Source organism: Streptomyces sp. NPDC050988 (genome assembly GCF_044456225.1).
In the GTDB taxonomy this organism is placed as follows: Bacteria; Actinomycetota; Actinomycetes; order Streptomycetales; family Streptomycetaceae; genus Streptomyces.
In genome coordinates, this window is record NZ_JBITFQ010000014.1 from 57,672 (window position 1) to 115,342 (window position 57,671).

45 protein-coding genes and 1 pseudogene (2 of these 46 cut by a window edge) are annotated in these 57,671 nt (G+C 68.9%); 23 read left to right on the plus strand and 23 right to left on the minus strand.

What is annotated here, in order from left to right:
* On the minus strand, positions 1 to 44 hold the start of the coding sequence (locus ACIBEI_RS27730) for a class I SAM-dependent methyltransferase (protein ID WP_398892962.1). The gene continues 922 nt to the left of window position 1, outside the view; 44 of the gene's 966 nt are visible here — the first part of the coding sequence; the start codon lies at positions 42 to 44; the stop codon falls past the left edge of the window.
* Between the two features lie 246 nt (positions 45 to 290).
* On the opposite strand from ACIBEI_RS27730, the gene rpsA reads away from it, so the two are divergent.
* From rpsA to ACIBEI_RS27755, 5 genes are all read left to right on the plus strand, one after another.
* Positions 291 to 1,802 carry a 30S ribosomal protein S1 gene (gene rpsA, locus ACIBEI_RS27735; protein WP_362074233.1) on the plus strand — a complete coding sequence of 504 codons (1,512 nt, stop codon included), beginning with the start codon at positions 291 to 293 and terminating at the stop codon, positions 1,800 to 1,802.
* A gap of 291 nt (positions 1,803 to 2,093) precedes the next feature.
* On the plus strand, positions 2,094 to 3,620 hold the full coding sequence (locus ACIBEI_RS27740) for a flavin monoamine oxidase family protein (protein WP_398893064.1): 1,527 nt from the start codon (positions 2,094 to 2,096) through the stop codon (positions 3,618 to 3,620).
* Between the two features lie 187 nt (positions 3,621 to 3,807).
* Positions 3,808 to 4,746 (plus strand): PAC2 family protein, encoded by a 939-nt coding sequence (locus tag ACIBEI_RS27745; RefSeq protein WP_364186065.1) that lies wholly within the window; start codon positions 3,808 to 3,810, stop codon positions 4,744 to 4,746.
* A 100-nt stretch (positions 4,747 to 4,846) separates the two neighbouring features.
* Entirely contained in the window at positions 4,847 to 5,464 is a 618-nt protein-coding gene (coaE, locus tag ACIBEI_RS27750) for a dephospho-CoA kinase (protein WP_398892963.1), read from the plus strand.
* A 49-nt stretch (positions 5,465 to 5,513) separates the two neighbouring features.
* On the plus strand, positions 5,514 to 5,894 hold the full coding sequence (locus ACIBEI_RS27755) for a tetratricopeptide repeat protein (RefSeq protein ID WP_055617514.1): 381 nt from the start codon (positions 5,514 to 5,516) through the stop codon (positions 5,892 to 5,894).
* Positions 5,895 to 6,034: 140 nt separating this feature from the next.
* Here the strand turns inward: ACIBEI_RS27755 and ACIBEI_RS27760 are convergent, their stop codons facing one another.
* Positions 6,035 to 6,298: a DUF6343 family protein gene (locus tag ACIBEI_RS27760; protein ID WP_398892964.1), complete on the minus strand. Its 264-nt coding sequence runs from the start codon at positions 6,296 to 6,298 to the stop codon at positions 6,035 to 6,037.
* Positions 6,299 to 6,333: 35 nt separating this feature from the next.
* On the opposite strand from ACIBEI_RS27760, the gene ACIBEI_RS27765 reads away from it, so the two are divergent.
* From ACIBEI_RS27765 to ACIBEI_RS27775, 3 genes are all read left to right on the plus strand, one after another.
* Positions 6,334 to 7,371, plus strand: a complete 1,038-nt coding sequence (locus ACIBEI_RS27765; protein WP_398892965.1) for an acyltransferase domain-containing protein — start codon at positions 6,334 to 6,336, stop codon at positions 7,369 to 7,371.
* A gap of 135 nt (positions 7,372 to 7,506) precedes the next feature.
* On the plus strand, positions 7,507 to 8,238 hold the full coding sequence (locus ACIBEI_RS27770; protein ID WP_398892966.1) for a class I SAM-dependent methyltransferase: 732 nt from the start codon (positions 7,507 to 7,509) through the stop codon (positions 8,236 to 8,238).
* A 149-nt stretch (positions 8,239 to 8,387) separates the two neighbouring features.
* Positions 8,388 to 8,834 carry a DoxX family protein gene (locus ACIBEI_RS27775; protein ID WP_398892967.1) on the plus strand — a complete coding sequence of 149 codons (447 nt, stop codon included), beginning with the start codon at positions 8,388 to 8,390 and terminating at the stop codon, positions 8,832 to 8,834.
* A gap of 106 nt (positions 8,835 to 8,940) precedes the next feature.
* Here the strand turns inward: ACIBEI_RS27775 and ACIBEI_RS27780 are convergent, their stop codons facing one another.
* Positions 8,941 to 9,459: an RNA-binding S4 domain-containing protein gene (locus tag ACIBEI_RS27780; RefSeq protein ID WP_398892968.1), complete on the minus strand. Its 519-nt coding sequence runs from the start codon at positions 9,457 to 9,459 to the stop codon at positions 8,941 to 8,943.
* A gap of 66 nt (positions 9,460 to 9,525) precedes the next feature.
* On the opposite strand from ACIBEI_RS27780, the gene ACIBEI_RS27785 reads away from it, so the two are divergent.
* Positions 9,526 to 10,251 (plus strand): uracil-DNA glycosylase, encoded by a 726-nt coding sequence (locus tag ACIBEI_RS27785; RefSeq protein WP_398892969.1) that lies wholly within the window; start codon positions 9,526 to 9,528, stop codon positions 10,249 to 10,251.
* On the opposite strand, the gene ACIBEI_RS27790 is transcribed toward ACIBEI_RS27785, so the two are convergent.
* The gene (locus ACIBEI_RS27790) at positions 10,248 to 10,655 is read right to left on the minus strand and encodes a (2Fe-2S) ferredoxin domain-containing protein (protein WP_398892970.1); all 408 of its coding nucleotides are present in this window, start codon (positions 10,653 to 10,655) and stop codon (positions 10,248 to 10,250) included. The two genes, ACIBEI_RS27785 and ACIBEI_RS27790, sit on opposite strands and share 4 nt — an antisense overlap.
* On the minus strand, positions 10,652 to 11,407 hold the full coding sequence (locus tag ACIBEI_RS27795; protein WP_398892971.1) for a GntR family transcriptional regulator: 756 nt from the start codon (positions 11,405 to 11,407) through the stop codon (positions 10,652 to 10,654). The genes ACIBEI_RS27790 and ACIBEI_RS27795 overlap by 4 nt, the downstream gene beginning before the upstream one ends.
* A gap of 279 nt (positions 11,408 to 11,686) precedes the next feature.
* On the opposite strand from ACIBEI_RS27795, the gene ACIBEI_RS27800 reads away from it, so the two are divergent.
* The 3 genes from ACIBEI_RS27800 to ACIBEI_RS27810 all read left to right on the plus strand — a co-directional run bounded on the left by ACIBEI_RS27800 (position 11,687) and on the right by ACIBEI_RS27810 (position 15,288).
* On the plus strand, positions 11,687 to 13,174 hold the full coding sequence (locus ACIBEI_RS27800) for an NCS1 family nucleobase:cation symporter-1 (protein ID WP_398892972.1): 1,488 nt from the start codon (positions 11,687 to 11,689) through the stop codon (positions 13,172 to 13,174).
* Positions 13,175 to 13,176: 2 nt separating this feature from the next.
* Positions 13,177 to 13,893 carry an aspartate/glutamate racemase family protein gene (locus ACIBEI_RS27805; RefSeq protein ID WP_398892973.1) on the plus strand — a complete coding sequence of 239 codons (717 nt, stop codon included), beginning with the start codon at positions 13,177 to 13,179 and terminating at the stop codon, positions 13,891 to 13,893.
* Between the two features lie 423 nt (positions 13,894 to 14,316).
* On the plus strand, positions 14,317 to 15,288 hold the full coding sequence (locus tag ACIBEI_RS27810) for a glycoside hydrolase family 6 protein (protein ID WP_398893065.1): 972 nt from the start codon (positions 14,317 to 14,319) through the stop codon (positions 15,286 to 15,288).
* A 48-nt stretch (positions 15,289 to 15,336) separates the two neighbouring features.
* Here ACIBEI_RS27810 and ACIBEI_RS27815 read toward each other — a convergent pair whose 3' ends face one another.
* From ACIBEI_RS27815 to ACIBEI_RS27835, 5 genes are all read right to left on the minus strand, one after another.
* Positions 15,337 to 15,975: a gamma carbonic anhydrase family protein gene (locus ACIBEI_RS27815; RefSeq protein WP_398892974.1), complete on the minus strand. Its 639-nt coding sequence runs from the start codon at positions 15,973 to 15,975 to the stop codon at positions 15,337 to 15,339.
* A 9-nt stretch (positions 15,976 to 15,984) separates the two neighbouring features.
* A complete protein-coding gene (locus ACIBEI_RS27820) occupies positions 15,985 to 16,404 on the minus strand; it encodes a RidA family protein (RefSeq protein WP_398892975.1) in 420 nt (139 codons plus the stop codon).
* Positions 16,405 to 16,646: 242 nt separating this feature from the next.
* On the minus strand, positions 16,647 to 17,789 hold the full coding sequence (locus ACIBEI_RS27825; protein WP_398892976.1) for an asparaginase: 1,143 nt from the start codon (positions 17,787 to 17,789) through the stop codon (positions 16,647 to 16,649).
* 87 nt (positions 17,790 to 17,876) lie between these two features.
* Positions 17,877 to 18,722, minus strand: a complete 846-nt coding sequence (locus tag ACIBEI_RS27830; protein WP_398892977.1) for a hypothetical protein — start codon at positions 18,720 to 18,722, stop codon at positions 17,877 to 17,879.
* A 78-nt stretch (positions 18,723 to 18,800) separates the two neighbouring features.
* Complete coding sequence (locus ACIBEI_RS27835; protein WP_398892978.1) at positions 18,801 to 19,217, minus strand: MazG nucleotide pyrophosphohydrolase domain-containing protein; 417 nt, start codon at positions 19,215 to 19,217, stop codon at positions 18,801 to 18,803.
* Positions 19,218 to 19,448: 231 nt separating this feature from the next.
* On the opposite strand from ACIBEI_RS27835, the gene ACIBEI_RS27840 reads away from it, so the two are divergent.
* Positions 19,449 to 20,540 (plus strand): peptidoglycan recognition family protein, encoded by a 1,092-nt coding sequence (locus ACIBEI_RS27840; RefSeq protein ID WP_398892979.1) that lies wholly within the window; start codon positions 19,449 to 19,451, stop codon positions 20,538 to 20,540.
* 455 nt (positions 20,541 to 20,995) lie between these two features.
* On the opposite strand, the gene ACIBEI_RS27845 is transcribed toward ACIBEI_RS27840, so the two are convergent.
* Positions 20,996 to 21,196: a hypothetical protein gene (locus ACIBEI_RS27845; RefSeq protein ID WP_398893070.1), complete on the minus strand. Its 201-nt coding sequence runs from the start codon at positions 21,194 to 21,196 to the stop codon at positions 20,996 to 20,998.
* Between ACIBEI_RS27845 and ACIBEI_RS27850 the strand changes: the two genes are divergently transcribed.
* The 3 genes from ACIBEI_RS27850 to ACIBEI_RS27860 all read left to right on the plus strand — a co-directional run bounded on the left by ACIBEI_RS27850 (position 21,119) and on the right by ACIBEI_RS27860 (position 23,196).
* Positions 21,119 to 21,649: a hemerythrin domain-containing protein gene (locus ACIBEI_RS27850; RefSeq protein WP_398893066.1), complete on the plus strand. Its 531-nt coding sequence runs from the start codon at positions 21,119 to 21,121 to the stop codon at positions 21,647 to 21,649. The two genes, ACIBEI_RS27845 and ACIBEI_RS27850, sit on opposite strands and share 78 nt — an antisense overlap.
* Positions 21,650 to 21,757: 108 nt before the next feature.
* Entirely contained in the window at positions 21,758 to 22,192 is a 435-nt protein-coding gene (locus ACIBEI_RS27855; RefSeq protein ID WP_398892980.1) for a hypothetical protein, read from the plus strand.
* Between the two features lie 221 nt (positions 22,193 to 22,413).
* On the plus strand, positions 22,414 to 23,196 hold the full coding sequence (locus ACIBEI_RS27860; protein ID WP_398892981.1) for a nucleotidyltransferase domain-containing protein: 783 nt from the start codon (positions 22,414 to 22,416) through the stop codon (positions 23,194 to 23,196).
* Here ACIBEI_RS27860 and ACIBEI_RS27865 read toward each other — a convergent pair.
* Both ACIBEI_RS27865 and ACIBEI_RS27870 read right to left on the minus strand, forming a co-directional pair.
* A complete protein-coding gene (locus tag ACIBEI_RS27865) occupies positions 23,186 to 25,429 on the minus strand; it encodes a UvrD-helicase domain-containing protein (protein ID WP_398892982.1) in 2,244 nt (747 codons plus the stop codon). The two genes, ACIBEI_RS27860 and ACIBEI_RS27865, sit on opposite strands and share 11 nt — an antisense overlap.
* Entirely contained in the window at positions 25,426 to 32,319 is a 6,894-nt protein-coding gene (locus tag ACIBEI_RS27870) for a DEAD/DEAH box helicase (RefSeq protein WP_398892983.1), read from the minus strand. Before ACIBEI_RS27870 ends, ACIBEI_RS27865 begins: the two co-directional genes overlap by 4 nt.
* A gap of 187 nt (positions 32,320 to 32,506) precedes the next feature.
* On the opposite strand from ACIBEI_RS27870, the gene ACIBEI_RS27875 reads away from it, so the two are divergent.
* Positions 32,507 to 33,619 (plus strand): hypothetical protein, encoded by a 1,113-nt coding sequence (locus ACIBEI_RS27875; RefSeq protein WP_398892984.1) that lies wholly within the window; start codon positions 32,507 to 32,509, stop codon positions 33,617 to 33,619.
* 105 nt (positions 33,620 to 33,724) lie between these two features.
* Positions 33,725 to 36,820 carry an AAA domain-containing protein gene (locus ACIBEI_RS27880; protein WP_398892985.1) on the plus strand — a complete coding sequence of 1,032 codons (3,096 nt, stop codon included), beginning with the start codon at positions 33,725 to 33,727 and terminating at the stop codon, positions 36,818 to 36,820.
* Between the two features lie 55 nt (positions 36,821 to 36,875).
* Here ACIBEI_RS27880 and ACIBEI_RS27885 read toward each other — a convergent pair whose 3' ends face one another.
* The 6 genes from ACIBEI_RS27885 to ACIBEI_RS27910 all read right to left on the minus strand — a co-directional run bounded on the left by ACIBEI_RS27885 (position 36,876) and on the right by ACIBEI_RS27910 (position 43,074).
* Positions 36,876 to 37,247: a hypothetical protein gene (locus ACIBEI_RS27885; protein ID WP_398892986.1), complete on the minus strand. Its 372-nt coding sequence runs from the start codon at positions 37,245 to 37,247 to the stop codon at positions 36,876 to 36,878.
* Between the two features lie 50 nt (positions 37,248 to 37,297).
* A complete protein-coding gene (locus ACIBEI_RS27890) occupies positions 37,298 to 37,696 on the minus strand; it encodes a hypothetical protein (protein WP_398892987.1) in 399 nt (132 codons plus the stop codon).
* A 10-nt stretch (positions 37,697 to 37,706) separates the two neighbouring features.
* A complete protein-coding gene (locus ACIBEI_RS27895; protein WP_398892988.1) occupies positions 37,707 to 39,407 on the minus strand; it encodes a hypothetical protein in 1,701 nt (566 codons plus the stop codon).
* A 175-nt stretch (positions 39,408 to 39,582) separates the two neighbouring features.
* Positions 39,583 to 40,524 carry a hypothetical protein gene (locus ACIBEI_RS27900; RefSeq protein WP_398892989.1) on the minus strand — a complete coding sequence of 314 codons (942 nt, stop codon included), beginning with the start codon at positions 40,522 to 40,524 and terminating at the stop codon, positions 39,583 to 39,585.
* A 46-nt stretch (positions 40,525 to 40,570) separates the two neighbouring features.
* Entirely contained in the window at positions 40,571 to 41,725 is a 1,155-nt protein-coding gene (locus tag ACIBEI_RS27905) for a DUF3696 domain-containing protein (protein ID WP_398892990.1), read from the minus strand.
* Positions 41,722 to 43,074 carry a DUF262 domain-containing protein gene (locus tag ACIBEI_RS27910; RefSeq protein ID WP_398892991.1) on the minus strand — a complete coding sequence of 451 codons (1,353 nt, stop codon included), beginning with the start codon at positions 43,072 to 43,074 and terminating at the stop codon, positions 41,722 to 41,724. The genes ACIBEI_RS27905 and ACIBEI_RS27910 overlap by 4 nt, the downstream gene beginning before the upstream one ends.
* A 245-nt stretch (positions 43,075 to 43,319) precedes the next feature.
* Between ACIBEI_RS27910 and ACIBEI_RS27915 the strand changes: the two genes are divergently transcribed.
* Together ACIBEI_RS27915 and ACIBEI_RS27920 are read left to right on the plus strand one after the other, a co-directional pair.
* On the plus strand, positions 43,320 to 43,739 hold the full coding sequence (locus ACIBEI_RS27915) for a hypothetical protein (protein WP_398892992.1): 420 nt from the start codon (positions 43,320 to 43,322) through the stop codon (positions 43,737 to 43,739).
* A complete protein-coding gene (locus ACIBEI_RS27920) occupies positions 43,736 to 45,001 on the plus strand; it encodes a hypothetical protein (RefSeq protein WP_398892993.1) in 1,266 nt (421 codons plus the stop codon). Before ACIBEI_RS27915 ends, ACIBEI_RS27920 begins: the two co-directional genes overlap by 4 nt.
* Before the next feature lie 55 nt (positions 45,002 to 45,056).
* Here ACIBEI_RS27920 and ACIBEI_RS27925 read toward each other — a convergent pair whose 3' ends face one another.
* Complete coding sequence (locus ACIBEI_RS27925) at positions 45,057 to 45,485, minus strand: ATP-binding protein (protein ID WP_398892994.1); 429 nt, start codon at positions 45,483 to 45,485, stop codon at positions 45,057 to 45,059.
* Positions 45,486 to 45,749: 264 nt separating this feature from the next.
* On the opposite strand from ACIBEI_RS27925, the gene ACIBEI_RS27930 reads away from it, so the two are divergent.
* Entirely contained in the window at positions 45,750 to 46,583 is an 834-nt protein-coding gene (locus ACIBEI_RS27930) for a helix-turn-helix domain-containing protein (protein WP_398892995.1), read from the plus strand.
* Positions 46,580 to 46,792 carry a DUF397 domain-containing protein gene (locus tag ACIBEI_RS27935; protein WP_398892996.1) on the plus strand — a complete coding sequence of 71 codons (213 nt, stop codon included), beginning with the start codon at positions 46,580 to 46,582 and terminating at the stop codon, positions 46,790 to 46,792. The genes ACIBEI_RS27930 and ACIBEI_RS27935 overlap by 4 nt, the downstream gene beginning before the upstream one ends.
* Positions 46,793 to 46,957: 165 nt before the next feature.
* On the opposite strand, the pseudogene ACIBEI_RS27940 reads toward ACIBEI_RS27935, so the two are convergent.
* From ACIBEI_RS27940 to ACIBEI_RS27950, 3 genes and pseudogenes are all read right to left on the minus strand, one after another.
* Positions 46,958 to 52,058, minus strand: a pseudogene (locus ACIBEI_RS27940) (class I SAM-dependent DNA methyltransferase).
* 21 nt (positions 52,059 to 52,079) lie between these two features.
* The gene (locus ACIBEI_RS27945) at positions 52,080 to 54,842 is read right to left on the minus strand and encodes a DEAD/DEAH box helicase (protein ID WP_398893067.1); all 2,763 of its coding nucleotides are present in this window, start codon (positions 54,840 to 54,842) and stop codon (positions 52,080 to 52,082) included.
* Between the two features lie 201 nt (positions 54,843 to 55,043).
* Positions 55,044 to 56,273 carry a serine/threonine-protein kinase gene (locus ACIBEI_RS27950; RefSeq protein ID WP_398892997.1) on the minus strand — a complete coding sequence of 410 codons (1,230 nt, stop codon included), beginning with the start codon at positions 56,271 to 56,273 and terminating at the stop codon, positions 55,044 to 55,046.
* A gap of 306 nt (positions 56,274 to 56,579) precedes the next feature.
* Here ACIBEI_RS27950 and ACIBEI_RS27955 point away from each other — a divergent pair, with 306 nt between their 5' ends.
* Positions 56,580 to 57,671: the 5' portion of an FUSC family protein gene (locus ACIBEI_RS27955; RefSeq protein WP_398892998.1), read on the plus strand. It continues 906 nt past the right edge of the window; the window shows 1,092 of its 1,998 coding nt (coding positions 1-1,092); it begins with the start codon at positions 56,580 to 56,582; its stop codon lies beyond the right edge, outside the window.

Genomic DNA, 57,671 nt, shown 5'->3' on the forward strand with positions numbered 1-57,671 from the left:
GCCGGGTATGCGGCGTTCCGCCCCGGGTGTGCGCCTTCGCGCATTGACCCTGTCCGGCTGCCCCCGTATGCTACAAGTTGCGCTGCGGGCCTGCGCTCCTCAGACGTAGCAGGCTGCGCTCGCATCTGTTGTATGTCCCCTCGGTTTTCGAGGCGCCACCGGCAAGTGTTCGTTCTGGAACACGGCCCGGATTCGGCGCTTCCTTGGCTGTCCGGCTTCTTCAGAGCGAAACGGGCTCCCGGCGTAAGCAGTACCTACGACTCACTGTCCGTACCGGAGCCCTTTCCCACATGACGAGCAGCACCGAGACCACCGCCACCACCCCGCAGGTTGCGGTCAACGACATCGGAAACGAGGAAGCCTTCCTCGCCGCGATCGACGAGACGATCAAGTACTTCAACGACGGCGACATCGTCGACGGCGTCATCGTGAAGGTCGACCGGGACGAGGTCCTGCTCGACATCGGTTACAAGACCGAAGGTGTCATCCCGAGCCGCGAGCTCTCGATCAAGCACGACGTCGACCCGAACGAGGTCGTCAAGGTCGGCGACGAGATCGAAGCCCTTGTTCTCCAGAAGGAGGACAAGGAAGGCCGCCTGATCCTCTCGAAGAAGCGCGCCCAGTACGAGCGCGCCTGGGGCACCATCGAGAAGATCAAGGAAGAGGACGGCATCGTCACCGGTACCGTCATCGAGGTCGTCAAGGGTGGTCTCATCCTCGACATCGGCCTCCGTGGCTTCCTGCCGGCTTCTCTCGTCGAGATGCGCCGTGTCCGCGACCTCCAGCCCTACGTGGGCAAGGAGCTCGAGGCGAAGATCATCGAGCTGGACAAGAACCGCAACAACGTGGTCCTGTCCCGCCGCGCCTGGCTCGAGCAGACCCAGTCCGAGGTTCGCCAGACGTTCCTCACCACCCTGCAGAAGGGTCAGGTCCGCTCCGGCGTCGTCTCCTCGATCGTCAACTTCGGTGCGTTCGTGGACCTGGGCGGCGTCGACGGTCTGGTCCACGTCTCCGAGCTTTCCTGGAAGCACATCGACCACCCCTCCGAGGTTGTCGAGGTCGGCCAGGAGGTCACCGTCGAGGTTCTCGACGTCGACATGGACCGCGAGCGTGTCTCCCTGTCGCTGAAGGCGACGCAGGAAGACCCGTGGCAGCAGTTCGCCCGCACCCACCAGATCGGCCAGGTCGTGCCCGGAAAGGTCACGAAGCTGGTTCCGTTCGGTGCGTTCGTCCGCGTGGACGAGGGCATCGAGGGTCTGGTGCACATCTCCGAGCTGGCCGAGCGCCACGTGGAGATCCCGGAGCAGGTCGTCCAGGTCAACGACGAGATCTTCGTCAAGGTCATCGACATCGACCTCGAGCGTCGCCGGATCTCGCTGTCCCTGAAGCAGGCCAACGAGTCCTTCGGTGCCGACCCGGCCTCGGTCGAGTTCGACCCGACGCTCTACGGCATGGCCGCGTCGTACGACGACCAGGGCAACTACATCTACCCCGAGGGCTTCGACCCCGAGACCAACGACTGGCTCGAGGGCTACGAGTCCCAGCGCGAGGTGTGGGAGAACCAGTACGCCGAGGCGCAGACGCGCTTCGAGCAGCACCAGGCTCAGGTCATCAAGTCCCGCGAGGCGGACGCCCAGGCCGAGGCCGAGGGTGTCACCACCCCGGGTGCGGCTCCGGCCGCCTCCGGTGGCAGCGGCGGCGGCGGTTCGTACTCCTCGGAGTCGGACGACAACTCCGGCGCCCTGGCGTCGGACGAGGCGCTGGCCGCCCTCCGCGAGAAGCTGGCCGGAGGCCAGAGCTGATCGCTCACCTCCAGGCAGTAACTGGCTGGTGACTGCGGGCCCGCACCCTTCTGGGTGCGGGCCCGCAGTGCGTTGACCGGCAGAGGCATTCAGCCGGCCGGAAAGCTCGCGGTTGCAGAAACTTGCGGGATACATGAATAACTGACGGGCCGTAACCGGCCATTGGGAGGCTTCCTCGGTCGTTCAAGATCGAGAAGGGTAGCCCCAGTCATGGCACAGCCTCACAGCGGTCCTGGTACGAGTCGGCGTTCGTTCCTGCGCAAGGTGGGCCTCACCGGCGGCGCGGGCACGATGTTCGCCACCATGGGGGCCCTCGGCCTCGCCCCCACGGCCCAGGCCGCCCAACGCGAACAGCCCTTCTACGCCCCGAAGCCGAGCGACTTCACGCTCTCCGGACGCGGCGCGGCCAAGGTGGTCGTGGTCGGCGGCGGCATCGCCGGCCTCACGACCGCGTACGAACTCGGCAAGGCGGGCTACGACTGTACGGTCCTGGAGGCCAGGGACCGCACCGGTGGCCGCAACTTCACGGTGCGGGGCGGCGACACCACCACCGACCTGTACGGCAACCGGCAGACGGCCCGCTTCGGCGACGGGCAGTACATGAACGCGGGCCCGGCCCGTCTGCCCCAGTGGATGGTCACTCTTGACTACTGCCGCGAACTCGGCGTCCCGGTCGAGGTGTTCACCAACGTCAACGCGGACGCGTACCTCTTCAACGAGTCGGCCGGCATGACCGAGCCGATGCGGTACCGAACGGCGAAGGCCGATGTCTACGGGTACGTCTCGGAGTTGCTCGCCAAGGCCACCGACACGGGCGCTCTCGACGCGGAGTTGACCGCCGAGGACCGGGAGAGGCTCGTCGAGTTCCTCAAGGACTTCGGTGACCTGGGGAACACGCTGGACTACACGGGCGGCGAGCGCCGCGGATACGACGTCGTCCCCGCGGCCGCGGGCACCCCCGGTGTGCTCCTCGGCGACGTCCCGTCCGCCTCCGAGGTGTTCGCGAGCGGCGTCGGCCGCTACTTCTCCTTCGAGTTCGGCTTCGACCAGGCGATGCTGATGTTCCAGCCGGTGGGCGGCATGGACCGGATACCGCGTGCCCTGACCAGGGCGATCGGGGGCCATCGGATACGTACGGGGGCCGTCGTCTCGAAGATCACCGACAAGGGGAGCGGCGTCACCGTCACGTACGCCCAGGGCGGGCGTACCAGGAGCATCGACGCCGACTACTGCGTCGGCGCGCTGCCGCCCAACATCCTCGCCAGGATTCCGCACAACCTCGGCGCGGGCGTACAGACCGCTCTGGAGGCGATCACTCCGTCGTCCGCGGCCAAGATCGGTCTGGAGTACCGCTCCCGCTGGTGGGAGCTCGACCACCGCATCTACGGCGGCATCACCGAGACCGACCAGGACGTCACCCACATCTGGCACCCGTCCCACGGCTTCCACGGCGAGCGCGGCGTCATGATCGGCTACTACAACTACGGGGCCGACGCGGACACGTACGCGAAGCTCACGCCCAGAGAGCGCGAGAAGCGTGCGGTCGCCGCGGGAGTGAAGATCTACGGGCCGAAGTACCGCACCGAACTGGCGTCCTCGTTCTCCCACCACTGGCGCCAGACGCCCCACCTGGAGGCCGCCTGGCACGACACCGCCGGAGGCCCCGACCACGCCCGCTACAAGCCGCTCAACGAGCCCACGGGGCGCGTGTACTTCGCCGGCGACTGGCTCAGCTACACGGACGCCTGGCAGCACGGCGCGTTCACGTCCGCCCGCAAGGCCGTCACCGCGCTCCACGCGCGCGTGCTGGCGTCGTAGCGCCGGCAATGGCGTCGTCATGGCGTCGTTGCACTGTTATGGGGTCACTGCACTGTCATGGCGAGGTCAAGCTGCGGGTCGCGGCGCATGAGAAGCCGGTAAAAGGGGGCAGCGAACGGGCGTGAGCGGGGAATGCTCGTGTCCTGGTCCGCGTTGTGGAGTACGAACACGAGGAGGAGCGGTCACTGTGCTTGATCCGCAGGGTTTGTACGCATGGGAGCCGAAGGGCCTGGCTGTCGTCGACATGGCGCTCGCCCAGGAGTCGGCCGGTCTTGTCATGCTCTACCACTTCGACGGATACATCGACGCGGGCGAGACCGGCGACCAGATCGTCGACCGGCTGCTCGACTCGCTGCCCCACCAGGTCGTGGCCCGCTTCGACCACGACAGGCTCGTGGACTACCGCGCCCGGCGCCCGCTGCTGACGTTCAGGAGCGACCGCTGGGCCGACTACGAGGAGCCCACGCTGGACGTGCGGCTCGTCCAGGACGCCACCGGCGCGCCCTTCCTGCTGCTCTCCGGCCCCGAGCCGGACGTCGAGTGGGAGCGCTTCGCCGCGGCCGTCCAGCAGATCGTGGAGCGCCTCGGCGTGCGCCTGTCCGTGAACTTCCACGGCATTCCCATGGGTGTACCGCACACGCGCCCCGTGGGCCTCACGCCGCACGGCAACCGCACGGACCTCGTCCCGGGCCATCGCAGCCCCTTCGACGAGGCCCAGGTCCCCGGCAGCGCGGAGTCGCTGGTCGAGTACCGCCTGATGCAGGCCGGACACGACATCCTGGGCGTCGCCGCCCATGTGCCGCACTACATCGCGCGCTCTCCGTACCCGGACGCGGCGCTGACCGTCATGGAGGCCATCACGGCCGCCACCGGTCTGGTACTGCCCGGGATCGCGCACGCCCTGCGCACCGAGGCGCACCGCACGCAGACCGAGATCGACCGGCAGATCCAGGAGGGCGACGAGGAACTGGTCGCGCTCGTCCAGGGACTTGAGCACCAGTACGACGCGGCCGCGGGCGCCGAGACGCGGGGCAACATGATGGCCGAGCCGGTGGAGATTCCGTCCGCGGACGAGATCGGGCTTGAGTTCGAGCGGTTCCTGGCGGAGCGGGAGGGCGACGCGTAGCGCTTCGCCTTGAGGCCCGTATGCCATCTGCGGGTGCGTCGTGGCTTGGCGCGCAGTTCCCCGCGCCCCTTTGGGCGCGGCCCCCTCTAAGCTCTTGGGCATGCTGAAGGTTGGTCTGACCGGTGGGATCGGTGCCGGCAAGAGTGAGGTGTCGCGGCTGCTCGTGGAGTACGGCGCCGTACTGATCGATGCCGACAGGATCGCGCGGGAGGTCGTGGCGCCGGGCACCGCGGGGCTCGCGGCGGTCGTCGACGCCTTCGGCGAGGACGTGCTCGCCGAGGACGGCAGCCTGGACCGGCCCAGGCTCGGGTCGATCGTCTTCGCGGACGCCGAGAAGCTCGCCGTGCTGAACTCGATCGTGCACCCCCTGGTGGGCGCGCGCTCCCACGAACTCGAAGAGGCCGCCGCGGAGGACTCCGTGGTCGTGCACGACGTCCCCCTGCTCGCCGAGAACGGCCTCGCGCCGCTCTACGACCTCGTGATCGTCGTCGACGCGAGCCCCGAGACCCAGCTCGACCGGCTCGTACGGCTGCGCGGCATGACCGAGGAGGACGCCCGCGCCCGTATGGCCGCCCAGGCCACGCGCGACAAGCGCCTGGAGATCGCGGACGTCGTCATCGACAACGACGTACCACTGGAAGCCCTGCAGCGGCGCGTACGGGACGTGTGGGCGGATCTGGTCCGTCGGGCCCGGACGGGCCGGGCGGCCTCGGAATAGTGGGCCCTTCGGGGGCGTTGATTCCGTGCAGTGAGGGAAGGACTCTGCCGTGCCCGAGACCAGCGGATTCACCGGACGTACTCCGGAGACGCATGTCATCGACTTCCGTGCCGCCGAGCAGTTGCTGGCCGCGCGGGATCCGCGGGGTGCGGTGAAGCTGCTGGACCGAGTCATCGCCGCACATCCCGAGAACACCGCGGCCCGGCTGCTGCGCGCGCGTGCCTTCTTCGCGGCCGCGCAACTGCGGCCCGCCGAACTGGAGTTCACCATCGTGCTGGAGCGCGAGCCGGACAACGCGTTCGCGCACTTCGCGCTCGCCCGCACCTATGAGCGCTCCGGCCGCTCCGACCAGGCCCTGCGCCACTTCAGGCTCGCGGCGGCGCTGGACCCGCAGCCGGAGTATCTGGCCGCGGCGCGCTTCGACTCCTGACGCGCCGGACGACTTCCGTGGCGCGGAACGGGTTCTGAGACGCGGGAGGACTTTCGTGGCGCGGAACGAGTTCTGAGACGCGGGACGACTTCCGACACGAGGCCATTGACCTTGAGGGCCCGGGCGGTGAAGTGCGGGCCCTAGAGGCGGTGTTCCGGGGGTCGGTACGGCGGGATGTCGGGGCCGGGCTGGTAGTGGGGGCCCTGGCGGATGTGCCTGAGGACCATCGCCAGATCGACGGTGACGATCAGCCACAGCACCCCGCAGGCGATCGCCCAGCCGGGCCGCCCGGCGACGGCGAAAGCGGCCGTCCCCGCGATCGCCCAGACAAGGCCCCACACGCTGAGCCACAGGCGCACTCTCAGCGCACTGCGCGCGGTCGTCGGTTCACTGCCCGTACGCATCGGGATCACTACTCCTACGGGGAAACGTACTCTTCGTGGTGCACGTTCACCAAGAGGCGGACGAACGGGGAGCAACTGTGCTGGTGGAGGAGCTGCGGGCGGACGAGAGGCTCGCCGGATGGCTGAAAGACCTGGAGAGCGAGGGCGAGCCCGACGGTCCACGGGCGCAGGACGTCCTGCCGGACGCGATCGCGCTGCCGGACGTCCTGCTCGACCTGTCCGTGCCGCACGAGTACGTCAACGAACTCGTCGCGCTGCGCGGCCGGCTGGTGGCGGACCCGGAGGCGATGACACTGCTGCGGCGGTGCGTCGCCCGGTTCGTACGGGGCATGGGGGAGATCGGCAAGGGGTGGGAGCCGCCCGCGTTCCCGGAGTCCACCGGAGCGCTCGGGCGCACCTTCCACGTGTTCGTCTTCATCGCCGCGCTGCCCTATGTGCGCGCCTATCACCTGCAGCGGGGCGTGCCGGCGGACGTGTCCCGGCGCACCCTCGCCGACCTGGGCCGGCACATGGCCGTGCACCGGCGACGCGTCGGCACCAGCGGGCTGCTGGTGCCCTGGTGGATCGGGCTGCACTTCCACGGGGAGCTGTACCAGCTCGGTCGGCTGCAGTTCCAGCGCGCGCGGCTCGGCGGCCACACGGGGGAGGCGGCCTCGGCCGCGGGACTCGACACCGGCCCCGGCGACCTCTGTCTGAGCGTGCACATCGCCGACTTCCGGGGGCCCCTTTCACCGGAGGCCTGCGACCAGTCGCTGTACCTGGCACGGGAGTTCTTCGCCCGCCACTACCCGGACGAGCGCTACGCGGTGGCGGAGTGCCACTCCTGGCTGCTCGACCGGCAGTTGCAGCGGTACCTTCCGGCGGACTCCAACATCGTGAGTTTCCAGGAGCGGTTCCAGATCGCGTACGAGGAGACCAAGGCGGACGACAAGGGTCCCGTGGGATTCGTCTTCGGCGACCCGGAGCTGCCCGTGGAGGAGCTGCCGCGGCGGACCAGGGTCGAGCGGGCGGTCGTGGACCATCTGCGGGCGGGCGGCCATTGGTACGGCGGTCATGGCTGGTTCGCGTGGTGACTGGAGGTTTTGTGACCAGCTCGCGCCATTAACGGTCAACTACCGATCAGTTCCTGGTCAGTTCGAGGTGTCACTCGAACGGGTGGTGTGGGCGGTGGTGGGAACGAGGCGGCGGGAACGGGCCGTTGTGCGGGTATGACGATCGAGATGCGTGAGGGATACGAGGGGACAGGACCCGGCGCCATCACGCCGGACGGCTGCGCGGTGGAGCTGTACTCGCGGCTGCCCGTCGGGGACGAGCCGGAGATCATCGCCGGGGCCGTGCCGGCGGGGGCGCACATTCTCGAACTGGGCAGCGGTGTGGGGCGTATGACCCACCCGCTCCTGGAGCGGGGCTTCACGGTGACGGCGGTGGACGAGTCGGCCGAGATGCTGGAGCGGGTGCGTGGGGCGCGCACGATATGCAGCCCCATCGAGACGCTCGACCTGGCGGGGGAGAAGTTCGACGTGGTGATGCTCGCGTCGTTCCTCGTGCACAACGGAGACGACGACGTGCGGCGCGGAATACTCGACGCCTGCCGGAGCCATGTCGCGGACGACGGGTGCGTGCTGATCCAGCGCGAGGGGGAGGACTACCACACGAATCTGCCGCGCGAGCGAACCGAGATACGGGTCCTTCCGGCCGGAGGCTGGGGGAGGCAGGAACCGAGCATGTTCACCATCCGGATGCTGTCGGCGGAGCCGGTCGGGAACGGGGTCAACTCGGTGCGGGTGGAGTATGTGTTCCCGGACGCGGTGTGGACGCAGACGTTCCTCGCCCGGCCGCTCACGAAGGAGGCGTTCGAGGAGGCGCTGGGGGAGTCGGGGCTGAAGGTCGACCGATATCTGACGGAGGACCGGGTGTGGGTTCGGGTGGTGCCGGCGTAAGGCCCTGAAGAGGGCGAAGGGCGAAGTCCCTTTGTGGGGTGACGAATCCTTCATGGGGCGACGAATTCTTCGTGGGGCGATGAGTTTCGGACACCGGGCCGGTCTTCCTCTGTGACAGCAACGCGCACCGCCTCACACAGGAGAGCCCCATGTCCGAGACCACCGCTTCCGTCACCTCCGGCACTGTCATCGCCGAGTCCGCGACCGCCCGTGGCCGTCGTGCACGCCTCGCCCTGCGGGGACTGCAGGTGCTGCTCGCCGTCTTCTACGCGTTCGCGAGCGCGCTGCCCAAGCTCATCGCGCACCCCTCCGCCGTCGAGGTGTTCAACGAGATGGGCTGGAGCAGCGCGGGGATGTACACCATCGGCGCGCTCGAACTGGCCGGTGCCGTCGCACTGTTGATCCCGGTGCTCTCATCGGTGGCGGCGGTGTCGCTGGGCGCGCTGATGGTGGGCGCGTTCATCACGCAGGTCACCGTCTTCGGAGGGGAGAACGCGGCTACCCCGCTCATCCTGATACTTCCGCTGGCACTCATAGCCTGGGCCCGGCGAAGGGACGCGGCCGAGCTGCCGAGGCTGATCGGTGGGCGCTCCTGAGCGCCCCTTCAGGGGCGCGGGGAACTGCGCGACGAGCCACAGACGGCCCGCGCCCGCACCCAGCGCACCCGCTTTCGCCTTCGCCCTGGCCCTCGCCCCGCCAGGGTCAAGGCGTAGGTGCCCCGAGGCTCCCATCAGGCGCCCCGAGCCCCCGCAACCGTTCCAGCTCGCGCCGATCCCGCTTGGTGGGCCGCCCCGCACCCCGGTCGCGGATCCCCGCCGGGGCGACGGCCTCGCGAGGCGGAGGCGGCGGACTGTTGTCCACAAGGCACTCGGCGGCGACAGACGCACCCACCCGCTTGCGGATCACACGCTTCACGACGACGACCCGCTCCCGCCCGTCGTGCCGCAGCCGGACCTCGTCACCGACGCGGACGGTGTGCGCGGGCTTGACGCGTTCGCCGTTCACCCGGACATGGCCTCCGCGGCAGGCGGCGGCACCCATCGAACGGGTCTTCACGAGGCGTACGGACCAGATCCAACTGTCGACGCGCACGGTCTCACCGGTCGCGGGCGCGGCCGCCTTCGCGGCTGCCTGCGTGGCTGCCTGCGCGTCGGCCACGGCGGCGTCGGAGCCGCCCGCGCCGGTCCCGCCCTTGCCGTTGCCCTGAGTCCCTGAAGCCATGGTCCGACCTTAGTCCTCGACGGGCGTGCGGTCGGAACCGTTTTCCGCCGGGCATACCGTGGGGGCATGGATCAGGAGTACGGCCTGGCCGAGCTGGACGAGCGGATCGCCGGGTGCCGGGCCTGCCCGCGGCTGGTCGACTGGCGGGAGGAGGTGGCCCGGACGAAACGGGCCGCCTTCGCGGACTGGACGTACTGGGGCCGCCCGGTGCCCGGCTTCGGGCCGCCGGACGCCTCGCTGCTCGTGGTCGGACTCGCGCCCGCGGCACACGGTGGGAACCGGACCGGGCGGATGTTCACGGGGGACCGGTCCGGGGACGTGCTGTACGCGGCGCTGCACGATGTGGGACTGGCGTCCCAGGCCACGTCCGTGAGCAGCGACGACGGGCTGGCCCTGCGCGGCGTACGCGTCACCTCGCCCGTGCACTGCGCGCCGCCCGCCAACAAGCCGACGCCGGAGGAGCGGGACACCTGCCAGCCCTGGCTGGTGAGCGAGCTGCGGCTGCTCAGGCCAACCCTCCGCGCGGTCGTCGTCCTCGGTGCCTTCGGCTGGCAGGCCGCGCTGCCCGCGTTCGCCGAGGCGGGATGGACGGTGCCCCGGCCCCGGCCGGCCTTCGCACACGGGGCACGGGTCACGCTGGACGGCCCGGACCGGCCGCTGGAGCTCTTCGGCTGCTTCCACGTGAGCCAGCGCAACACCTTCACGGGGCGGCTCACCCCCGAGATGCTGCGAAACGTGCTGCGCACGGCGGCGAAGGCGGCGGACCTGGCGACCCGACCGTACGAGGGCTAGCGTCGCGCCCGGTCCCGTTCGCCCGCCGACTGTACGAACTGCAGCTCAAGGGTGACCGGGGGAGGGGCGACACCCGGGCCGCCTGCCTGCGCCCAGCGGAGTATCTCGTCGGTGCAGTCGTCGCCCATCGACCAGCCGATCCAGACGGGCCGGCCGCCTCGTCTGCGACCCTCGCCCGAGGGCTGTACGACGATGATGTTGGCCTGATCGCACGGGCTGAGGCAGTCCGTCGTACGGACCGCGAGGCGTCCGCCGGAGGCCTCGGCCGCGGCGCGCAGGCGGTCCAGCTGCCACTCGTGGTCGTAGCCCGGGTACTTGCGGGCGTCGCCGCAGCAGCAGCCGCGGCAGACGACGAGCGTGCAGGGACGGGTCCTCGCCGCACCGACAGCCGTACGGACGGTCACGCTTCTCCCTCGGAGCCGGAGCCAGAGCCGGAGTTGGCGGTGGCGTCGGCCCTGGCATTGGCGTTGGCCCTGGCATGGGAGGCGGGGCCAGGGCCGGTGTCGCTGTCGCTGTCGCCGAAGAGGTGGCGCACCGTCGAGCGGTAGTTGGCCTGTACGTGGGCCAGAGCGTGGGCGCGGGCCCGATCACGGTCGCCGGAGGCGATGGCCGCGTACAACTCGCGGTGTTCGGCGAGGAGTTGGGGCCACTCCTCGTTCTGGCGGGTGAGCCAGCGGAGCCGGCCGTCGACCGGCTCCATCACGGAGATCAGCAGACCGTTTCCGGCCATCGCCAGGATCCGGTCGTGGAAACGGGTGTTGATGTCGGTGATCGCCTCCGCGTCGTCCGCGCGGGTCGCGGCGGCGGCGCGGTCGAGGAGCTCCTCCAGCTCGGCCAGATCGGCCCGGGTGGCGCGCTGCGCGGCCAGTCCGGTGGCGTACACCTCAAGGGCCTCGCGCAGTTCGAAGAGTTCCGCGACGTCCGTCGGGGTCAGGTGGCGTACGACCGTGCGGCGCGGGGTCTCGAAGAGGACGAAACCCTCGGCGACCAGGGCCCGGATCGCCTCGCGGACCGGTACGCGGGAGACCCCGAACCGCTCGGCCAGCTCGCGCTCGACCAGCCGGTCGCCGGGCAGCAGCCGCCCGGCGATGATCTCCTGCCGCAGCGAGCTGAGGACCCGCTCGCGCACCGCCCCCAGCGGTTCCACCGTTGTCATGGGTCCATCCTCGCCGAACCAGGGACGGTTTTACCGAGCTGTAACCGTACGGACATGGCGAGATGTCGTCGGCGGCGAGACCATGACCTCAGTTTGGTATACCAAAACTGCAAGCGGCTGATCCCCGGACCTCGGCTCTCAGCCTCCCCATGTCCCTCCCCGCGCCCCGCCTCGCACGCCCCCGTCCCCGCCCCCGCACTCTCCTCGCACCCCCGCACCACGCACCCGCATCCGTACTCCCCGCAGCCCTCCCGCCGTCCCCTCGCTCATGGAGGCCTTGTGTCCCTCGCCGATCCAGCGACAGCCACCGGCACACCGGCGTTCGTCCCCGACCCCCGGCTCACCAACGAAGACCTAGCGCCCGCGGGCAAGCGGAACTGGAAGGTCTTCGACCTCTTCGCCATGTGGATGTCAGACGTCCACAACCTCGGCAACTACACGTTCGCGGCGGGCCTGCTGGTCCTCGGAATGAACGTCTGGCAGATCTTCACGTCCCTGCTCGTCGGCTTCGTGCTCATCTACGTCGGCATGAACTGGATGGGAAAGATCGGGCAGCGCCACGGTGTGCCCTTCCCCGTGATCAGCCGGATCAGCTTCGGGGTCTGGGGCGCCAATATCCCGGCCCTGATCAGGGCCGTCATCGCCATCATGTGGTACGGCATCCAGACCTACCTGGCCTCCGTCGCCGTCAACATCATGCTGCTCGCGGCCTGGCCGGGCCTGGAGTCCTGGACCCACAGCTCCTTCCTCGGTCTCGACGCCCTCGGCTGGGTGTCCTTCCTCTCGCTGTGGCTGCTCCAGGCGCTCATCATCAGCCAGGGCATGGAATCCGTACGGAAGTTCCAGGACTTCTGCGGTCCGGCCATCTGGCTCGTCATGATCGCCCTCGCGATCTGGATTCTCGCCAAGGCCGACTGGACCATCTCGCTCACGACGACTCCGAACCCGGTCTCCGTCGGTGAGCAGTGGCGCCAGTGGTTCGGCGCGATCGGGCTGATCCTCGCCACGTACGGCACGCTGATGCTCAACTTCTGCGACTTCTCGCGCTTCGCTCCCGACTACAGGACGGTCAAGCGCGGCAACTTCTGGGGCCTGCCCATCAACTCGACCGCCTTCGTGATCGTGTCGGTCATCGTGACGGCCGGCTCGCTGGAGGTGTTCGGCAAGGCCATCACCGACCCGGCCCACCTCGTCGCCGAGATCGGCAACACCTGGGTGCTGGTGCTGGGCGCGCTGACCTTCGCCATCGCCACCATGGGCGTCAACATCGTCGCCAACTTCGTCTCGCCCGCGTACGACCTGGCCAACGTCTGGCCGCAGAAGATCACCTTCAAGGTCGGCGGCCTGATCAGCACGGTGGCCGCGCTGGTGGTGACCCCGTGGAACCTCTTCTCCAACCCCACGGTCGTCCAGTACTTCCTCGGCGGTCTCGGCGCCTTCCTCGGCCCGCTGTTCGGTGTGATCATGCTCGACTACTTCTGGGTCAAGCACGGCCGTATCGACGTCGACGAACTCTTCAACGCCGAGCCCGGATCGCGCTACTACTACCGCAAGGGCGTCAACCCCAAGGCCCTGTGGGCGTTCCTGCCCGCGGCGGCGGTCTCGGCGGTGCTCGCCCTCGTGACGACCTTCAGCGAGGTCGCCCCGTACTCGTGGTTCATCGGGACGGCGCTGGCCGCCGGACTGTACGCGCTCCTGTGCCGCTCCGAGCGCGCCGCGGCCCCTGCCCCTGTCGCCGAGCCGGCTCCGACTCCCGTGGAGGGCTGAGCGTGCGGATCGTCGTCACCAACTGCAACACCACGCAGGGGATGACCGAGGAGATCGTGCGAGGTGCCCGGGCCGCGGCAGGCCCGGGCACCACCGTGCTCGGACTCACCCCCTCCTGGGGACCCGAGTCCGCCGAGGGCTGGCTCGACAGCTATCTCTCCGCAGCTGCCGTCATCGACACCCTGCGGACGTACGAGGGTCCGTACGACGCCGTCGTCATGGCCGGCTTCGGGGAACACGGACGCGAGGGCGTACGGGAACTCGTGGACGTACCCGTCGTCGACATCACCGAGGCGGCCGCCCATCTCGCGTGCCTGCTCGGGCGGCGGTACGGCGTCGTCACCACGCTGGAGCGGTCGGCCGGGCAGATCGAGGACAGCCTGTACGGGGCCGGGGTGGCCCAGCACTGTGCCGCCGTCGTGGGCACCGGGCTCGGCGTCCTCGACCTCGGCGACTCCGAGCGCACGGAAGCGGCCTTCGTGGCCGCCGCCGAGCGGGCCCGGGACGCGGGCGCCGAGGTCCTGGTGCTCGGGTGCGCCGGGATGACCGGGCTGCAGCGGGCGGTGGGGGACAAACTGGGGCTGCCGGTCGTCGACGGGGTGGGCGCGGCGGTGAAGCTCGCCGAGTCGCTGGTGTCACTGGGCCTGACGACGAGCCGGGCGGGGAGCTATGCCAAGCCCCTGCCGAAGCGGCGCACTTGGAGACCGCCGTCGGAGTGAATCTCTCCGCCCCCGAGCGGCGGACGGGGTGGCCGGGCGCGGCTGACCGCAGACTCCGGGGGAGCGGCGCCGACACGTGGGCGGTGCCCCGCGGAGGAATGGCCGCCGTTGCCTCCGGCGGCGGGAACGGAGTCGGTCGTGGTCGCTGGCGTGGGTGCGTGTGTTCGGTTGTTCGCTCGTGACACCCGTTCCTGTGCCATCGGCTCCTGTGCCACCCGTTCCTGTGCTACCCGTTCCCGTGCCCGCGTCCGGTTGTTCGCTGGTGGCCGGGATCTGGGTCGGGGCCTGGGCCGTCGCGGGGGTTGGTTCCGGGTTCGGGGCCGTGCCGGGGGCCGGGTTCGGGTGGTCGCTGTCGCGCTGGCCGCTCTGGTGGTCGCCGCCCCGGCGGGTCTGTGGGGTGCCGGGACCTCGGGTGCACGTGAGATGTCCGGCGCGGGCGGGGTGTCAGGTGTCGGTCCGGCCGGTGGGGCCGGTGGGGCCGGGCGGGGCGAGCCGCAGGTGAGAGGGCCCGGTCCCGTGGAGTCCTTCTGGGTCGATCCCCGGTCCCGTGCCGCCCTCCAGGCCGCCGAATGGCGCCTCGCGGGACGGACCGCGGACGCCCTGCTCATGGACCGGATCGCCACCCGACCCCAGGCCGAGTGGCTCAACGGCCCCGCGTCCCGGGCGGTGGTACGGGCCCGCACCGCCGCAGCCGCACGACAGGGACGTACGGCCGTACTCGTCGCGTACTACATCCCGCACCGCGACTGCGGTTCGTACTCGAAGGGCGGGGCCTGGAACGCCGCGGGCTACCGGAAGTGGGTCGACGAGTTCGCGACGGGGCTCGGCGACCGGGACGCGTACGTGATCGTCGAACCGGACGCCGTGGCGCAGACGGTGGCGGGCTGCGCCTCGGTCGTGGCCGAGGAGCGGTACGCACTGCTGGCGTACGCAGTGGACCGCCTCAAGCGACAGCCCGGTACCCGGGTCTACCTCGACGCGGGCAACTCAGCCTGGCTGCCGGACACTTCGCGACTGGTCGAGCCGCTCACGCAGTCGGGCATCGCCCGCGCCGACGGCTTCGCGCTGAACGTCTCCAACTTCCAGACGGACGCGGCCAGTTCGGCGTACGGCAACCGGCTGTCGGCGGCTCTCGGCGGCAAGCACTTCGTGATCGACACCAGCCGCAACGGCAACGGCCCCTACACCGGCACCGATTCCTGGTGCAATCCGCCGGGCAGGGCCCTGGGAACACCGCCGACCACCGCCACCGGCTCCCCGCTGATCGACGCCTACCTGTGGATCAAGCGCCCGGGCGAGTCCGACGGCACCTGCCGGGGCGGACCGACCGCCGGGCAGTGGTGGCCGTCGTACGCGCTGGAGCTGGCCCGGAACGCCCGGAACGCCCGCGGTTGAACGGGCCCGGCACGTGTGGGGCGTGCCGGTTCGGTCCTGGCCGGGACGTCAGTCGGTCGAGGGGTGGTCGGTCGAGGGGTGGTCGTGGTCGTCGTCGAGGACGCGGTCGTCGAGGTGCGCGGCGAAGTGGTCCGCCTGCCGGGCCATGATGTCCCGCATCGAGGTGCCGCGCGGGACGCCGTACACCGTGCCCGGGAAGTCCAACTCCCTTTGCACCTCCCACAGTTCGTCGTGCCGGCCAGGTGCGAAGAGCTGGGCTTCCGGGGCGCCGGCGGCGATCCATCCGATGGGTACGACCGAGCCGGGCGGCAGGATCGAGTTGGCGTGCAGCACGCTGTTGATCCGCAGCTCCGAACCGGCGCCGGCGACGGCTCCGGGGAAGGCGGAGGCTCCGGTGGCCACGAACACCTCGTCCTCGATCCGCGCGCCGTTGACGTGGGCGTGCGGTCCGATGAGCACGGCGTTTCCGATGAGTACGGGGTGCCGTCGCCGTCCCCGTACGAGGGCGTTCTCCATGACGACGACGTTGTCGCCGGTCCTCACCTCCCCGTCCTCCGCGGTGAGCACGGCACCGTGCAGTACGCGGGCGTGTTCGCCGAGGGTGACCGCGCCGCAGAGGACGGCGGTCGGCGCGACGTACGCGGAGGCCGGGACGACGGGGCGCTGCCCGCGGTGTTCGATGAGCATGGGGGGACTCTAGGCCTGGTCGGAAGCGGGGTCCGGGACCACGGCCGTGGCCGTGATCTCCACGAGCTGGCCGGTGTATCCGAGGCACGCGACGCCGAGGAGGGTGGCGGAGTGCGGGCCGACGCTGAGGAGGGAGGCCTCCACGACGTCCCACACCTCTGAGAGCACCGCGGGGTCACTGCTCACGACATACACATCGGTGTACGCGACGTGCTCGAAGTCGCTGCCGATCGCCCGGAGTTGCTCGCCCAGGTTCGCGATCACCCGCTCGGCCTGCCGTACGGGATCGCCCGGGCCGACGAGCTCGCCGTCGGCGTTGAGGGGCACGGAACCGGCGAGGAAGGCGAGACGCGTGCCCGCCTCGACGACGGAGGCGTGGGAGTAGGTGGGCGGCTTGAAGAGGGTGGGGACGGTGACGCGCTTCAGCATGGGTGGCCTCCCGTGGACGGATCGGTGGACGTCGAGGCGATCGGTGGATGTCGAAGGACAACCCGCCGATGATGCGGCCCCGCCCGGCGGGGCCGCATCCGAATATCCACCGCGGATCCTCCGCGAGGTGTCACCGGCCGCAGTCGGCCGCCACCTGGTGGCCGACTGAGCCTTCACCTGGTGGCCGATCCGGTCGTCACCTGGTCGTGAACTCGGCTGTCATCTGGTCGTGAACTCGGCTGTCACTTGGCGGTGAACTGGGCCGTCCCCAGCGTCGCGAACCACTCCCGTATCAGCTTCTCGTCGTTCGTCGCCGCGAGCGACAGGAGCAGCAACAGCCGGGCCTTCTGCGGGCTCAGGTCCTCGGCACCGATGACGCCGGTGGTGCCCGTCGAGTCGTACACCGCGCCCGATCCGGTACGGGTGGTCGACGCGAACGTCACCCCCTTCTTCACCGCGTCCGTCCGCGCGGTCGACATCGCGGGCGATATGCCCCCGGCGCCCGTGCCCGCCGTCACGACCCCCTTGGCGCCGCCGTCCGCGAACGCCTTGATCGCCTCGCCGCCCGCGTCCTGGTACGAGTACGCGATCTCCACCTTCGGCAGCGGCTTGCTCTCCTTGGCACTCACCTTGCCGACGATCCGGTCCAGGTCGAAGGGTGTACGCCAGGCGCTCTTGCCGCACTTCTGGACCCGGGCCGGTGCCCGGTTGAGCCGGATGTTGTCCTGGTCGACGGCGCCGAGCACCCCGGAGCGCCCGCTCTCGAAGGTGTCCATGCGCAGCGCGTTGGACTTGCGGACCTCCCGGGCGGCCTGGATCTCGTCGTTGAGCATGACGACGGTCCCGTAGCACTTGGTCTTCCGGCTCGCGGCGAGCTTGATGGCGTTGTAGAGGTTGGCCGGCGCGTCCGTGCCGATGACGGTCCACGGGCGCATCGACCCCGTGAGGACGACCGGCTTGTCGCTGCGCACGGTCAGGTCGAGCCAGTACGCGAACTCCTCCATCGTGTCCGTACCGGTGGTGACCACGACGGCGTCGTTCTTCTTCAGTGCGGCGTCCACGGATGCGGTGAGCTTGCGGTAGTCCGCGATGGAGTAGCCGCTCGACCCCTTGTTGCCGAACTGCTCGGTCGTCACCTTGGCCAGCCCGTTCACCTCCGGTCGCAGCTCGTCCACCATCTTGGAGATCGCGAGCTTCCCCGACTGGTAGTCCTGGAACGAGACGCGGTTCGTGCTGACGCCGGAGATGGTCCCGCCCGTGCCGATCACGGCCACTTCGGGCAGGTCCTTCCTCTCCTCGGCATGAGCGCTCGCGCCTGCCAGCGAGACTCCCGCGGCTACGGCGAACGAACAGAGCAGGGCGGCTGTACGGTGGGCGATCTTCACGGGTGGCACGGCTCCTTGCGGGTGGGTGATCGGCGCTCGCCCGCCGACCGTAGGAAGCGGTGTTTTCCCGAGCGTTGCGTGCACGTGTCAATCACTGTGTGCGGAGATTTCCCCAGCCGGCGGGCCGAGTTGCTGGTCGCGCACCTGCTGCTCGCGCACCTGCCGCTCGCACTCCTCCGCGAGCCCCGGGTACGCCTCGGCGATGGCGGCGTGGATCCGCTGCCGCAGCAGCGCCGCGGCCCTGACTCGCCCCTCCCGGTGGGAGAGGCCTTCGAGGAGTTCGTCGTAGGGGCTGAGCCGGTGCCGCAGATAGTCGACCTTCCATCGGTCGAGCGATGCGGGATCGGTGAGGGGCGGGTTGGGGGAGCGGGGCGCGTTGGGGGAGCGGGGCGGGCTGAGGGTGCTGGGGGCGCCGAGGGCATTTGCGGTGCTGGCGGTGCTTGCGGCGCCTGCGGTGGCCTCCCTCTCTCGCCGGGCGCGGTGCTCGACGGCTCGGCGCGCCAACTCCCCGGCGTCCATCCGCGGTACGTCGATGGGCTCGGCCAGAATCCGGGCCAGCACCTCCCGCCGTCGGCGCGCCACGGCCTCCCGCCCCCTCGGGCCCGCGGCCTTGCGCACCGCACCGGACCGCCGCGCCGCGAACTCCGCTCCCGACCGGAACTCCGCTCCCGACCGGAGCGCCGCTTCCGACCGGAACTCCGCGCTCTGCTCGGCGGCTTCGACACGCTCGACGCGATACATCCGGGTCCACGGCGCCGAGCGGAAACGCGGATGCGCGCTCAACCGGTCGGGCTCCCCCAACAACCGGCGCACTATCCCGTCGTTCCACCCCCGCGCCCGCAACCCGGCGACCGAGACATGCGTACGGCTGGGCTCTGCCGCCGCCGCACGACCCTGCTCCGATTCCGGATCGGGCGCACCCTGCATTGTCATCACTACCTCCCCCGTCGTGACGCTGCGTGACACATCAATTCGTAACGCACGCCACTGACAATCAGGAGAAAACGCAGGTCAGACGGTGGACTGAGGCTCCCAGCCCTGATTCCGCAGCACGTCCGACACGTCCGGAGCCCGGTAGTGGTCCCCCTTGAGGACCTTGCCGTCGGCCCGGCGACTGACCCGCCCGTCGGGCCCCAGCTTCGTCATATTGGCGCGATGGATCTCGGCGATGACCGCGTCCAGGTCGATGCCGTGGACGAGCGCGGTGCCGTACGCGACGTACACGACGTCCGCGAGCTCGTGCGCCAGCCGGTCGAGCGGCCCGGCGACGGAGACCTCCGCCACCTCGGCGGCCTCCTCCGCCAGCAACTCACCGCGATGGGCCGCGAGTTCCGGGGAGACCTCTGTCGGTGTCGTGCGGGCGTCGAGTCCGAAGGCCAGATGAAATTCATGGACGAGACGTGCGGGGGAGGAGGGGGAGGAGTGCATCCGGGGATTTTATCGAGGGGTACGGACAGGGCAGGTAACCGGAACCCCTATGCTCCGTTGAGTCTTCAAGCATGGCTGGCGTGTGGGCCCGTACGCCCCGCCGCCGTCAGGAACGACCAGGAACACCTAAGGAAGCCCATGACTGTTCCCCCCACCAACCCCACCCCTCCCCCCTCTTCTCCCTCTGCTCCCTCTTCTCCCGCTCCCGCGTCACACCGCGCCCGGTCCCGCGTGACGCGGCGCGGGCTGATCGGTGCGGCGGGCGCGGTCGCGGCGGGCGCCGCGCTCACCCCCGTCGTGATGGCCAACACCACCTCGGACGCGGCCGGTTCGGACACCACCGACGCCGAGCCCGGTACGACCTCCGAGACCTTCCCGAAGACCCGGGCCAAGGAGGCCACGGGCGAGGCGCCGGTCGAGGCCGCCTTCCCCATCGGTTACGTGGGCGTGCGCTGGGTCGGCATCCGTGAGGCCACCGGCGGTGGCATCCGGCTGACCGACGCCGACGGCGGCAAGGGAGCCTGGAAGTCCCTGAGCGGCAACGGTTGTTCGGACAGCAACGGCGGCGCGCTGCTCATCCCCGTCGACCGGGCCGCGGGTTACGAGCTGAAGGCGCCGGACGGAGCCACCGGGCTGCGTTCGCTGGCCATCGACACGACGCAGGGCCCGAGCCGCAAGGTTGCGGTACCGGCGGACACGACCCGGGTGCGCGGTGTCGCCTACCTCTCGCGGGCGGCCTGGGGCGCGGACGAGAAGCTCCGCTTCAAGCCGGACGGCACGGAGAACACGCCGACGGCGTACTACCCGTTCCAGACGTTCACGGTCCACCACACGGCCACCGCCAACGACGACCCGGACCCGGCCGCCACGGTGCGCGCGATCTACCAGCTCCACGCGATCACGAACGACTGGGGCGACATCGGCTACCACTTCCTCATCGACGACAAGGGCAACGTCTACGAAGGCCGTTACTCGGGTGACGACGGCGTCGCGGCCCACGACGCCGACGGCAAGCTCGTCACCGCCTTCCACACGAGCGGCTTCAACTCGGGCAACCTCGGCATCGCCCTCCTCGGCAACCTGATGGAGCAGGGCCCGACCGACGCAGCCCGCGCGTCCCTCACCAGCCTGGTCCGCGCCCTGACCCGCTTCCACGGGGTCGACCCCCAGGCCCAGGTCACGTACACCAACCCGATCAACGGCACCACGAAGGACGTCCACGAGATCAGCGGCCACCGCGACTGGCTGTCGACGGAGTGCCCGGGCGACGTGATGTACGGGGAGCTCGTGACGCTGCGGAAGGCCGCGGCGGGCACGGGCTGATCAGCAACGCCGAGTGTCGCGGGGGTCCGTGGGGGTAACTCCGGGGGCCCCGCGGCGCCGGCTCCCGCGCCGCCCCCCCCGTACGCAATACGTCCGCCGCGCGCGGGCGTTCGGGATCACTCCCACCGGAGTGCCCGCCCGACCGCGCGTACGGGGACGGACCGGTCCTGGCGCACACGAAAACGGCCGGACGGCGTACGAGGACCCGGATGCGCGCCGCCTCAGGAGCCCCGGCAGTCGACGTACGGCGCAGCTCCCACACCTTCGGCCGGACGACCGGACCGCACGCGCCGATGCGCGACCCACCCGCCCTGCGCGCCCCGCACGAGCCGCCTCGCGTGACCGTTCCGCGCCCGCTAGGGATGGCTTCCGTACGCCTCGACGGAGACCAGACCACACGGGGGACGGAGTCGACCATGACGACGGAACGATCGCAGCCAGATCCGAATCCGCAGTCACAACCTCAGCCTCAGCCTCAGCCACAGCCACAGCCACAGCCACAGACGCAGTCGCAGTCGCAGCCTGACGACATCGGCGGGATCCTGATCCACCGGGGGCTGCGCGAGGAACTGAGTCGGCTGGCAGACGCCGCCGAGTCCGGTCGGCGGGCCGAAGCGGTCCAGGAACAGATCGAGTTGGTGATCGCCGTACTCCATCAGCACCACCACGGCGAGGACGAAAAACTCCACCCCCTGGTACGCGACCGGGAGCCGAGCATCGGCACCATCCTCGACGAGCTGGAGAAGGAGCACGCCCTCATCCAGAAACTCGCCGACGACGCGGCCGACCGCACCCGCCCCCTTCCCGAACGCGCCCCGGTCATCCGGGAACTGCTGGACGTCCTGCGCCCTCACCTCGCCCTGGAGGAGGCCGAGGTCTTCCCGGCGATCACCCGCCAGGTCAGCCAGGCCGAGTTCGAGGAGTTCGTGAAGGGCGAGCTCAAGGCGGCGGGCCGTCGGCTGCCGGTCCTCTTCGGCATGCTGCTGCACTACGCCCTGCCCGGCGAACGCAAACGCCTCCTGGCGGACGTGCCCACGCCGATCGCACTTCTGTGGAAGGCGTTCTGGAGGAGGGGGTACGAGCGGAGGGTGGCGCGGGTGTATAGGTGAGTGCGTGTCCCAGGGGTCCCCACAGGGGATTCCTCGGGTGCTGTACGGGGGCGTTGTCGGTCGGTCCGGCTACCGTGGGAACCCATACCCTGAGATGAAGGCGGCCCGATGGACGCGGAGTTGGCGGCGCTGGCGACGGCCGGGGCGACGGCGCTCGTGCAGCAGATGGTGACGGATGGCTGGGCGAACGTGCGGGATCGGGTCGTCGTTCTCGTCTCGCGGGGGCGGGACGAAGAGGCCGTCGTGGGCGAGTTGGAGGAGTCGCGGGCCGATCTCGTCGCCGCGCGGGACGCCGACGACGAGGAGGCCGCGGCGGACGTTCAGGCGTCCTGGCGCACCCGGCTCCGGCGCACCCTGCGCGACGACCCTGAGGCTGCCGCCGAACTCCGCGCGCTGCTCGACGAGTTGACCCCGCCCTCCACGGCTCCCGCCCCGGGCTCCCTCCACAACACCATCAGCGGCGACGTGCAGCACAGCGCCGTGGTCCAGGCGCACACGGTCAGCGGCGGCGTGACGATCGGACTGCCCCCGAGGCGACCGTGACGCGCACTTCAGGAGCGCGGCCCGGCGTGACGCCTGCGATGAGCGCCCTGGGCCTGGGCGACCGCCTCGCGGATGACGCCCTGTCCCGATGACCAACAGCCCCGTGACCAACAGCCCCAAGACCAACAGCCCCAAGACCAACAGCCCCAAGGCCAAGAGCCCTGTGATCAAGAGCCCTGTGAGTAACAAGCCTTGAGCAACAACTCTGTGAGTGACCGCCCGTGAACGACCGTGCTTTCCTCGACACCGTCACCGACCGCCTGGCCGCGCTCCCGGCGGTCCGGGCGGTGGCCCTGGGCGGCTCACGGGCCCAGGGCACGCACACGCCCGCCAGCGACTGGGACCTGGCCGTCTACTACCGCGGCGACTTCACCCCCGTCACCCTCCGCGCCATCGGCTGGGAGGGCGAGGTCTCCGAGATCGGCGGCTGGGGAGGCGGCGTCTTCAACGGCGGGGCATGGCTGACCATCGACGGCCGCCGCGTCGACGTCCACTACCGCGATCTCGACGTCGTCGAACACGAACTGGCGGAGGCGGAGGAGGGCCGCTTCCACGTCGAACCGCTGCTCTTCCACCTCGCCGGAATCCCCAGCTATCTGCTGGTCGCCGAACTGGCCATCAACGAGGTGCTCCACGGCACCCTGCCCCGACCTGCGGCCTACCCGGAGAAGCTCCGCCACACCGCCCACACCCGCTGGCACGACACCGCCCTCATGACCCTCGCCTACGCCAAGGCCAACCACGCCCCGAACGGCCGCCGCACGGAGACCGCGGGCGCCATCGCCACGGCCGCCATGCAGGCCGCGCACGCGGTACTGGCGGGACGGGGGGAGTGGGTGACGAACGAGAAGCGGTTGCTGGAGCGGGCGGGGTTGCGGGGTGTCGACGACCTGTTGGTGGAAATGAAGGGAGATGCCGAACAGCTGGTCGCCGCTGTTGGCAACGCTGAGGAGTTCCTCGGCATCGCAGCGGATCACTCCGCCTCAAGGAATATCAATTCGTGAGCAGTGGCCTGAGGAACCGGCTGGGGGTCCCGTGCCAGAAGATCGCAAGTGAATCGCGTGAACGGGTGGCCGCGACGAAGAGCAGGGATCGCGCCCGTTGGAGTTCGCGCCGGTAGCGCAAGGCGTCGGTACGCTGCATGTGGATCACTGCGTTGCGAGGTACAAGACCCTCGTTCACGCCCGCGATGATCATGCGTTGGTACTCGAGTCCCTTGAACCGGAACATCGTGCCGATGTGCACACCCTCATCGCCGCGCGGCCCGTCGGGACCGATCTCTACGGCCCGGATGCCCGCGTGCGCCAGTGACACGGCGACTTCCTGTGCCATCGCGTTGGTGGGCACGCAGATGGCGATCTGCTCCAAAGGGATGTCGTCCCAGTCGGCGACCAACTCAGTGATGGCCCCGCGTTCGGCCTCCCAGTCGGCGTTCGGATGGAGTTCGGGGCGGGTGCCGCTCAAAACCGACCGATATCCGGCCAGAGTCTCCTGGTTGCCGTCGAGGTCGTCGAACGACTCACCGCTCAGCACTCCGAGTGCCGAGCCGAGGATCTGTCGCGTGGTCCGGTAACTGAGGGTGAGCTTGGCGGATCGGCCACGGATGTTGATGCCGAGGCTGCCGAGGGTCACCTGGTTGTTGTAGATGCGCTGGTGGGTGTCACCGACCAGGAAGAGGTCGTTGCGGTCCCGCGCGACCATGGCGCGGAGCATCTTCCAGTGGCCCGGACGGAGGTCTTGAGCCTCGTCCACGACGATGTGGCGGTAGCGGTACCGTAGCCAACCGGCGGAACCATCTTGAAGGTGAATGTTGTCCAAGCCGTCGTGTTCCGCACGCTGCTGCTCGACAGCCTGGATTCGCTGCTCGCGCTCCATCTCCAGGCGCGCGGCCCGTTCGGCGACCTGCGCCCAAGTCTGGCGTCCGAGACGGTCCAGGCGTTGGGTGAACTTCTCGGCCAGCTGCCAGATCTCGGCCCGCTCCGGCCGCGTGATGCTCCGGCCTCTGCCGGCACGGCGTGCACGGAAGTAGTCGGTGCGGGATACGACCGCCTGGCCGAGGATCACCTGCGTCCACTCATCGTGCAGGAACTCCGCGTCCCAGGTTGCCTCGCCGAGTTCGTCGAGCATAGAGCGCCACTCGCGAAGTACCTGGTTGTCGTCGATCGTCTGCTTTGCGCTGCCCGGTTCGGCTTCCCGGACCACGCGCAATGCCAGCTGGTCGACGTGGCTGATGTCCACACGGGAGAGCAGTTGCTCTCCGCCGAGTTCCAGGAGCCGTGCCCGGAGGTCGGCTGCGAGGTTCTTGTTGTACGTGGTGAGCAACACCTGCTTGTTACGGCCCTGGGGGAGTTGCTCGACCAGATGCTTCACACGGTGCAGGGCAACAATGGTCTTCCCTGTGCCCGGACCGCCGCCCACGCGGGCCGGACCGGAATAGTCCCGCTTCACCAGCCTGGACTGCGTGGGGTGCAGGAAGACCTTCCAGCGCCCGAAGTCCTCGCCCTCCAGGGCCTCGCGGAGCGCCTCGTCCGTGGTCGTGACCATCGTGGCCGGGCGCCTGCCGGCGGTCTGGAAGTCCTCGGTGTCGACCGGCTCGGGGGCGGCGACCGGGGCTGTCACCTGCTCCAGTACGTCCTCGTACGACTTGCCGTCGAAGAGCGAGAGCAGGATCTCGCCGGTCAGTTGAGGCGCGTACTCGATGAGTCCGAGCAGCTGCTCCTCTGTGGTGAGCGTGCGAATCACCGGTACCAGCGGCTCGGCAGCACCGAGATCGGTGAGTTGCTGCTCCGAGAATCGGGCGAACAGTGGCTCCTGACGCGGGAGTTCAGGCTGCGTCGGAGCAGCCGGGGTCGGCGCTGACGGTTTGGGCGCCGTTCGCTTGAGGACGCTCTCCTCGACCACCTGAAGATCGACGTACTCGATGCCACCGGTGATCTGGTTGACGCCGTAGGCGAGGCGATCGAGGTTCTCGTAGACCTGTTTGCGGTGCTTGACCGAGACGATCAGCCAGTCGTTGTCGGCAAGGCGCAGCAGCAGGGCGCGGTACTCGTCGTTGACGCGCGCGGACCACAGTCTGCTGTCGCCCTTCAGCTGCTTGAGCTGGAGGCCGGTGGCCTGCGGATTGGCCTTGAACTTGTGCTGGAAGTCGTAGAGGGCACCCTTGACGGTACGGGGGAGCTTCAGGATCTCCTTGTCCGCCTTGTCGAGCAGACGCAGGGTCACACTCGCGGTGTTCATCGGTGGGGCTCCCCCTGGGTCGTTCCGTCGGCTTGCTGATCACGATGCCTACTGGGCCCGGATGGTTGCACGATCAGCCGTTCAGCCAGTTCCTTGGCGGTCCATTCACTCGCGGGGCGTACGTCCCACCCTGCGGAGGCGAAGGCCGCGTCGCGGTCCTCGGCCTCGTAGTCCGGTTCGGAGCCGGCCGTGCGGGGAGCGAGTACGACACCGACTCTCCTGGCTGGCCAGGCGAGTTCGGCCATCCAACCGCGGTCGTCGAGCTCGAAGCCGTCGACGGGTGCGGGCGTCGCCATGGAGGCGAGTGCCACCGCCAGCAGCTGCAGCCCGGGTTCGTCCGGATCCAGGTACTCCAGCACTCTGTCCCAGACGGCTCCCCCCGGAACGGAACTGCTCGGCGCTGCTGTGTCCGGTTCGGCTTCGGCAGTCGAGAGGCCCGTTTCCCGTGCATCCTGCTGCACAGCGGGTGCTTCTTCGAGACCGAGCCCGAGGTCGATCCGGGTGGAGGCCAGCCATCCGGAGCCGCCGGTGACCGCGAGTGCGTCCACCGAGAAAGCGTCCAGCATGCTTGTGGTCAGCTGGACGCTGTCGCCTCCGCCGTGTTCCAGGAACTGCGACAGATTGCTCCAGTACAACCAGGCTTGCCAACGCTTCTTGTGGGCTTCTGTGTCCGCGACGGCTGACGCGCTGTCGTCGAGCACGGTGGCCGCCGTCCACGCGGGCGGCTTGTGCCGACCGTCCGCCACAGCTGTGACGGAGCAGCCGGACCGATCGACCGCGGCGAGCATGCGTAGAGGCCCGCCCCGGCCCTGCGGAGGCGTGCCGCGTAGCGCCGCAGTGAGCTGGGCTTCCATGGCGTTCTCGGACATGGCCGCTACATGTGGCCGTGCCCCCGTGAGCCCGGCCACGACAGCCTCCGCACGTGTCAGCCACAGCTCAGGGTCCGGAGCACGAAGGTAAGCGAGCAGCAGATCCGCTGGATTGATCCAGACGGTCTGCGCGAGTTCGCCTGGCAGACCGCCCCGCACCTTGGCGTAGTAGTCCCGAGCCTGCCTCTGGCCGTGGTCTCCGTAGGGCTGCCACACCGGATCCGCGGGGCCGGCGGCGGCATAGCCGGTGTCGCGCACCCGGGTGCGCCACTCCTTCACGTCGTTGTACGTGAGCTGGAAGACACGCAGGCCCTCGGCACGCAGCCGGGTGCGCTTGGCGGCGTCGTCGGCGAGCCGGTTGTGCTTGGGCGTGGCATGGAACTCGAAGCCGTCGAGATAGAGAGCAAGACGGGGTCCGGGGGCGTCGAGGCGTTCGAAGAGCACGTCCGGCCGCGTTCCGTCCAGCACGCGTTGCTGAGAGACGCGCCAGCTGAGTGTGGTGCCGCCGGAGCCGGTCATCCTCAGGTCCAGTGAGTACGTGCCGGCCGTGGTCGTGTACGCGTCCGCGCTGGCCTGCGCGTCGGGCTGCTTGGCCCACTCCTTGAGCGTGTCGATGAACATGACCTCGAGGTCGCTCTCGGCCTGGCGCTCCAGCGGGATGTGGTGCGTCGCGGCGATGGGAGAGGTCTGCCAGCCCTCACCGGTCTTGCCGAGCAACTCGTCGAGCATCTGCCGTACTTCGTTTCGGCTCACACGGTCGTAGTCGCTCGCGGGAACGCGACGCAGCAGACAGCGGTGGCAGCCATCGAGGCCCTTCTCGATGCACGGGCAGCTCTCGATGACCTCGCGTGCCTTGAGCAGCACCTCGCGGAAGCCGTCCGCGGACGCCAGCCGATGCAGGTACCCGGTGCCGCCCGGCAGCCGGTCGTAGACGACGAGGAAACGGCGGGGCCAGTCGGTGTCGCCGCCGTCGGGCATCGAGGCGGAAGCGATGTCGATGTGGTCGGGATCGCCTCCGTAGCGTGCAGCGATGCCTACGAACAGAGCGGCGGTGAACGATGCCAGCCGTTCCTTGGCGCGAGCGACGGACGCCGGGAGCAGGATGCGTACGGCCTCGGTGACGAGTTCGTGAGCCAGTAGCAGCGGGACATCCTGGCCCTTGCCCTGCCCGTCGCCCGCGGTCCGCGTTTTACGGCGTGGGCACCACAACAAGTGGTGCGCATTGGCTCTGGTGCTTGTGGCCAGAGACTCCGTGAGCGCGTTGTGCGGCTGGTCGACGACGGGGCGTCCGTCGGCTGTGGCGCCGCCGCAACTTGCGCACACGTAGAAGGGGTTGAGCCGGACTTCATCCCCCGCGATCGGCACGGTGCTGCTGCCGTCCTGCCGGTCGAGCCCGAGGTTGAGCGTCCTGATGACGGCGCGTCGGGTGAAGTCGACGCCGAAGATGGCGGTGTCGTGCCGCCAGGAGCCGGTTGCCAGGTGTACCGGGTCGATGTCGACGGTCGTCAGCATCGAGTAGCGGCGGCGGTCCCGCTCGTCCTTGTCGTCGCGGACCCTGGCGTCGTCGCGCTTGTCGCGGGCGATGACCCGCTTGGGCTCCATGACGTACTGGACGCACCCGGCATCGGCGATCTCCCGCCCGCCACAGCGAGGACAGGGCGAAGTGTCCGTCTTCGCGTTCTCGGTACGGGCGTAGCCGCACGCAGGGCAGAGACGCCACACCGACCAGGCGCGCCGGTCCGGACTGCCGATGTCCAGGGCGCGCACGACGTGCTTGTAGCCGTTGACGTAGAAGCTGTTGCCCGGTGCCAGCTCCGTGAGGGAGAGCTTGCGGGAGCGCTCGTAGTCCCGTACTTCGCTGCGGTATGTCTTCTTCGAGCCGGCCGCATCGCCGTCGCCGATGCCTTCGCCCTCGGTGGCCTGCTCCTCCGTCCAGTAGAGGGTGGCCTCCAGTTGGGTCGTCGTGTCGGCGAGGCTGTAGTTCGGCAGGAGGCCCAGATCGACGAGTGCGCCGTGGGCGCTGGTCTGGCTCAGCTCGCGCAGCAGGTTCCCGGTGGCGCGGCGCTCTGCCAGCAACTCCCGGTGCTCGCGGTCCTGTTCGGGGTCGGAGCGGACGAGGGCGTCCATCGCGGTGTCGATCGCCGCGATGCGGCGGCGCAGCTCCTCGCGCCGCGCAGTCCAGTCCTCCTCGGCTTCCTGCAAAGCCCGGACAATTCCCCCTGTGGCATAGGCGCGCAGCTGGTCGGCGGCGTGCTTCGAGACTCCCGCGCCGTCCGTCGCCCCGACGGGAAACAGGGCCAGGAAGTCCTCGACCAGGCGTGCGCCATGGGTGAGTGCGGCGTCCGCGAGGTCCTGGCACCAGCCGGTGGTGCCGAAGAGTGCGGACACGAGGCGTGGCGCGGCTTGGAGTTGCTCCCCGTCCGCTGTGGTGAGGGAGCCACGGGCCGCGTGGTCGAGCAGATGTGCCGTGTACTGCCGACGCAGGATCTCCACTGCGGACAGATAGCAGCCGGGCGGCACGATGTCGCCCGCGATCATCTCCCGTGGCTCGTCGAGGTAGTAGAGGTCACGGGCGCGCCGCCCGCCGAAGGCGACCACCAGCGCGTTGCCGGTCTTGCGGCCGGCGCGCCCCGCCCGCTGCACGTAGTTCGCCGGGCCCTTCGGCAGAGAACCGAGAAGTACGGCCGACAAGTCGCCGATGTCGATGCCGAGTTCCAGCGTCGGTGTGCACGAGAGCACGTTGGGGTCCGTGTAGTGCGTGCCTTCCCGGAAGGTCCGTTCGACGCGCTCGCGCTGTGGGCGGGTGAGCATGCCCGTGTGCTCGGCCGTGACCACACGGAACGTACCGCCGGTGAGATACAGGCGCCGGTAGTAGTCGTTCTGGTAGTCGCGTTCTTGCGAGCCGCCGAAGCTGCCGGACGTGCTGGTGACACTCACGGAGACATCGGACTGGGGCGGCCGGAGCATCCCCTTGCATCGGTAGCGCGGGCACGGATGTCCGTACCAGCGGTTCCTTCGCTCGGGCAGCACGACCTGCTCCCAGCCACAGTCCGCGCAGCTGACGAAGGCCTTGTTGACCACGGCGTCGTCGAGCAGGCGCACTTCGACGTGGCCCGGCTGGAGCCCGTACACCTTGGTGGTCCGGTCCTGGGCCGTGCGCACCGCGAGGACGTGTTCCTCCGCCAGCACGGGCAGCAGTCGGCGCAGGTACTCGCTCGCGCCTGCAGCGTCCAGGCCGAGGCACCGCCGGGTCCAGTCCTGGTACCAGCCGAGCCTGCCGGTGGCCGCGTCGAACGTGGACTTCTCCTTCGGACCGTCCAGCAGGAACCGGGGCGCCGCCATCCCGTCGGGGAACGCGGGCATGCCGTCGGGCCGCCCGCCCCACACCTTGAAGCGGGTGACCCCCGCATCCCGCATCCACGGCTCCAGCCACCGGTGCCGCACGCCGCCGCGCTGCCTCACCCGCTCCAACAGCCCGCGCACGAAGGCCAGATAGCGGTCGGGCGTCGGCAGTCCGCCCACCGCGACCAGCTGACCAGGCAACGTCAGGTGCACATCCCGGGCGAGCGCGATGACGCGCTCCGGCTCCTGGAGGACGACCTCGGCCGCGGCGGTGCGGGTGAGCTCCAGGGTGCGTCCCTGACGGGAGCGCAGACCGAACTCCATGACGGTGGCGAAGGCCAGCCGCTCACCGATGAGCTTCCAGGTCCGGGCATCACCCGTACCCCGCCCCGACAGCAGCCGGTCCACACCCGGCTCGTCGTGCAGGTCGGGCGGCACCACCGCGGCCAACGCCTGCGGGTCGTCGACCGAGTCGAGCACGTTGCCGATCAGGTCGTTGAGCGCCAGCGGTTCCGGGGAGTCGTTGAGGGTGTGCGCGAGCAGCGATCGCAGCGAGAACTTGTACGAGGCGTTGGCGACGTAGCCCGCCCGGTGCGCGGCGTCCTGCGTCGAGTCGTTGAAGAGCAGCGTCTTGCGCTCCTCCGGGACGAGCGCGATGTCTCCGCCGGTGAACAGCTGCGTGACCGTGGCGGACGCCAGGGCGGCAAGTGACGTACCCAGGAAGCGGATTCCGTTGTCCACGTTGCAGGCCGGGCAGCGGTCGTCGACGGCCGCCTTGTCCGCGGACTTCTTGTCGGTGATCGCCAGGGCGAACCATCCGTCCTGCAACTCGTCGCGGTCCGCGGCCGTCGGAAGGCGATACGTCCCCTGCGCTCCGTCCAGTACGACGACGGAGAGCGGATCGACTCCGCTTCCAGGCGAGGGCTTGGCGCCGGTCAGTGCGTTCAGCGCCTCGTCCCGTTCGGCGCCGGTCGCGGCGATGAAGTACCGGATACGCCGCTTGTCGCGCCCGACTCCCGCCCGCCATACCTTGTCCTGCGCCATGACGAGCTGCTGAGGGTCGGCTTCCGGTGACAGCGCGGCCCATCCGGACCGTCCGCAGTTACGGCAGTAGACGGCAGGCAGATGTACGGCTGCCGGCCGCGCCGCCGTGTCCGACCCCGGTGGCGCCTGTGCGCGCCGAGCATCACCGGACGGCCAGCTGCCGGACGACCGTTCGTCCTCGTCACCGCCGGTGGGAGGTGCGGCCAAGGCCGCTCTGCGCGCCGCGGTCCGGTCGTCCTCGTACCACCGGAATTCCGGAGCCGGTCCGACACCGCGCAGCACACGCGTGACGGGCCGCACCCACAGATGGGCCTCGACGTGCAGGAGCGGCCGGGGCCGTTTCGCGTCCGACTCGGGATCCCGAGCGGCGGACAGGAGCGCCACGAAACGCGACAGGGCTTGCAGCACGAGCCGAGGGTTCTCCCTCGCGGCCCGTCCCCATGCGTAGCCGAACCGGCTCATCCGGTCCCGTAGTTCCCACTCGCTGAGCGGTTCCCCGTCGAGGAGTGACAGCACGCCGTGGGTGAAGTCATGTCGCTTGAGGAGTCTGCCGAGTTGGAACGGATCGAGCCCGCCGCGCCCCAGGATTTTCGCCGCAAGCCCGTCGAGATCCAGCTGATCCGGCCGTGCCTCGACTCCCGGCCCACCGGAGCAGTCGATGACCTCCTTCGGCGACGGAGGCTCGGGCAGCTCGTAGTCCACTTCGCCGGTGAACTGCCCGGCGGACATGCGCTCTTCACCGATCACCGCGTCGGCGGAGAACGGCATTCCGAAGACCTGCGCCGCCACTTCGAGGATGCCACCGGCCTGACTACTGGGACTGCCCTCGCCCAGGGTCGCGGACGTCGCCACGGGACAGATTGTCCCGAGTGGCCGATCAGGCCTGCTCTGTCCCGTCGCCGAGGCCAGCCGGCGCAGCAGCATCGCGACGTCGGTGCCCTGTGCACCGTCGTACGTGTGGAACTCGTCGAGCACCACATGCGCGATGTCGGCGCCCTCCCACAAGGGTTGGTCCTCGCCGCGCTGGAGCAGCAGATCGAGCATCTTGTAGTTGGTGACCAGTACATCGGGAGGCGACTGCCGCATCTCCTCGCGCCGGGTCATGACCCGGCGGAAGTCGGTGTCCGGCCGGTCACCGATGTAGAGCCCCGCGGTGACCTGGGCGAGCTCGGGCTGCGCGAGATACTCCCCGATGCGGCCCGCCTGATCGGTGGCGAGCGCGTTCATCGGGTACAGCAGCACGGCCTTGATCCCCCTTTGGCCGAGTGCCTTCTCCCGTCGGCAGTGGTCGAGGACGGGCACGAGGAAGGACTCCGTCTTACCGGACCCGGTCCCCGTGGTGATCAACGTCGGCTGCGCCGGGGCGTGCAGGGTGCTCAGCCGCTCCCACGCCTTGGCCTGATGCCGGTACGGCGGGAAACCCGGAGCCCATTCGAGATGCCCCTGCCACCCGTCGTCGGCCTTGTGGAACGGCGTCCTGATACGCAGGTAGGGGCCCCGGAAGATCCCGGTCTCGGGGTGTCCGAGAAAGCGCTCCAGAGCAAGCCGGGTGTCTCCGTCGGTGAGGGCGTAGGTCGTCGTGAGGTACTGCGTCAGACTGCCGCGGACTTGCGCGGCGGCCAGGGTGGGCCTCACGATGTGCTCCTTCGTCCCGGGTTGTTGTCCTGGTCAACCGTATAGCGGGCGTCTGACAGCGTCCCCCGAATCACGGCTCACATGAGCGGCCCATGGCTGGAACCGCACCCTTTCGTCACTGAGAGTTCACGCTCACCCTTCAACCAGGGGCGATAGGGCGATACAGCGGGGTCGAGGGGGAGCCGCGATGGTCGAGCCGATCTATGTACCCGTCCTGCCGACGCGGCGGGACGCCTGGAAGGCCTATGAGCGACTGGACCTCCAGGTGCGGCGATGGATCGCACCACTGTGGACGGTCGTTCCACGTGTGGGACCGGAGCGCACCCGGGGCGCGCGCTGCACCCCTGATCAGGACGGCGATCAGGCGGCACTCGACCGCTGGCTCACTCCGCGCATGGACCAGCTGATCGAGGCGATGGACGGCAACCCCGGTTGGGTGGACGCCGCCCACGTCGAAGGCAGCGTGCTCGGTGCGGCGGTGAGTCTGTGGCGACTGATGACCCGAAGCGGCTTGCGGTTGGTGACCGGTCCGGAACGGGATCCCAAGCTTCAGCGCTACGCCGCGGATCTGGCCTTCTTGAGCGGGCGGGGTATCGGCATACGTGTGTTGGTCGACGCCCCGCCGGACGAACCTCGGTCAACGGAACTGCTGAGTCTGCTGGACAGACTCTGCCTGTCCCCGTCGCAGAGCGATCTCATCCTGGACATCGGCGCCGTCGTGGACGTGACAGAGGCCGGCAAGAGGGCCATCGTCGCACTCGACCTGCTGGGTACGCTCGTTCCCTGGCGCACGGTCGTCCTGACCTCCGGGGCCTTCCCACGCGTACACGACAGTCCCGGCGCTGAGGCCGCGTATGTCGCCCAGCGGCATGACCGCCACCTCTACCAGGCGATACGCGAGGCTCGCCCTGCGACCTCACGAGCCGTGGTCTACGGCGACTATTCGGTGGAGCACGCCTTCAGTGCGAACATCCCCTCCATCCGTCGCCCCGGTCCACCGTGGGGCCTGATGCGCTACACCGCGCCGGACGGATTCCTCATCGGGCGGGCGCCCACCAGAGTCTTCGGCGGCGTCCGTGGCGCCGACCGCGTCGACCGGGTCCGCGCCACAGCCCGCTGGATCACGGAGTCCGACGCCTTCCGAGGCGCCGAATACGGCGACGCTGAAGGCTGGCTGTACGAGTGCGCGCACGGAGAGGGCTCCGACGGCTCGGGCAACGCGGAGACATGGATCAAGATGGGGCACATTCAGCACATGAACTTCGTCGTGAATCAGCTCCACGGCGGAGAGGCTGCGTGACCTGGCCAGAAAATGTGTGCGCTTGCAACGCCACACATAGAGTCACCGAGTTGGTCGATGAATCCAACGCGTGACATGCGCGGGAGAGATCGGGGGAGCGTGCACATGGCGCAGGCCGCGAAGCCGTATCCGGTGACGGAACTACTGACTGCCGTCCGGGCGGAAATCCTGGCGGAGCGGCGCGGAGACGGGGGCGACGCGCCGAAGGTGTCGCTGTCCGGCGGTCGCCTTGTGTCGTCGTCGGCGGACCGCTTCGAGTACCTCTTCGTGTGCAGGAAATGGCAGAAGTCCCTGGATGGCATGCCCGTACTCGTCCGAGCCTCACGGTCGAGCGGCCCTTGGGCGACGGCGGAAGCATCGCCCATGCCAGACGGAAGCGTGCGGCTGATCACCACGGAGAACCTGGGGCAGACGGTTCGCAACGCCCAGATCCGGAAGGACGATTCGGCTGGACTGGTCATCGCCGCGGAGCGTCTCGAGTCGGTGGGAGAAGCCGACAGCGGGGTACGCGCGGAGAGTGCCGGCTGGATCGTGGGTCAGGGGAAACCCGTGAACGCACGCGACACCGACCCTGCGCGCTGGATAGCCAACTGGCAGACACTGAAGCTGAATTCACGCCAAAGAGTCGCTGTCGAGCAGGCGCTGGCAAGCCAGATCCTCTTCCTGTGGGGGCCGCCCGGAACGGGAAAGACAGACGTCGTCGGTCACATCGTCGAGGGGAACTTCCGCCAGGGTCTCAACATCCTCTTCCTCGCACCGACGAAGGTCGCGGTCGACCAGGCACTGGAGCGCATCTGTGACCTCCTCGCTACACAGGAGGGCTTCGCAGAGGGGCTGGTGCAGCGTGCCGGAGACATTGAGGTCCCGTCCCTGCGTGAGCGGTACGGCGAGTACGTCGACCCGGCGCAGATCGCCGCCCGGGTTTCCGCCCAGCTGGACGAGGCTCTGACAGTGGCGACGGAAGCTCTCAAGGACACGCGCGCCCGCATCGCCCTGCACGATGAAGTGCGGTCTTTGGAAGGCCGGCTCACAGCGGCCCGTACGACCCACTCCGAGGCCACGGCGACAAGCGCGACAGCCGAACAGGAAGCCCTGCGTGCGCAGGCTGAGGCAGCACAACTGCGCCTCAAGATCAACCAACTGGGACAGCCGGGCGGCCTCTTCGCCAAGCGGAAGGAAGCCCAGCTCGCCTCGCTGCACACGGAACTCGTACAGGCTGACGCGGCTGTCAGGGATGCCTCGCATCGCGGTGGCGACGCCAAACGGCGGGCGAGTGGGGCCGCGGCGGAGATCGGCGAGTTGAGCGGGCGCCTCGCTGCGGCCCGGCCCCTTCTCACGGGAGTCCCCGCCCGCGCGGTGCTCACCGGCCTGGCCGTGACCCTGCAGAAGCAGCTCGACGAACTCGATCAGCAGCGCAGGAAGATCCAGGACACAGTGCGCTCCAAGTGCCGGGTTATGGGTGCCACCGTCGCCAAGGCCGTCCAGTCTCGCAAGTTGATGGACCGCGTCGACGTCGTGGTGATCGACGAGGCGGGCATGGTCGACCTGCCGTCCGCCTGGCTCGCCGCGGGCCTCGCCGGAAAGCGGGTCGTCGTCGCAGGCGACTTCCGGCAACTACCGGCGGTCACCAAGGGCGAGAGTGACCGGAAGGCGACGGACGAGGAACGCGCGCACTCCGGGCAGTGGGCGGCCCGAGACGCCTTCCACGCGGCCGGTCTGGTGACCGCCTCCGGAGGGGTGCGTCAAGATCCCCGGCTCGTGGCCCTGGACACCCAGTACCGCATGCGCGAGCCGATCTGCGGACTGGTGAACGCCGTTGCCTACCCGGACGCTCCGCTGCACACGGGCCGTGACGACGGCAGCAGGATCCCCTTCAACCCGCTGGTCGAATCCCCCGTCATCCTGATCGACACCTCGAAGCAGCGCATCGCGGGCCCCGATTACAAGGCGAACACGGTGAACGAGGCTGTCGTGCACGAGCTTGTACGCGGTCTCCAGTACGAGGGCGTTCTTCCGGGCCGGAAATGGGGCGAGGGCGAGGCGATGGTGGGCGAGCGCGCCACCGACAGGCTCGCTGTCATCGCCCCCTACAAGGCCCAGGTCAAGGCTCTCCAGGGCAGCTTGAAGTACCGGTTCGGGGAGCAGTACGAGGGCCTCGTCGACACGATCCACCGGTTCCAGGGCAGCCAGCGCCCGATCGTCGTGTTCGACACCGCCGTCGGTGCGGGCAAGGACCCCGGCATCTTCTACAAGGGAACCGGTCTCTCCTCCCAGACCTGTCGACTCCTGAATGTCGCCCTCAGCCGCGCCCAGGACCACCTCATCGTCGTCGCCGACCTCGAACACCTGCGGAAGCACCTGGCACCGCACAGCGAGGCCCGCGTCATGCTCGACCACCTTGAGAGCCACGCAGAGGTGATGTCGGCCGACCAGCTCGTACCCACCCGGGAGGCGGCCCAGCTCTCCGCCCTCTCCGAAGAGGAACTGGCACGGCCCGCCTTCTTCCCGGCGGACGAGGTCTACAAAGCGGTGGAGTGGGACATCGAGCGGGCGACCACGAGCATCGAGGTCTACTGTCCGTTCCTCGACCCGAATCCGGTCCGTAAATGGTCGGCTCTGCTCGGGCAGCGCGCCAGTGAGGGCGTCAAGGTCGTCGTCTACACCCGCGCTGCCGACGAACAGCGTGACGATGCCGCGGCCGAGCGCCACCAGCAGCGCATCGACCACCTCCGGTCGGTCGGCTGCGAGGTGGACTTCCGGGAGCGCATGCACGAGAAGGTACTCATCCTCGACAGCACGGTTCTCTGGCACGGTTCGCTCAACCTGCTGGCGAACAGCGGCCCGACCGACCTGATGATGCGGTTCACGGACCCAACGTCCTGCGAGCGGGTCAGCCGGGTCATCGAACGGGCGCGGAAGGACAAAGCCGCGTGGAACCCGCGGGCGGCGGCGGGCGGTGGAACCGGCGCACGGGGTGGCGGCGCGGACGGCACCGGCCGCACTGCCGACGCAGCTGCGCCAGCGGTCGGCGGCATCAGTCCCGGATCCGTCGTCAACGGCCGCCTCTATCTCAAGGTGTCCTTCGCTGAGAAGGACGAGGCAAAGAAGCTGCTCGGCGCTCGGTGGGACAAGCCGAACAGCCTTTGGTACGTCGACGCCGCACGCGTCACGCGGGAACAGGCTCGCCGTTGGCTGCCCTGAGGTGTGGGACCGGTCGATCGGCTGTCCTCGGCCCACGCCCCGCGATCGATGCCGCCTACGCCTGGCGGCTCTGCTGACGCTGCCAGGCGCTCCGCGCGTTTGCGGCAGCCGTGCTGTGCACGCCGCCGGATCCGATGAACAGAACCTTGGGGTTGTCGTTGTGCGGGCCGTACCCCACGGATCCGCGTACGAGTAGGAATGAGCCCGGCTGCGGAACCCATCCCTCGAACCAGGTGTCCTGCCGCGCCCCGGTTTCCGTCCAGATCACGTACGCCTTGGAGCCGTTGCGCGCTCGCTGGTAGACCTCGGCGACTTGGACGATGTGGAAGTCCGGTCCGAGTTGCCTCGCGGACCCTTGAAGGCGTTCCCATTGCTGTGCGGCGGCAGCTTCTCGGCGGCTCTTCTTGCGCCGCAGGATCCCTAACATGGCCGCAGACTATTCTGTAATGGCCATGCCATTCGACAGTGGGGGCGCGATTACTGTCCGGTGGCTCCGGCAACGACGAGGACGGCGGCGGCAAGTTGGCCGAGAGGCTCCGCCAGAGACGCGGCGCGTCGGCCGAGGCGGGTCACGGAACGGCTGATTCGGGTCAAGCGGTCCCTCGACGCCGATGCGTCCGCTGACGACTGTGAGGTGAGGGCATCTGTCGTCTGGTCGAGAGTGTCTTCGATTTCGTCGCGCAATTCGTCGTCTGGTTCCGTGGACAGGGCGTCCCTTATTTGATCGATGAGCTCGACCGCCTTCTTTGTGGCGTCATCGAGTGGGCTTGCGTGGACCGATGTTGTCTGTACGGCGTAGTCGCCGGTTGCGAGATTGTTTCCGGTGAGGTTTCCCCCGTGAATGACGATGCCTGAATTCTCTTTGTTCTCGGGCATGGTGTGCTCCTCAACTCTGTGCCGCCGGTGCGGGGGTCGCTTCGGAGGCTGCCGCCTGTGCTTCTTGGTGTTGCTCGGCGTGAGAACCGGTGGCGAAGTTGTTGCGCATGAATGTTCCGCCGGAGATCATGATTCCGTTGTTGATGACCTGGTTGGCTGCGGCCGCGAACTCATCGGCACTGATCTTCTTCTCTCTGAGCAGATCCTTGATCGAGGAGACGATCCGTCGCTCGACCGTCTTGACGTAGCGCTCGGCGTCGAGGCGCTGGAAGTAGTGATCGTGTCGCCACGCGGCAGCCTCGTGCCGCAGGCTGTAAATGGGGTGATTCTCGCCTTCTCTGTCGTTGTCCTCTCTTATCGAGGCGATCGTGGAGCGGATCAGCTGCCAAATGTTTCGGGGCGTAGCCCGGGCGATATTGGCCGGTACATCCAGTAGCGCGTAACGGTTGACTCCCCGCTCGACACGGTCAACGGGCCTGCGGTATGCCATGTCGACCGGCAGCAGGACATGGACGATGACTTCGAGATAGAGGATGTCCCCATGCGTGCTCGGCCGAACGAAGGTCGACACAATGACGTCGTCGTCCCAGGAGCCGACTCGTATGCCCAGGAAATGCCTTACCTGTTCATCGGACGCGATCGCGACTTTTCGCGCCTCGGGTTCCTCGACGTACGCGTCGTGGCCGGAGGGCGAGTATACGAAATCAGTGACGACGATCTCGGACAGCCGGTCGCCGGTTTTGATGTCCGTCTGCCGAAAGCTGAGCATTCCCTTGCGTACGGCGTCGATCACCTGGTCGTTCTTCAGTAACGGTCCGGCGGCCGCATCGCCTTCCTTCTCCGGTCGCAAGTGTGTTGCGAAGGACCATGAGGAGTGCTCCAGCCCGGCCCCGAGGAAGACATCGGAGCCGTACCTGAGATGCGTCTTGAGCTGCTGGCGGCGCAACCGAAGCAGTGCCGGAGTGAAGGGCCCCTGCAGCCAGGCGAGTGCACCTGAGGCCTGCGGGGGCAGTGCAGGGCGCAAGTCCTCTGATTCGGCGACGAGTTCACCGGTTCGGCTGCGAACGGCGCGTACCACCAGGGTGACTACGGCGAACAGCGCAGGGAGGGCCAGAAGTGCGGGTCCCGATGCGGCATCCACCAGGGTCGTCACGAGGCGTGCCCCGGCGGAGTCGTGTGGTGAGCGCGCGGTGAACAGTGTCGCTTGTGGTGCCGCCATGGCGATGAGCATGAGGACGTAGGCGAGGGGGGCAAGTATCGCGTTGAGGGCGAGGGCCACCATGACCAGATAGTGAGCCGGCCGGGGAGATGCGGAAGCCTTGCCTGTGAGCCTTCTTTTCCTCAGGTAACTGGATCCCCACCGCGGGGCCCGGAGGGCGGCCGAAATATACGCGACGAGAAGAGTCGGACCGGTCTGCGTCAAGAGGAATACCAAGTAGAGAATGACGACGGCGACTTCGCGGTACGCCTCGATGCGACGGGACCGGAGGCAATGCCACACAACGGCTACGACATCAACACCGAACGATGGCGCCAGTACACGCTCGCGCCCGTCGACGAGGTGGTGGATCACCTCGTCGCGAAAGGACGGGTGGTTGTAGGCCGCCGCACAGAGATTGCGGGTCACCTGCGTTGTCTCAGCCATGCCTGCGGAAGCGGCGCCGACGAAAGAAGTCGGTATCTGCGGACCTGATATGTCGGCCGACTTCACTGGTGCCCCCCGAGTCAAGTTCGCGCCGAGGCTGACCTACCGGCCCCTGCGTAGGCCAGTTGTACTCGGACCGGACTCGATGTGCACGGTGGTTGTCGTATATGGGGCATTGCCTGGAAAGGTTGACCGGATCCCTTCCCTTGACACCGGGTTGTGCGGTGTTGGCACTGATCGTTCAGCGTGCCCTGCGCGGTACCCCGTCCTCCAGCCGCTTTCGGCCGATGTAACCGACGCGGATCCTGCCCTCCTCGCCGATCAGGCGGAAGTGGATGCGGCCTGGCTTGGGCGGGAACCGGACGTGGAGGCTGAACACCTGCCGGGTGCCGTCGAGGTCGGTGAAGGTGCAGAGGCCGAGGTTGATGCGGGTGTCGCTCTCGGGTACGACCTTGACGGCCCAGGCGGGCTCCGACTCGCCGGGGCGCCAGGCTTCCGCCGCCGCGTTGAGGTGCCGCAGTTCCTCGCGGACGGAGGGTAAGGACACTCCTTGCAGGTCCTTGAGGTTCTGTTCCACGCCGGGGACGAACTGGAGGTACGGGAAGAGGTCCTGGCGCTGGGCCCAGAGCTGCGCGCCCGTCGTCGCGGAGGCCTCCGCGGTGTCGCGGATCCACTCCTCGTGTTCCGCGACGTGTGCGCGGGACGAGGCGTGCATGACATCCGCGCTGTCCTTGAGGTAGTCGTCCTCGTCGACGAGTTCGTAGTCCACCGTCAGCCAAGGGGCGTCCCAGTACGGGGCCGAGGGGAGGCTGACCGCGAGGCCGTGCGCCTTCATGAGGTGGGCGGCGGCCAGGCCGAGCACAGGCTCCCCCTGGAAGCGGTATTCGCTCTCCTGGTCGTCCGGGGGCTTGGGCAGGATGCCGGAGAGCGGTGCCTTGCGTTGCAGTACCTCGCGCATGAACCGCCAGGCGTCGCGGTTCCCCGGCTCGTTGCGCCACTGCTGTAGGTAGTAGCCGGGAGCGATCTCGGCATCCTCCAGGCGGACTTCGCTCACCAGCGTCGCACCGCGGTGGATCCGCCAGACCTCCTGGCAGACCTTGATGAAGTCGAGCATGGCCTGCCGGGCCTCGTCCGGCGTCGACTCCGATACGCAGGACTTCTCGTTGAAGAACATCAGCACCACTGACGCGCCCCCTGGCGTGTGAGAAAGCTGGCGGTGGTCGAGGCGTTCAGCCGAGGAGCTGGTCGAGCGTGTGGTCCGTCTCGTCGAAGAAGCCCTCGGGCCATTCGGAGAGGGTGCCGTCCTCACCGACGACCGGAGTGACGATCTCCACGCCGGCCCCATTGCCTCGGAAGTAGTGGATGGCGGTGTCGGCCGACTTCAACCGGCCCTGTTTGACGGCGAGTCGGGTGCCGTCGAGGACGTGGTCGCTGTGTGTCTCGACGATCAGCTGGGCTCCGGTCGCCGCGGCGGCGGCGACAAGCGCGGCCATACGTGCCTGGCCGCGCGGGTGGAGATGGGCCTCCGGGTTCTCCAGAAGGATCAGGCTTCCGGGCGCTGCTGTCAGACAGGCCACGACGATGGGCAGGGCGTAGGTGAGGCCGAAGCCGACGTTCGTGGGGCGGCGACGCCGGGAGGAGTCGACGCCTGCCGTGCCCCCGAATCCGTAGCTCAGCCGGACGGAGTCGGTGCCGGGGATCTCCGCGGCCTCAAGATTGACCCCCGGGCACAGCTCCTGCATCCAGGCAATCACCTGGTCCAAGAGAGTGTGCGCGCGGGCCTTGGGGTGGCGAAGCGGCCCGTCCGGGAGCACGACCTGACCGTGGTGCCGCAGGAAGTTGACGGTGTGCTCACCACGCGAACCGAGAAAGCGGCGACCGATTGCCTGATGGTGCGACCGGGGATAGCTCGTGGCCGGGACGATGCGGTCGGCCTTGAGGTATTGAAAGCCCCGCGCGAACAACGGGTCTGCGATCCAGAGGTCTGGCGGACCGCCGGACGCCGGGACGCGAGCGAGCGGCAGCACGTCCTGTTCCGCGGCGTATCGAGCCGACCACGCGTAAGCGGATCCGCTGTCCGTGCGGAACGCCACGGTGATGAGAGGGACCTGTTCCCCTTCGGTACGTACGAAGTCTTCGTGGAGCAGATCCTGCCCGGTGCCCAGTTCCACGAGATCGCCGTCGAGGAGGAACCCACCGTGCCGGTCGGCGCCGTCGGTGGACAGCAGCGTGCCCGAGTCGTACGACTGGCGCAGCAGGGCGAGGGACTGCAGGACCGTGCTCTTGCCGGACGAGTTGAGACCGGTGAGCAACGTGACCGGGGCGAGCCGGATGTCGGCCGACCGAAAGGCCTTGAAGTTGGTCAGGGACAACTGGTCGATCACTGTGCGCTGCTCCTGTCGCTGTCCTGACCATCCGTGAAGCGGGCGCTGTAGGTGTCGTCCGTGATGGTGCGGAAGAGATGACGGACCCTGCCGAACCTGGTGACGACCTTCGCCCGGTCGCCCGTGCCCACGGATACCGCGCGCTCGAAGTCCCGGTCGGTCATGAGGCGTTGGAATTCCTCGATCACCCTCTCGCGGGACGCTACCAGCGTGGCCCGCTCGGCATCCGAGAGTTCGGCGAGGTTCACCGCGACGGTCTCGAAGATGGCCTTGTTGACCGGCGAGCGTCGCACCTGACCCGGATACAACTTGCGGAAGGCATGTCCGTCGAAGATCGCCTCGGCGGTGATCATCGCCAGTTTGAAGTCCAGTGCGTGGGCGGTCCGCTCCTCGTCCGACAGCCGGTTGATCTGCCGCATGGTCAGTGCGAGGAACTGGTCGAAGTCCTGGGCCTTGAAGGAGGCCGGCGGCGTGAGCCGGAAGGCCAGCGTGCGCAGGACCATCTCCCGGTCGGCCATACGCTCGCTGTAGACACCGTTGCTGGTCGCCGACCGGAACTCCGGTGACTCGGCGAGCGAGGACAGCAACTGCCTGGCAGGGCCGGGAACGAGTGCGTGCCGGATCTCCTGGCGGGTGAGCGGCAGACCACCGGTGTTGATACGGGCGAAGATGTTGAACTTGACCTCTTCCGGTGTGCCGGGACGGATGACGTGCACGACGACCTGGGTCTCGTTGAGCCGGATCTGCAGCCGTCCCGACAGGTCGTCGTAGCCCAGGCCCTCGAAGTCGTCCCGCAGGTACTCCAGGCCGCGGAGCCTCAGCGGCCCCGCCTTGATCCCCGCCACCTCGGCCAGCGCCTCGGGGGCGATGAACCGCGCGATCGCCGTCAGCCGCTGGATGCCGTCGACGATGGCCCACGAGCTGTCCTGGGCCCAGGAGCTGTCGTCGAGCTCGGCCGCGTAGAAGGAGGGGATGGGGATACGCAGCAGCAGCGACTCGATCAGTCGGCTCTGCTGCTCGTCCGACCAGATCCCGGCGCGCCGCTGGAAGTCCGGGGCGAGATCGATCATGCCGTTGCTCAGCCGGGACATGAGCAGGTTGATGGTCGGGTTGCTGGTCTGGATCTCGATCTTCGACGGGTCGTACGGCGCTGTGATCCGGTCGGAACCGTCCTCCGACTCGGAGTCGGTCAGCTCCAGTTCCACGTCGGTGCCCCGGCCGTCGGCGCCGATCTCCACCCGGAAGGCTCCGCTGTCCTCCGCCGAGGCGTTGTCCTGATAGCGGCCGAAGAGTGACTGCTGCTCCCGCGACACCGCGGCGCGGCTGCCGATGCTGTCCTCCAGCGACATATGTCCTCGTGTCCCGTTCGGTAGACGGAATGGCTCCGTGTGGTCTGTGCGACTTGGGCTGGGGCCCCAATTCTGCCGTACGCCACGGGCCGCGACCGGCCCTGTCGTACGGCATGCCGGGGGCGCGGGCGCGCCGGATCAACCCCGCGCGTGCGCCGGGCGGTTGCGTTACGGTGAGTCAGTTCTGTGTCGTCGTGTCCGGGACGAGGCACGTGTCCCGGCCCGTTGGAATCTCGGGGGAACCGATGGATCCGCTTCTGCTCACACTGGCCGGGGAGGCCGGGACGGCGATGGTGGCCCTTCTTGTGGGCGAGGGCTGGCAGCAGGCCAGGGACGGGATGGTGACCGTATGGCGGAGATTCCGGCCCCAGAGTGCGGATGATGTCGAGCAGGAGCTCGAGACGTCCCGCCGGGCGCTGCTGACGGCCGCGGAGAACGGGGACACGGAAGCCGCGGAAGGCGTCGCCCGGGGCTGGCAACAGCAGGTGGCCGGGCTGCTCGAAGAGCATCCGGGCGCCGCTGGGGAACTGCGCGAGCTGTTGGCCCGGCTGGGCTCCGAGGCGCCACGGCAGGCGATCGAGGGTGGTGTACGGCTGGAGGCGCGTGCCTCGGGAAGCTCCCGGATCTACCAGTCGGTCGGTGACCAGCACATCACCGAACGATGAGCGACGTGGAAGGACCGGGCCGGGATGCCCGGCGGCAGGCGGAGACCTGGGCAAGCGCGACGGACAACGCGCAGGTGTACCAGTCCGGCGGCGACCAGTACATCGCCAATCTGAACTTTCAGGGTGGCGGTGGCGCCTCGGAAGAGGTGATGGCGCAAGCGGGAGCGCACAGGTCGGCACTTGAGCGCACCCAGGAACGTGTCGGCCTCCTGATCCGGACCCTGAGCCTCACCCAGGCGGAGTGGCAGGCCCGTTGCGCCGAACTCGCGGGGGAGGCGCGGCGGGCGAGAGCCGAAGGACGAGCCCAGGCGCTCGCCGAGGCACAGGAGCAGCTGAGGGCGGCCGAAGACCGCGTCATCAGGGCGCAGCGGATGATGCGTGAGGCCGAACTGGCGCGGGAGAGGACCGAGGCGCTGCTAACGGAGGCGCAGCGGGAACTGGCGTTGCGCCGGCGAGCCGAGGAACGGCGGGAGGAGGAACGGGCCCTGCGGGAGGAGGAGCAGGCCCAGGGGGCCGTAGCTCTCCGCACCGATCAGGAGGCGGCGCGCGCACTCCGTCTGGACGAGGAAGGCGAACAGTTCACAGAACTCCTGGAGCGGGCCGAGGCGGAACTCGGGGCTGTGCACGACGATCTGCGCTCGCTGGGTGAGGAGTTGACCGGGCAGAGCGGTGGTGACCCGGAGCCGGACGCGCGCGTCATCGAGGGACTGGTGGTACGGCAGGCCGGACCTGGTGAGGGGGCCGCCGCCGATGGTGCATTTGCCCTCCAGGACACCCCTCCAGGACCGCAACCGCTGGTTGATCTGGCCCCACCCAGCGACGTGTCCTTGCCGACTTCCACGTCGACCTCCGCGCCACGAAAGCCTGACCCGAGGGCGCCCGTGCCCGGCCCGCCCAGGCGTTGGCGGATCCGTGTGGCGTGTGTGATCGCCGTGATCCCTTCCGGCGTACCGATGCTCGTCGTCACGACGAACAGAGCCGAGTACGCCACTGAACCGGCCGTCTGGGGGGCCATCGCGTTCACCACCGTGACGGTCCTTGTGGGCATGCTGCTCTATCTGCTCGTGCTCGTGTTGGCGACGTTCGTGGTCGTCGGGATGCTGGGCCGGGATTCCGAGTTCAAACCCACCGGGACCGTAGGAATCGTGTGCCTGGGAGGGGCTCTCGTCCTCTTGGTGGCATCGTTCTGGACGCCCCTCTCTTGGCCGGGCCCGGCCGGGCAGTGGGGGCGGGCGCTCGCATCCGCCGTGGGCTGGGGGTAGCCGAACCCGGCGGCACGGTCGTTTCCACCACCGGGCGTCCGGCCGCTGAACCGACTCAGACCGTACTCGTCGGGGTACGCCTCCGAGGCGTGGGCCCGCTCGCCGGGCGGAACTCGGCCCATACGGTCTTGCCGGGGGCGGTCGCGCCTGCGGTGACGCCCCAGTCGTCAGCGAGCGCGTTGACGAGGAGGAGGCCGCGGCCCGACTCGCCGTACGGGTCGGGTGTTTCCGGGGCGGGGAGCTTCTCGGAGCGGGTGTCGGTGACCTCGATCCGGAAGGCGCCGCCGCCGTTCTCGGTGAGGCGGAGTTGGAAGTCGCGGCCCGGGACGTGACCGTGGCGGACGGCGTTCGCGGTGAGCTCCGCGGTGATCAGGGTGACCGTCTCGTTGGCCGATGAGGTGTAGGGGTACCCCCATTCGTTCAGCCGGTGGGAGGTGAGGCGTCGGGCCAGTCGTGCGCCGCGTGGGGTTGAGGTGAACCGCATCGCGAACTCACGTGCGAGCGCCGTGCGTTGTGGCATATGCCCGTGTGGGGGAGTTGCTGACTTCATGCGGTCAACAGTTACGGAGTGTGCGTAGCGTTGAACAGGCACGACGCGCTGACTGCCGCCCGTTGTACGCGGCCGGTGCGCGGTTGTACGCGGGGTGCGGCGTGACCGGCCTCCCGCACGGCGCGTTGGTCGCGGGAGCGGTGGCAGTGCGGGGTGTTCGGCGGTGGTGGTCGTGCGGTGCGTACGGGAGGTACTGGCGTGGAGGAGCCGCAACAGGCGGAGGGCGAGTACGAGTTCGGGACGGGGATTCTGCATGTGTTCGGGCGGCAGTTGAAACTGTGCCGGGAGCGGGCGGGGCTCGACCGGGCCGAGTTGGGGGCGCGGACGGGGTACTCGGCGTCGACCATCGCGTCGTTTGAGCAGGGGAGGCGGATTCCGCCGCCGAAGTTCATCGACCTTGCCGATGAAGTGCTCGATGCCGGTGGGGTGTTGAGGGTGGGGAAGGAGGAGGTGGGGAGGGCTCAGTATCCGGCGTTCTTTCGGGATGCGGCCCAGCACGAGACGCAGGCGGTCGAATTGCATGTGTACGCGACTCAGGCGGCACCGGGGCTGCTGCAGACCGAGGAGTACGCGGGGGCTGTATTCGCCATGTGGCGCCCGCTGTTGGAAGTAGCGGTCGTCGAACAGCGAGTAGCGGCCCGCCTGGCGAGGCAGGAGATTTTCGACCGACGTCCGGCACCGAACCTGAGCTTCGTGATCGAGGAGGCCGTACTGCGCCGCCCGCTTGGTGGGGCAGCTGTCTGGCGCGGCCAGCTGGAGCAGTTCCTACTCGCCGGGGAGAAGCGAAACGTCGAGATTCAGGTGATGCCCCTCTCCCGCCCGGAACACGCTGGATTGGCTGGCCCGTTCACCTTGATGGAGACCAAGGATGGGCGGAGGATCGCCTACACGGAAGTCCAAGGTGACAGTCACGTCCACACAGAGCGGGGGAAGGTCCGGGAGATCGAGGCTGCGTACGGGAGCCTCCGCGCGCAGGCGCTCACCCCGGCCGAATCGCTCTCGTTGATCGAGAAGTTGTTGGGAGAGAGATGAGTGGGGCAGTGGCTAGGCCGGGCCATGACGAGCTGGTCTGGTTCAAGAGCAGTTACAGCGCTGGCAATGGCGGCGAATGTGTTGAGGTCGCATCCTGGCTGGGCCTCACGCATGTTCGCGACTCGAAGGACGAGGCGGGCCCCATAGTGAGCCTCACGCCGGATGCCTGGACCGAGTTCGTCGGCTTTGCTGCCCAGCACACTGCGTAAGGAGAAGCGCGACCGCTGGTGTGCCCCGTCACCGTCCACGTTCGGTTGCGGGGCACTGGCGTGTGGTCCTGGTCTTCCAGGGCAACGAGTGGCAGACGTGGGCCTGCCCGAGCCCGCCATGTGTGGGGTGGCGGGCTGTGCTCGGGTCCCGCGCACGGATCGGGGTCAGGCATCTGCTGGCTCCGGGACTGAGACGGCGGCGGGTGCAGGCGGGGACCAGCGGCCGGCGGTGATCTCGGCGTCCAGGCGGGCCTTGAAGTGGGCGTGGGCGGCGCGCATTTCGGCTTCGCGGTCGGCCTTGTAGAAGGGGGCCTGGAAGCCTGCCGGGGGAGGGGTGTGCTCCGGGTCTTCCAGGTGGTCCAGGAGGTCGAGGTAGTCCTGCTTGGTCTGGCCGTGGCCGTAGGTGAAGGGGCTAGCGGCGAGCTTTCGGCCGTTGGCGTCGAACCAGGTTGCCGACTCGTAGTCGTACAACTGCGGATAGCGTGACTTGAAGATCGCGGACAGTTGGTCGGCGGTGATGCCGATCCAAACGGCGACGAGGGAGTCGAGTTCAACGACGGCGGCACGGCGCTCGTGTTCGGTACGGAGGGGGGTGCTGTACTCCCAGGAGGGCTTGAGTTCTGCGGCAAGGGGTCTCAGAAAGGGCCAGTGAGGGTTGGCCCAGTCCTCGTAGCCTGCCCATTGGGGGTTGAACAGCTCTGCCCAGAGCGGAGAGTAGTGGGTGGTGAGCGCGTTCAGGCGCAGGGTGCGAAGGAGAAGGGCGGCGGCGAAGGGATGCTCCGGATCAGGGGCTGGCATCTTGCGAGCCTCTGCGACACGAAGGTCCGAGCGGCCGGTGATACGTAGCAAATAATCCAGCGGAAGTGACGCCCAGAAGCCAGCGTTGAGCACCGTTAGGCGCTCGTCCGGTAGCGAGGCCGAGTGCACGGCGTCGATGTGGGCGGGGCCGGGAGGAATGAGAGCGGCATGTAGGCATCGGCTGCTATCGAAGGGGATCCTTCGACGCCAAAGTAGCCGGAAATAGGAGGTTGAGGGTTTTCCGTGCCAGGAGTCCTGGGCTGCTAGGTACGTTGCCTCATCGGTAGCGCGCACATAGTTAGTTACGGGGACACAGGTCTTAGGCAGATTCGTCGGCGTATGCAAGTCCCAGTCCCTGTTGCTCCGGCACGGGATTTTCGGCTCCTTGGAGAAAGGGAGAGCCGAGGCGAAGTGTGGTCCTTGGAGGACTACGTCCATGAACTCCGGCACGGAGTGATTGCCCCAGCGGATCAGCCCGTCCTTCTTGGCACTGGCTTCATGGTATCCACCTGAGGTCATTGGGTGGTAGTCGGCCAGGCTATGACTATATGTGGCTAGAGCTTCGATCGCCCCTTGCTCGCCAATCAGGACTGGATACAGTAGAGGGGTCTGAGTCGCGGCTCCCGCTGAGCCTGTCAGGGACTGCCAACTGGCCAGCAAGGCCATGTTGACGTGCACTACCCGCTCGCGGTGCGGCCGAATGTCCCATGAGCCGTTGTGCTTGATTGCGGGCGCAGGGCCCCTTCCGTCATGGGCTAGTGAAGCAGGCAGGACCTCGGCGTCTCGCAGCTCGCTAACGTGGAGGAAATCGGGCTCTTGAGGCGTGCCGTAGATGTGCATCCCGAATTCCTGCGACCAGTTCAAATCATCGAATGCCCATCTGGACGAATTGACGAAATGTGCGTGGATGCGGAGGTGTCGGTACGCAGACGCTCGGATGGCACCCTCCCTCACCCCCCCCGAAGTGCGTGTCGGGGTGAATCATGCCCGCCCTGCCGTGTGGAGCGATGTGCCGCCACACTTGAGCCATGAAGGCCCGGTAGAGGTCGCTTTGGGTGCCGAGGAGGAGCGGGTATGTGACGGGGCTGCTCAGTATGGCGACCGCTCCCGCATGGGCGGCCTGTTCGTCGAGCAGGAATGCTTGGCCGTCCGACCGTGAGCCCAGCAAGTCCTCCTTGCGGAGACGCCATTCAGCCGTGCTCGGCTTCTCGGTCAGCGCGAACCATGGCTCCAACTCCGCCAGCACCTGGTCCTCCTGCCACTGCGGCCGAACCCAAGGCGGATTCCCCACCTGCAAATCAAACCCACCCCGCGCAGAGAAGGCCTGCGCGAACTCCAACTCCCAATGAAAGAACCCCTGCTGCCCGGCAACCTCGGTCGCCAAGGCCGTCCAAGGGAACCGGCTCTCCAGCCAGTAGTACCGGTCCATGCCCATCCAGTCGGGCAACTCGTCCTCGTAGCTCTCCAGTTCGTCGAGCGTGTCGAACGAGCCGACGAGGAACTTCTCCGAAACATCATGCGTGCCCAACAGCGCCTCGGCGAAGTCGAGCCAGTCGTCCAGGTCGGCCAGTGGGATCACGGTCCGGCGCTGCCCGGCGAAGGCCTTCTCCTCCTTGCGGGAACCCTTGCGGCGCTTGTCGATGTCGGCGCGCGTGACCTCGCGGACCGTGACGTTGCCGAGGAGGTCCATCTCCTCATACGTACGGACCACTTCGGCGGCGTCCGGCACATCCCCGGTTCCTACCGCCCCGTCACCCAACGCCGTCCCACGCGCAGCCACATCCGCCGCCCGCGCGTACATTTCATGGGACCCGTCGAGGAGCCCCGCTTCCTGGACCGGCCAGAACCACAGCGCACACCACGCGTCCATCACCTTCTTCAGACGCCAGTACGGCGTGTCCACCGCCTCCAGGTCTGCGAGGACCTTCTCGCGAGGCACCGCCTCCCGAGGCGAGCGCAGCCAGCCGTCGTCCGCACCCCACACATCGATCCGCCGCGAGATGTCCCGCTCCGAGATCTCCAGGCGTCGGGCGACCAGCCCCCACAGGTACTCGGCCCGCCGGGCCAGCCCCTGCAACCGTTCTGTCTGCCTTTTCGACGGAGACTTGGTGATCGCCTTCCGCCAGGTGCCGAGGGCCTTCGCCTCCTCCGGTGCCAGCGCCTTGGCCTCCTTCTCGGCGGCGACCGCGCCCCACTCCTTCGCGGGGAGAAGGAAGTGGTGCACCGCACCAGAAGGCAGGCCACCGCCCTCCGCTCCCGCCTCCGTCAGCGGGAAGCGCTCAGGCGTGGCTCCCAGCCAGCCGCCCTTCTTCAGCCTCTCCGCCGCGTAGATCTCCCGGCGTCCGCCGATCAGTGAGTTGCCCCGCCTCAGATGCAGGCCGAACCAGGGCGCCTCCATCCCGGGGTGCATCGTGTTCAGCCACAACGAGACCTCCGCCAGTTCCACAGCCGTCGAATTGAGGTCCACGCCATAGGAGTTGTGCAGGGCGATGTACGCCTTGGCCTTCTGGAACTCGACCGCGTACTTCTCCGTGTCGATCGAGACGCGCAGTTCGTCCTGCCGCCGACGCAGGTACTCCGCCGCGACCTGGTTGATGGCCTCGTTGAGGAACGCGCCCGATCCCAGGGCCGGTTCGCAGATCTTCCAGTCGAGCAGTTCCCGCGCCGCGGTCTCCGACCCGTCCTGGTCCAGCCGGTGCTGCAACGCCAGCTGCACCGTCACCTTCGTCAGCGACTCGGGCGTGTAGAACGACGCCGACGTCTGCCGGTCCCGCCCCGACAGGCGGTACACGAACGACCCCGGCCGATACCGGACCCGTACCTCCTCGCCGGTCTCCTCGTCCTTCCTCCGCACGAAGACGGAGTCCGCGTACTCGTCCGCCTTCGACGCGGGCACCAGCCACGAGCCGTCCTTGGCGTCCCCGCCCTTCGCGACCTCGTACAGCTCCTCGCTCGCCACGAAGCCCGAGTACGACATCAAGCCCTCGTACACCGCGCCGAGTTGGTTGATGCCGAGCTGGGCGTACGAGATGAAGCCGCCGCGCTCGCCCTTCTTGCCGCGGGTGAGCATCAGCAGACGCAGGACGCGGTACAGGGTGGCGTTGCGCAGGCGTGTGTCCACGTAACGCGGCTCGCCCGTCTCGTCCTCGTCGAAGCGCGGGTCCTCGACAGAGCGGGCGCCGATCAGGCGGATCGACTCCTGCTCGAAGAGCTTGGAGTGGAGGGGCTCGAAGCGGAGCCCGATGTCCTCGGACACGGAACCGGATGCGGGCGTGGCCGCCTCGCCATGCGTCTTGCGTGAGCGATAGCCCTCCTGGACCTTCCGGAACAGCAGGTCCAGCGACTCGTACAGGTAGAAGCCCTCGCGCGCCTTCTCGCCGACCAGGTCCCGTTCCGCCACCAGCTCGCCCAGGCGGCCGAGTCCGTACCCCTGGTGGTACTCCGGATAGTCCGACGGCAGGATGCCCAGCTCCGGCCGCGCCTCCGCGTACAACAGGAACAGGATCCGGTACAAGAAGCGCAGCGACTCCCTGGTCAACTGCTTGGACAGTTCGGGGAGTTCCTTCACATCCTCCGGGCGTACCCCGGCCGCCCGCATCCGCTCCAGGACCTCGTTCGCGATCAGCTCCACCGACAGGCGCAGGCCGTCGCGCAGGTCGGAGGACACGCCCACCGCGTGCTTCGTGGACTTGCCGACGAGGCCGGCCAGAGGGTTCTCGCCGCCCTCCTCCGGCGTCCGGAGCGAGTCCGCGCCGAAGAGGGCCGCCAGGGTGTCGAGTTCGCCGCCCGCGCGTGCGTCGTTGCGCTCCAGTGCCGCGTCCAGCGAGGCCGCGAGGTAACGGCCCTCTCCCCAGACCGCCCGGTCGGCCAGCACGATCACGCCGCCGACCAGCAGAAGCACGTACCGCGGCGCGTCCTCGCAGGCGAAGAGGAACGAGGCCAGCTTCGAACCCGTCGTCAGCTCGGTGGAACCGTCCAGCGCGATCCGGTGCAGCAGCCGCCCCGCTCCGCCCGCGTCCAGCGCCGCGTCCGGCTCCGCGGCCCACCCGCAGTCCAGAGCGACCAACCCGGTCTCGGCGTGGGCGACCTGGACCTCGTACGTGTGGTCGGCGCGCTCCACGGTCAGGGTCTGGGGTTTGGCGTCGTAGCCGAGCGCGCGCAGCAACGACGTGTTCAGTTCCGCTGCCCGCTCACGCCATGCCGGTGAGTCGTACGTCGTCGCGTCGTCCGGTTCGGCCGCCGCCTCCGCGAAGAAGGCCCGCGCCCTGAAGTACGGGCGCCGCAGCTCCCGCAGGCCCACGCGCGGAGTCACCGGCAGCGCGTCCGGGTCGGCCTCCGTGTCGCGGGCTTCCTCCTCGCGGTCCTTCCACGTCGCGAGGAGACCTGCCTTGAGATCCTTGGGGAAGACCTCGGCCAGGTAGTGCGCCGAGAAGTAGTCGCCGCGGTTGACGAGTGAGTCGTAGGTCATGGCTGGAGAACCTCGTGTGGATCAGGCGGCGGAGTCGAGGACGGCGAGGACCCGGAGCATCGGGCGGCCGGTGGTGAGGAGCGAGTCGGCCAGGCCCGTGAGCTTGGACTTGGTATCCCCGCCCGCCAGCGTCGGCTGTTCCCAGTCGCCCAGGCGTTCCTTGTACTTCTCGATCGGGTCGAGCAGCGCCTTGTCCCAGTCGTCGCTGTGGCGGCGCAGGAAGTCCTCGGCCGCTTCCAGGGCGCCGGGGATGCCCGCGCTCAGCGCGTCGAGGTCGTGGGAGCGGAGCGGGTTCGCCATCGTCGGGCCGACGCCCGCGCGGCGAAGGACCGTCACCATGTCCTCGGGCTCGGCCCCGGTCCGTACGGCCATCCACTTGACCACGGTCGGCCGGCCGAGCGCGTTGGAGAAGATCCCCTGGATCAGATAGGTCGGGGCGTCCACGTCCGCCGTGATGACGGGCGCCTCCTGGCGGCCGAGGCGCACCAGGACCTTGTCCGTCAGCCACTCGACGACCGGGTGGAGATCGGTCAGCAGCGAGATCTCCGGCCAGCTGGACGTCGACGACTCCCGGGCCCGTACCAGTGACAGATCGGCGAGCTTGCGGTTCAGGGTCACCAACAGGCGTTCGTGGAGGCGCTGTTCGCGGCGGTAGTCCGGGGGCAGCGCCTTCATGCGGTGCGTCAGGTCCGACGGCGGCCTGAAGGAGATCAGGCCCGACTCCGCGTCCAGGTCCAGGTCCAGTTGCCGTTGCGCGTCCGGGAAGACCTCGCGTACCGCTTCGTCGATGAACTCACGGGTTCCCGTGAACAGGCGCGGTGCGTCCGCGGGGGCGGGTGGCGCCTCGTCGTCCACCTCCTCCGGGTCGTCGCCCACGGCGCCGAAGAAGTCCGCGAGGAAGTCGGTGCCGGAGTCCTCTGCCGCGGCCGCCTTCGCCGTCGCGTCCAGGGACTGGTCGACCGTACGGCCGCGCAGCAGGTCCTGGATGAGGGACTTCTCCTCCGCGTCCGCGCGGTACAGGCCGGAGACCGCCTCCGCCGTGCCGAGGCTGCGGTGCGCTTCGTCCTCACGCTCCAGGAGACGTTCGGCGACCGTGCGGTCGTCCTTCGCGCCGTCGACCTCGCTCGTCAGGATCATCGCGCGGAACTGCGGCTGGTGGGACTGGCCGTAGCGGTCGATACGGCCGTTGCGCTGCTCGATGCGGATCAGGGACCACGGCACGTCGTAGTGGATGAGCTGGTGGCACTGGCGGTGGAGGTTGACGCCCTCGGACGCCACGTCACCCGTGAACAGCATGCGGACCGGGGTGTCCGCCAGACCGAAGTCCTCGACGCACTGCATCTGTTGCTCGTCGGACAGGCCGCCGTGCATGACGCGTGCGGCCTCCTGCAATGCCTTTCCCTTGAAGCCGAGGGTCGCCGGGACGGCCTTGCGCAGCCACTCCAGCGTCTGGACACGCTCGGAGAAGACCACGACCCGGGTGTCGCTCCTCGGACCGACCCCGATCGCCCGGAGCTGCTTCACGAGAGCCGCGAACTTCGCCGAGTCCGCCTCCGACATGTCGGCGGTGAGGTCCTTCAGGCGGTGCAGCGCGGCCAGTTCGGGGCCCGGAACAGCGTATTCCTTCGTGGTGAGTGTCTTGATTCGGGCGTTGACCGTCGCTGCCAGCGCCACGTGCGAGGAGAGGAAGGACTTCAGCACCGTGTAGGGGAAGAGGCGGCTCTCGCTCACCGAGGACTGGTTCGGGTCCTGCGGCAGCCACACCTGCGCCAGCTCCTCGAAGACCTTCTCCTCGGCCGGCGTCGCCGCGCAGTGCACGGACTCGCTCGGGCCGCGGTCCGCCCACTGGCCCTTCATCTGTTCGCGGACCTCGGGACTGACCTTCGTACGGCGGATGAAGAGATGCTTGATGTCGTCCGCGTCGTAGCGCTCCGGGTCGCGGATCGCTGCGGGGTCGAGGAGCGAGATCAGCTCGGCGAAGGAACGGGCGTCGCCGTTGTGCGGTGTCGCCGAGGCCAGGATGAGAGCGTCGGTCTGCGGGGCGAGGAGGCGGGCGAGCTGGTTGCGGAGCGAGCCGCGGTTGATGAGGTTGTGCGACTCGTCGATGACGACCGCGTCCCAGCGGATGTGCTCCAGGTGATGCTTGTACTGGTCCGTGTTCTTGAGCGTGTCGATGGAGACGATGACACGCTTGAAGTACGTGAACGGGTTGCGGCCGGCCGGGATCTCACGCTGGATGCGCTCGATGCCCACCGAGTCGAGGCGGATGAGCGGGATCGCGAAGCGGGTCCACAGTTCGTGCTGGAACTGCTCCAGGACATGCTGCGGGGTGACGACAAGAATGCGCTCACCGCGGCCACGGCGGATCAACTCGGCCAGCGTCAGGCCGATTTCGAGTGTCTTGCCGAGACCGACGACGTCCGCGATGAGCATGCGTGGGCGCAGGTTCCTGCCGGACAGCGCGAGCTGCGCCGGGCGGTGCTGATAGGGCAGCGGGTCGAGCAGGAAGCTGTCCGCCAGGGCCAGGCCGCGCTCGGACTGGGGGAGCGGTGTCTTGCGCAGGACTGCTTCGAGGAAGAGGCGGCTGCGGCGGAAGGTGGGGGAGTCGTCGGCGATCAGCTTGGTGCGGCGCGGGTCCATCAACTGCACGTCGTCGAGCGCGGTGAAGAAGACGGCTTCCTGGTCCCGTACGAACTCCGAGACGCCCACCACGTCGAGGCGGTCGCCGTCGTGGTCCGTGCCCGTCACGTTCCGTACGAGCCATTCCTCGTCCCGGACCTCGATCTGTGAACCGGGCGGGTACTTGGCGGTTTCCGGAGCTTCCGGAGCCTCTCCCGGCGCGCTGCCCTGCTGGGCGTCCCGAGCGACGTCGGCCTGGTCGACGGTCACGTGCGCTGCCTCCTGTGCTGATGTGTCGTGCGTGGTGCGGGCTCTCCGTGCCCGGCGGAGCCTCGGGGTGGTTCAGGTGGTTCAGGTGGTTCAGGGTCAGAACTTCGCGCGCTGGGCGTAGGTCTCGCGCAGTTGTTGGGCGACACGCTTGGCTTGCGCCGAGGTGCGCAGCGGCCCGGGGCCGGTGCGTTCCCGCCCGCGGTGGGCCGCCGGTGGAGTGCCGGGGGGCGCGATGGGCCGGGCGGGCGGCTGGTCACGGACGGCCGGGCTCGGCTCGGCCTTGACCGTGGGGGTGTACACGGCGGGGGCGGCGTCCTGGGGAAGGGGAACGGTCGGCGCGGTGGCCCCCGGCGACTGAGGAAGGGCCGCTGTGGTGAGGTTCGCGAAAGCGGCGGCGTCCACCGGGGCGGCAGGGGCGGCGGGTTCGGGTGGAGCGCCCTGCACCGTGGTCGCTGCAGTGTGTGCGGTGAGGCGGCGTCGGGCCTGGGCGATCTTGAGGCCTTGGGCTTCGATCACGGCCCGGCATTCCTTGACGACCGCCGACAGGGCGGGCCGCACCTGCGGGTCGTACGAGAGCATCGCCGTGAGGAGCGGAACGAGCTCTTCCGGGACTCCGGTCAGATCCGGCTGTGCGTCCGCCTTGGTGATCAGGTGGAACAGGGCGTGGATGTTGTCGGCCTGGAACGGATAGTGGCCGGTCGCCGCGTACAAGAGGACGGCGCCGAGCGCGTACACGTCGACGGGCGAAGTGAGCGGCTTGACGCCGTTGGCCTGTTCAGGGGCCATGCAAGCAGGAGTGCCGAGCACGGTGTTCGGGGCGGTGAGAGATGCGCTGGACTCGGTGAACACCGCGAGGCCGAAGTCGATGACCTTCGGGCCGTTCGGGCCGAGGAGGATGTTCGCGGGCTTGAGATCGCGGTGAAGCAGGCCCTGCTTGTGGACCCCGGCGAGAGCCTCCGCGAGCGTGGCACCCAAGGATGCGGTCAGCACCAGGGGCAGGGAGCCATGGGTGTGGATGTGCTTCCTCAGGTCCGGCCCGTCGATGTACTCGGTGGCCAGCCAAGGCTGTTCGGCCTCGGCGTCCGCGTCGAGAAACGCCGCGATGCGCGGGCCCCAGATGGTCTTGAGGACCTCGATCTCCTGGGCGAAGCGAAGACGCGTCTCGGAGTCGACCACCGACGGCTTGATGACCTTCACCGCTGCGGGCTCTCCACCAGGTGACTCACCGAGGTAGACCTGGCCCATGCCTCCGTGACCGATGCGGCCGAGCAACTCGAATCCGCCGAGCTCGGTCGGGTCCTCGGGGCTCAACGGAGCCGCGTTCACGTGGGTCGTCCTTTCGCCCTGGTCAGCCGCTGTATGTCAGCAGTCGTAACCGTAGTCGACGGCAGGGGCACCGGGATCAGGTCTTGCGTGATCGGGGCTTGCCCTTTCTCATCCCGGGCATCTGGGGCCCGCTCCCGATTGCGTACATAAAGAACGCGGCCACTACGACAATCGTCACATCCCCGAAACGTGTAGACCCCATACCCTCCAGGAACCCGACCTACCGTAAGCACCACCGCCCAGGCCGACGTCGCCCGAAGGCATGCCACCCGCAACCGCCCTCGTCCCGACAGGAGCCCCGTGCCCGTGCCGCGACCTTTCTCCGTTGCCCTGCCGCCCTGGCTCACGCATGCCCTGCGTGCGCAAAGGGGGCCCGTGCCGTGGAATGCCGTCGTGCGCGGGGCGCTCGCCGCCGGGCCGCTGCTGCTCGTGGCCGTGCTCGTCGGGCAGGAGACCGTCGGGGTCGTGGCCGCCCTGGGAGCCATGCTCGCCGGGATCAACGACCGGCCCGGGAGCCGGCGCACCGCCGTGCATCGCATCGGAGTGCCGGGGCTCGCCGGGGCCGCGGGGCTCGTGGTCGGTACGTACGCGGGGGAGGGCCTCGGGGCCGTTCCGCTGACCCTGATACTCACCGCGCTCGGGCTGCTCGCCGGTGCCGTGAGCGCCGTGGGGCCCGTGTCCTCCGGGGCCGGTACCCAACTGCTCGTCGCCGCGGCCATCGGGGCCGGGATGCCGCTCCCCGAACCCGGATGGCAGCGGGCGCTGTTCTTCCTGGCCGGCGCCGCCTGGCTGATCGCGCTGCGGCTTGTGCTGCCCACGCCCGGTGCCCTCGCCCACGACTTCCGCTTCGACGGTGAGCGGGTGGCCGTCGCGGACGTCTACGACGCCATCGCCGAGTTGCTTGCCGCTGCCGGCGGCGAGCAGGCCGGGGCCCGGCGGGCCGCCCTCACCGCCGCGCTCGACCATGCGCAGGACGCCCTCGCGGGGCCCCGGCTGCGGCGGTACGCCAGTTCCTCCGCCGAGCGGCGGCTGCGGGCGCAGTACGCCGCCGCGCTGCCGCTCGCCGAGGCCGCGACCGCGCTGGCCTGGGCCGGGGACGCCCTGCCCGCCCGTACGGCCGAGGGGCCGCGACGGCTCGCCGTCGCCGTACGGACCGGCGAGCCCTGTGGGCCGTTGCCCGCGCCCGCCCGGTCCGTACCCGGACTGCGCGCCCTCGACGACGCACTCCTGCACGCCGCCGAGACCTTCGACCGCGGCGGCAAGCAGACCGGCGACAGGCATGCCGGTAGCCAGCAGACCGGCGGCAGGGACACCGACGGCAAGAAGACCCGCGGCGACAACGCCGATGACAAGCACAGCACCGCCCTCCACAGCGACACCGGCACCAACCCCCTCGAC

Bases quoted from the DNA above. Each gene is read 5' to 3' on its own strand.
- rpsA (WP_362074233.1), top strand. From the start codon at position 291: ATGACGAGCAGCACCGAGACCACCGCCACCACCCCGCAGGTTGCGGTC.
- ACIBEI_RS27740 (WP_398893064.1), top strand. From the start codon at position 2,094: ATGTTCGCCACCATGGGGGCCCTCGGCCTCGCCCCCACGGCCCAGGCC.
- coaE (WP_398892963.1), top strand. From the start codon at position 4,847: ATGCTGAAGGTTGGTCTGACCGGTGGGATCGGTGCCGGCAAGAGTGAG.
- ACIBEI_RS27760 (WP_398892964.1), bottom strand. From the start codon at position 6,298: ATGCGTACGGGCAGTGAACCGACGACCGCGCGCAGTGCGCTGAGAGTG.
- ACIBEI_RS27770 (WP_398892966.1), top strand. From the start codon at position 7,507: ATGACGATCGAGATGCGTGAGGGATACGAGGGGACAGGACCCGGCGCC.
- ACIBEI_RS27775 (WP_398892967.1), top strand. From the start codon at position 8,388: ATGTCCGAGACCACCGCTTCCGTCACCTCCGGCACTGTCATCGCCGAG.
- ACIBEI_RS27780 (WP_398892968.1), bottom strand. From the start codon at position 9,459: ATGGCTTCAGGGACTCAGGGCAACGGCAAGGGCGGGACCGGCGCGGGC.
- ACIBEI_RS27785 (WP_398892969.1), top strand. From the start codon at position 9,526: ATGGATCAGGAGTACGGCCTGGCCGAGCTGGACGAGCGGATCGCCGGG.
- ACIBEI_RS27795 (WP_398892971.1), bottom strand. From the start codon at position 11,407: ATGACAACGGTGGAACCGCTGGGGGCGGTGCGCGAGCGGGTCCTCAGC.
- ACIBEI_RS27810 (WP_398893065.1), top strand. From the start codon at position 14,317: ATGTCCGGCGCGGGCGGGGTGTCAGGTGTCGGTCCGGCCGGTGGGGCC.
- ACIBEI_RS27815 (WP_398892974.1), bottom strand. From the start codon at position 15,975: ATGCTCATCGAACACCGCGGGCAGCGCCCCGTCGTCCCGGCCTCCGCG.
- ACIBEI_RS27820 (WP_398892975.1), bottom strand. From the start codon at position 16,404: ATGCTGAAGCGCGTCACCGTCCCCACCCTCTTCAAGCCGCCCACCTAC.
- ACIBEI_RS27830 (WP_398892977.1), bottom strand. From the start codon at position 18,722: ATGACAATGCAGGGTGCGCCCGATCCGGAATCGGAGCAGGGTCGTGCG.
- ACIBEI_RS27835 (WP_398892978.1), bottom strand. From the start codon at position 19,217: ATGCACTCCTCCCCCTCCTCCCCCGCACGTCTCGTCCATGAATTTCAT.
- ACIBEI_RS27845 (WP_398893070.1), bottom strand. From the start codon at position 21,196: ATGGAGTACGGCGATCACCAACTCGATCTGTTCCTGGACCGCTTCGGC.
- ACIBEI_RS27855 (WP_398892980.1), top strand. From the start codon at position 21,758: ATGGACGCGGAGTTGGCGGCGCTGGCGACGGCCGGGGCGACGGCGCTC.
- ACIBEI_RS27865 (WP_398892982.1), bottom strand. From the start codon at position 25,429: ATGAACACCGCGAGTGTGACCCTGCGTCTGCTCGACAAGGCGGACAAG.
- ACIBEI_RS27875 (WP_398892984.1), top strand. From the start codon at position 32,507: ATGGTCGAGCCGATCTATGTACCCGTCCTGCCGACGCGGCGGGACGCC.
- ACIBEI_RS27880 (WP_398892985.1), top strand. From the start codon at position 33,725: ATGGCGCAGGCCGCGAAGCCGTATCCGGTGACGGAACTACTGACTGCC.
- ACIBEI_RS27885 (WP_398892986.1), bottom strand. From the start codon at position 37,247: ATGTTAGGGATCCTGCGGCGCAAGAAGAGCCGCCGAGAAGCTGCCGCC.
- ACIBEI_RS27890 (WP_398892987.1), bottom strand. From the start codon at position 37,696: ATGCCCGAGAACAAAGAGAATTCAGGCATCGTCATTCACGGGGGAAAC.
- ACIBEI_RS27910 (WP_398892991.1), bottom strand. From the start codon at position 43,074: ATGTCGCTGGAGGACAGCATCGGCAGCCGCGCCGCGGTGTCGCGGGAG.
- ACIBEI_RS27915 (WP_398892992.1), top strand. From the start codon at position 43,320: ATGGATCCGCTTCTGCTCACACTGGCCGGGGAGGCCGGGACGGCGATG.
- ACIBEI_RS27920 (WP_398892993.1), top strand. From the start codon at position 43,736: ATGAGCGACGTGGAAGGACCGGGCCGGGATGCCCGGCGGCAGGCGGAG.
- ACIBEI_RS27925 (WP_398892994.1), bottom strand. From the start codon at position 45,485: ATGCGGTTCACCTCAACCCCACGCGGCGCACGACTGGCCCGACGCCTC.
- ACIBEI_RS27935 (WP_398892996.1), top strand. From the start codon at position 46,580: ATGAGTGGGGCAGTGGCTAGGCCGGGCCATGACGAGCTGGTCTGGTTC.